Below are 56460 nucleotides of genomic sequence, written 5' to 3'. Positions count from 1 at the left end.
GTCCACCCGCTCCTCCCGGGCCACCACCCGCATCTCGGTGAGCCGTTCCGCCTCCGCGAGCGCGAAGCCCCGCTCGCGTACGCCGTCCAGCGCGGGCCCCGTCCACAGGGCCAGGGCCGCGTCCCAGTGCGTGACGGCGCCCCGGGCGTCGCCGGCGGCCAGCGCCTGCCGCGCCTGGCGGGCCAGGCGCAGGAACCACAGCGCGTCCACGTCCCGCTCGGCCAGGTGCAGCGCGTAGTTGGTGTTGCTGCGACCGCCCGAGCTGACCAGGACGCGGAAGCCGTCCCTGGCCCGGCGCTCGGGCTCCAGGATGCGCCGCAGGTGCAGGATGTGGGTGCGCAGGGTGGTCACCGCGCCGCCCGGCGCCGCGCCCTCCCACAGGGCGTCCACGATCCGCGCGGTGCTCACCGCCCGTCCGCCGGCCAGCGCGAGGAGGGCGAGCAGCGCGCACTGCTGCGGGCCGAGGCTGACCGCCCGGCCGTCCACCTCGATGCCCACCGGGCCCAGCAGCCGCAGACGTACCGCCGTGTTCCCCGTGGTGCTCGCGGCGTCCCCCGGAGGGTGGCTCACCCGGCTCCCCTCCTGTGACCGTCGCCGTGTGGGTCGATGGGCTGGGGGCGGCGGCGCTGGCACCGGGGGGCGGCCAGACCGGCACGCGACGTCGACCGCCCGCCCGGGGCGGGCCCTGGGCCCTGCGGCGCGGGCCCCTCGCGCGCCGCCGAACCGTCGGCGGGCCGCCCGGCCGGGGCCGGCCGGTCGCCCCTCAGGCCGGCCCGGCCGCGAAGTGGCTGATCTTCCCGTCGGTGAGCGTGAACGTCCACGCGGAGGACAGGTCGCCCCAGACGTCGTTGTGGTAGCGGGCGCGCAGCGACAGCCCGTCCGGCGACTCCCACTCGACGTCCATGCTGGGGTGGGAGGTGAAGACCTCCCGCTCGGCCCACTCGACGAGGTTGTGCTCCTTCTCGTCGTCGGTCATGGACGCGTCGGGCGTGAGCGTGGCCCACAGGGCGTCGCGGTCGCAGGCGTTGACGGCCGCGACGAAGGCGCGCACCGCCGGCTGGGACAACGTGTCGTTGAGGCTCATCGGCTGGGGCCTTTCTGGCTGGTGCTCCTCGCCGGCCGAGCCACCCCCACGGGGCGGCTCGGCGGGGCGACGTACGGGGTGCCCGGTGGGCGCGGGGCCCGCCCCGGCGTGGGGCGACGGGGCCGCGACACCGGCGGGGCGGGGGCCGGGCCGCGCTCGGGCTGTCGGGGCCGGGGTCGGTCGGCGGGGTGTGGTGCGGGCGCGGTCAGCCGGCGGGGGCGTCCGCCTCGCCCGCGCCGGGCGGGCCGGGCACCCCGTTGAGCGCCTTCGCCAGCGCGTGGGTGTCCTCGAAGAGGCGGTAGCCGACGATCTGGCCGTCCCGCACGGTGACATGGGCGGCGAACGGCGTGGCCAGCGTCGCGCCGGTGGCCCTCACGGTGTCCGTCAGATGCCCGATGATCACGCCCTGCTCGCCCTCGACCACGGTGTGCGTGACGGTGAAGTCCTGGGGCGCGAGATAGGTGTGCAACAGCCGGAAGAACTCCGCGACCTCGGCACGCGAGGAGCGCCGCCCCGACCAGGGAGCCGCGCCCGAGGCCGGCGCGTCCCAGTCGACGTCCTCGGAGAACAGCGCCACCGCGCCGTCCAGGTCGCGGGCCCGGGTCCTGCCCAGGTAGGCGTCGATGGTGGCGCGGGTGCTCTCTGTGGACATGTGTCAGCTCCTTACGCACGCGCTCGGCGGCGTGTTCCAGGCTCGCACTCTTCCCCCGACACCGCGACACCTTGCCACAACTTCGCCCACTACGGGCCCGGCACGCGCGGGCCAACTAGCGTTCGCCGTACACCCTGTTGGGGCACGCCCGGCTCGCGCCGGCGACCGCGCCCCGCGCCGCGCGAGCCCGGCCCGCGGCGGGAGCTCGGCCCGACCCGGGTCCCGCGTCGGCGCGCCCGCCGGCTCGCGGACCGGTGACGGGGCGGTGGGACGTGGGGCGCGGCGGGCGTGTGGGGCACGCGGCCCGGGGGAGGGCGGCGGCCGTGCGGTGCGGGTGGCGGGGGAGCGGCCCGGCGGCATGTCTGGCGGGGCGGTCGGGGTGGCGCCGGGGCGTCGTGAAATCCGGTGTCCCCGCCCGCACTTCGGCTTCTAGGCTGCCCGGATGCACACCTTCGATCACCCGACGACCGTCAGTGCCGATCTGGCCCCGCTCGCCGACCACCCCTGGGCGCGGGGCACGCACCGCGACGCGACGGCCCGTCTCGTCGCCCTGGGCTGGGTCCCGTGCGGCGTCGGCGACTGGGCGGTGGGGCTGCGCTCGCCCAGCGGCCACCTCGCCGCCCGGGTGTGCCCCTTCGACCCGGCGTACGCGGCCTTCCTCGACCTGTGCCAGCGCTGCGCGGGCAACCCCTATCTGCCGCGCGTCGAGCGGGCCGAGGCGCTGGCCGGCGGCGGCACGCTGACGGTCATGGAGTTCCTGACTCCGGTGGACAAGGCGGTGGCCCTCGCGGTCCAACACCACTGGAGCGAGCGCCCGACCTCCGTACCGCAGTCGGTCACCTCGGACGCGAGCGCCCCGCGCGGGGCGGCCGTGGACGCGGCGGCGCTGCTCCCCGAGATCGCCGGGGACCCCGACTTCGCCGCCGTACACGAGGCGGCCCAGCACGTGAACGCCGCCTACCGGCAGAACACGCCCTGGTGGGACGGCATCGACCTGAACGAGGGCAACGTACGCCGCGCCCTGGACGGCCGCCTCACCCTGATCGACGTCTTCTGCATGGACGGCGCGTCCCTCTACGCCCAGGTCCTCGCCGACGCCCACGTGGTGCGCGAACGGATGGGCGAGGAGCACACCCGCCATCTGCTCGACATCCCCTACATCGCCCGCGCGAGCACGCCGGAGGAGATCGCCGCGCTGCGCCGGGCGTGGGCGCGCTGACGGACGGTGGCGCACCGGCCCCGGCGGGCCGACCCCGCGCGTAAGCCGACGGACGGGGCGCGGCACGGGGCCGGCGGACCGGCCGCCGGTGGCCGGACGGCGCGGGCCCTCCTCGCGGCCGGTGCCCCGGCCGCCGGCTCACCCGTGGCGGCGGGTGGGGCCGGCCTCTTTCTCCCGCCGCTGGTCGGCTCGCATCCGGCGCGCCGGCCCCGCCGCCGCTGACCCGCCGACTCAGGCGGGCGAGCGCGGCCCGGGGACGCGGGGCGCCTCCGGGAGGTCGGCGGGAGGCGACGACGGCGGCAGCGGTAGCGGGAGGCCGGGCAGGCCGTCGATGCTCGTGCCGATGTACTCCTTGCGCTGGAAGTACGCGTCGAGCGAGGCGTCGTCCTCGCGCGCGAAGCGCCGGGCGTGCAGGTCACGGTCCTCCCGGTAGTCCATCAACGGGACGGCGTAACCGCAGGTGTCGCGGATCAGGTCGGCCGTCACGACGATGATGGCCCGCAGGCCGTGCGGCGTGGGGTCCACGGTGGGGAAGTGGCCCAGCAGTTGCGTCCAGCGCGGGTCGTCCCGGAAGACGGGCTCGCCGCGCCCGTGGACCCGCACGATGTTCGGCGGCCCGTCGAAGGCACACCACATCAGCGTGATGCGGCCGTTCTCCCGCAGGTGGGCGATGGTCTCGGCGTTGCTGCCGGCGAAGTCGAGATAGGCCACGGTCCGCTCGTCCAGGACCGCGAACGACCCGGAGACGCCCTTGGGCGAGAGGTTGACCGTGCCGTCGCCGGACAGCGGCGCGGTGCCGGTGAAGAAGATCTTCTGTGCCTCGATGAACGTCCGCAGTCGACCCTCTATGCCTGTGTATGTCTTTCCCATACCCCACATCATGAACAACGGGGCTGGACGATGACTGGAGGCGTTCATGACGCGAGACACGACGGTGCGCGTGCGCCGGGTGTACGAGGAGCCGGAGTCGGGCGACGGGGCCCGGGTGCTGGTCGACCGGATCTGGCCGCGCGGGCTGGCCAAGGCCGCCGCGCACCTGGACGACTGGTGCAAGGACGCGGCGCCCTCCACGGAGCTGCGCCGCTGGTACGGACACGACCCGGCGCGGCTCGACGAGTTCTCCCGCCGCTACCGGGCCGAACTGGCCGAGCCCGCCGCCCGTGCCGCGCTGGGCCAGCTACGCGAGCGGGCCACGGACGGCCCCCTGACCCTGCTGACCGCGACGCGGGACCTGTCGCTCAGCCACGCCAGCGTCCTGGCCGAGGAGCTGCGCGGGGCGGACTGAGCCGGACCGCCCGCCCTCCGGGCCGGCCCCCGGGTGGGCGCGCTCCCGCGCACCGGGCCGGCCCGCGCACCCCACGCGGGAGGGGGTCGGCGGGTGTGCCCCCGACACCCCCTCCGTGGCGCGTTGACGAAACATACGGAGCGATGCATAATTATGCCAGTCAGCGTATGCATCGTAAGGAGAAACCCGTGACCGAGCGCGTCGTACTCGCCTACTCGGGCGGCCTGGACACCTCCGTCTGCATCGGTTGGATCGCCGAGAAGACGGGTGCGGAGGTCATCGCCGTGGCCGTGGACGTCGGACAGGGCGGCGAGGACCTGGACGTCATCCGCAAGCGCGCGCTCGCCTGCGGTGCGGTGGAGGCGGAGGTGGCCGACGCCCGGGACGAGTTCGCCGACGAGTACTGCCTCCCGGCGATCAAGGCCAACGCGCTCTACATGGACCGCTACCCGCTGGTCTCCGCCCTCTCCCGGCCCACCATCGTCAAGCACCTGGTGGCCGCCGCGCACAAGCACGGCGCGAGCACCGTGGCCCACGGCTGCACCGGCAAGGGCAACGACCAGGTGCGGTTCGAGGCCGGCATCTCCTCGCTGGCCCCCGACCTGAAGTGCATCGCCCCGGTCCGTGACTACGCCATGACCCGGGACAAGGCCATCGCCTTCTGCGAGGAGAACAACCTCCCGATCGCGACCACCAAGAAGTCGCCGTACTCCATCGACCAGAACGTCTTCGGGCGGGCCGTGGAGACCGGCTTCCTGGAGGACATCTGGAACGCGCCGATCGAGGACGTCTACGACTACACGTCCAACCCCGCCACCCCGCGCGAGGCCGACGAGGTCGTCATCACCTTCAAGGAGGGCGCGCCGGTCGCCATCGACGGCAAGCCCGTCACCGTCCTGCAGGCCATCCAGCAGCTCAACGAGCGCGCCGGGGCGCAGGGCATCGGCCGGATCGACATGGTCGAGGACCGGCTGGTGGGCATCAAGTCCCGGGAGATCTACGAGGCGCCCGGCGCCATCGCGCTGATCACCGCCCACCAGGAGCTGGAGAACGTCACCGTCGAGCGCGAACTGGCCCGCTACAAGCGCCAGGTCGAGCAGCGCTGGAGCGAGCTGGTCTACGACGGCCTGTGGTTCTCGCCGCTCAAGCGGGCTCTGGACGGCTTCATCGCCGAGGCCAACCAGCAGGTGTCGGGCGAGATCCGGATGACCCTGCACGGCGGTCGCGCGGTCGTCACCGGTCGGCGCTCCGAGCAGTCGCTGTACGACTTCAACCTGGCCACCTACGACACCGGCGACACCTTCGACCAGTCGCTGTCCAAGGGCTTCATCGAGATCTTCGGCATGTCCTCGAAGATCGCCGCCAAGCGCGACCTGGCCTGAGACGTACCCTGCCGCCACCGCCGCCTCCTCGCCCTCCCGGTGGGGAGGCGGTCGCACACCCGCCACCTTCGAGCGCGATTGTTGAGGAGCAAAGTTGAGCAGCAACAGCGGTGACGTCCGGCTGTGGGGCGGACGGTTCGCCGACGGCCCCGCCGAGGCCCTGGCCGCCCTCTCGGCCTCCGTCCACTTCGACTGGCGGCTGGCCCCGTACGACATCGCCGGCTCGCGCGCGCACGCGCGTGTGCTGCACACCGCCGGGCTGCTCACCGTCGACGAGCTGACCCGCATGCTGGAGGGCCTCGACCGGCTGGAGGCCGACGTCGCCACCGGCGCGTTCGTGGGCACCGTCGCGGACGAGGACGTGCACACCGCCCTGGAACGCGGCCTGCTGGAGCGTCTCGGTCCCGACCTCGGCGGCAAGCTGCGCGCTGGCCGCTCCCGCAACGACCAGATCGCCACCCTCTTCCGGATGTACCTGCGCGACCACGCCCGTATCGTCGGCGGACTGATCGCCGACCTGCAGGACGCGCTGGTCTCCCTGGCCGAGGCGCACCCGGCCGCCGCCATGCCCGGCCGCACCCACCTCCAGCACGCCCAGCCGGTGCTCTTCGCCCACCACGTGCTGGCCCACGTGCAGGCGCTGGGCCGGGACGCGGAGCGGCTGCGGCAGTGGGACGAGCGCACCGCCGTCTCGCCGTACGGCTCCGGCGCGCTGGCCGGCTCCTCGCTCGGGCTCGACCCGGAGGCGGTCGCGGCCGACCTCGGCTTCGAGCGCGGCGCGTCCGGCAACTCCATCGACGGCACGGCCGCCCGTGACTTCGCCGCCGAGTTCGCCTTCATCACGGCCATGATCGGCGTCGACCTGTCCCGGATCGCGGAGGAGGTCATCCTGTGGAACACGAAGGAGTTCTCCTTCGTGACGCTGCACGACGCGTTCTCCACCGGCTCCTCGATCATGCCGCAGAAGAAGAACCCGGACATCGCCGAGCTGGCGCGGGGCAAGTCGGGCCGTCTGATCGGCAACCTGACGGGGCTGCTGGCCACGCTGAAGGCGCTGCCGCTGGCGTACAACCGCGACCTGCAGGAGGACAAGGAGCCGGTCTTCGACTCCTGTGACCAGCTGGAGGTCCTGCTGCCGGCGTTCACCGGGATGATGGCCACCCTCACCGTGCACGAGGAGCGGATGGCCGCACTGGCCCCCGCCGGCTTCTCGCTCGCCACCGACATCGCCGAGTGGCTGGTCCGGCAGGGCGTGCCGTTCCGGGTCGCGCACGAGGTGGCCGGGGAGTGCGTGAAGGTGTGCGAGGCGGCGGGCATCGAGCTCGACCAGCTCACCGACGAGCAGTTCGCCGCGATCTCACCACATCTGACGCCCGAGGTCCGTTCGGTGCTCAGCGTCTCCGGCGCGCTGGCCTCGCGTGACGGGCGGGGCGGCACCGCGCCCTCGGCCGTCGCCGTCCAGCTCGCCGAGATCAAGGCGGACCTGGTCGTCCAGCGCGAGTGGACCGAGGCCAAGCGCTAGCGCGTCCGGGCGCGCGGCGGCTGCGCTCGCGCCCTCGCGCCGCACGAGGCCGGGCAGGTCCCCACGGGCCCGCCCGGCCTCCGGCGTTCCCACCCCCCCGCGACGCTCGCACCAGCCCCCCGCCGCACGCCCGCCCCCGCGTCCCCGTGAACCCGTACGCGCCCGCGCGCGAAAGGCCCCGCACGTGAACGCCGCGCGCGGGCCCTTCGTGCCTCCCCGCGTGACTCCCGCCGCGTGGCCCCACCGGACCGTACGCGCACCGCACCGGCCCCGGGCGGCCCTCTCCCCGCCGTGAGACGTTGCTGTCTCAAATGACGTATGGTCGTCTCATGACGGTGGACCGAAGCCAGGTGCTGCGCGCGGCGGCGACCCTGCTGACCCGCAAGGCGACCGCCTCCATGGACGAGATCGCCAAGGCGGCCGGGATCAGCCGCGCCACGCTGCACCGGCACTTCGCTGGGCGGGACGCGCTGGTCAAGGCGTTGGAAGAGCTGGGGATAGCGCGCTTCGAGGCGGCGTTGGACGCCGCCGCCATCGAGGAGGGCGCCGCGACGGACGCCCTGCGCCGACTGATCGCCCACATCAAGCCCGAGGCCGCCCTGCTGGCCTTCCTGACCACCGAGAACCAGCTCTTCGAAGGCGAGGTCTACGAGGGCTGGGACCGGCTGGACGCCCGCATGACCGATCTGTTCCGGCGGGGCCAGGAGCGCGGCGAGTTCCGTGTGGACCTCACCGCCGCGTGGTGCACCGAGGCCCTGTACGGCCTGATCGGGGCCGCGGCCTGGGCCGCGCACGCGGGCCGGATAGCGCCCAAGGACACGGAAGAAATGATCGCCGAGCTGCTGCTGGGCGGCGTGCGACGGAGCATGGAGTAATGAGCGGTCGGATAGCGACAACGGGCTCCGGGGCCCACTCCAGTACACAGACGCCACGGCCCGGACGCTGGCTCGCGCTGGCCGTGCTGGTGCTGGCGGTGCTGCTGGTCGCCGTGGACGCCACGGTCCTCGGCCTGGCCACCCCCTTCCTCAGCGAGGACCTGCGCCCCTCGGGCACCCAGTTGCTGTGGATCGGCGACGTCTACTCGTTCGTGATCGCCGGCCTGCTCGTCTCCATGGGCAGCCTCGGTGACCGGATTGGCCGTAAGAAGCTGCTGCTGATCGGCTCGGTCGCCTTCGGCGCGATCTCCGTACTCAACGCGTACGCCACCAGCCCGGAAATGATGATCGTGGCGCGGGCGCTGCTCGGTGTCGCGGGCGCCACGCTGATGCCCGCCACCCTGGCGCTGATCCGCAACCTCTTCGACGACCCGCGCGAGCGCAGCCTGGCCGTCGGCATCTGGGGCGCGACGGCCTCGGCCGGCGCGGCGATCGGGCCGGTGGTGGGCGGCTTCCTCCTGGAGCACTTCTGGTGGGGGTCGGTCTTCCTGATCAACCTGCCGGTGATGGCCGTGCTCGTGCTGGTCGGCATCCGGCTGCTGCCCGAGTCGCGCGACCCCTCGCCCGGCCCCTGGGACCTGCCCAGCGTGGGGCTGTCCCTGGTCGGGGTCATCGGTGTCGTCTACACCATCAAGGAGGCGGCCTCGCACGGCATGGGCTGGGACGTCGCCGTCGCGGGCGTGGTCGGCGTACTGGCCCTGACCTGGTTCGTCCGTCGCCAGCTCACGCTGCCCTCGCCGCTGCTCGACATGCGCCTCTTCCACCACCGGGGCTTCTCCGGGGCGGTCCTGGCCGACCTGCTGACCATCCTCGGCCTGTCCGGGCTGGTCTTCTTCCTGTCCCAGTTCCTCCAGCTCGTCCAGGACCGGCAGCCGCTGGAGGCCGGCCTGGCCGAGCTGCCGGCCGCGGTCGGCGCGGTCTCCGCCGGCCTGGTCGCCGGGGTGGTCGCGCGCCGGTTCTCGGTCCGCATCGTGGTCTCCGGCGGCCTGGCGGCCGTCGGTCTGGCCCTGGCCGCGCTGTCCTGGCTGGACACCAACACCGGCTACCCGCTGCTGGGCACGGTGCTGCTGGTGGTGGGCGTGGGGGCCGGCTTCTCCTTCACGGTCACCGCCGACGTCATCCTCTCCAGCGTGCCCGGCGACCAGGCCGGCGCCGCGTCGGCGGTCTCCGAGACCGCCTACGAGCTGGGCGCCGCGCTCGGTATCGCGCTGCTCGGCTCCATCGTCACCGGCGTCTACCGCGACTTCGCGACCCCGGCCGGCACACCCCACGGGGCGGCGTCCGAGGCCCACGAGTCGCTCGGCGGCGCCGTCGAGGCCACCCGCGACCTCCCGTCCGGCCAGGGGGAGGCCCTGCTGAGCGCGGCGCAGGAGGCGTTCGTGGACGGGCTGCGGATCGCGGCGGCGGTGGGGGCCGCCGTGCTGCTGGCCACGGCCGTCGTCGCCTGGTTCCTGCTGCGTGGCCAACGCCTGGCGAACACCGCCGCCGAGGCCGAGACGCTGGCCGGGGCGACCACCCGCGCCCCGCGCGACAGTCAGCGGGAGCCCGGCGCGTAGGCCCGGTCGGCGCTCGTCGCCCGCCCGACCCGTGTTCGTCGCCCGCCCGGCGCGCGCCGGGCGGGCAACGGCGTCAGGCATGGCGGCGACGGTGTGTGGTGGCGTCCTTCGCCACCACGTCGGCCGCCCGCTGGATGGCGCGGACGGCCTCGGCGGGGCTGAGCGCGCCGCTCAGCAGCTCGCCGATGGCGTCGCCGACGCGCTCCTTGGCCAACTTCGCACACCAGTCCAGCAGACGGGGGTTGAGCACGTCGCGGCCCGCCCGCCGCACCAGGCGCTGGGCGGCGGTCCCCGTGGAACGGGCCGATGCGTCGCGGGTCCCCGGCCACCGGTTCCCTCCCCGCGCCACGCCTCCTCAGCAGGCGCGCGACCCACGCACGTCGCCCGCCAGTATCACTCGACTGGCGGGCGGCGGTGGGGGGATCAAGCGGAGGAAGAGCCGGTCAGGCGGCCCGGACCTTGGTCGCGTACACGTCCACGTACTCCTGGCCCGAGAGGCGCATGACCTCGCTCATGACCTCGTCGGTCAGGGCGCGCAGCACGTAGCGGTCGCGCTCCATGCCGTCGTAGCGGGAGAAGTCCAGCGGCTCGCCGAAGCGGACGGTCACCGGCGCGATGTGCGGGCGGCCCTTGCCGCCGGGCTGCACCTTGTCGGTACCGATCATCGCGAACGGGACGACGGCGGCCCCCGTCATCAGCGCCAGACGGGCGACACCGGTACGCCCCCGGTACAGGCGGCCGTCGGGCGAACGGGTGCCCTCGGGGTAGATCGCGAAGACCTTGCCCTCCTCCAGCACGCGGCGGCCGGTCATCAGCGCCGCGACGCCACCGTGACCGCCGTCGCGGTCCACCGGGATCATGCCGCTGGTACGGAAGAACCAGGCCATCAGCCGGCCCTTGAGCCCCTTGCCGGTCACGTACTCGTCCTTGCCGATGAAGTACACCGGGCGCTTGACGATCAGGCTGACGAACATCGAGTCGATGAAGGTGACGTGGTTGCCGGCCAGGATCACCGGACCGTCGCCGGGAACGCGCTCCGCCCCCTCCACCTTCGGGCGGAACAGGACGCGCATGAGCACTCCGAGAATCGCCTTCAGCACGATGCGGGACAACGGACCCTCCGGTCGGTGGTGGTCGGAACGTGGCGCGTGGTGCGCACCCCGCCGGGTGTCGGCCGGGCCCACCGGCCCGCCGGACACCCGCGCAGGTGAGGACGATACTCGCGGGTACCGCCTGTGCGCACACCGGGCTCGGGGCCCCGGTGCGCGAGGTTGACGGCTGTTCGCGCGCCGTTGGGCCCGATGTCTCCGCCACGCAAGACGCGCACGCCTACGATCAGCCCCCCGCACAGGCGAGACGAGGAGTAGGCATGGAGCAGGAGCAGCGGCCCGGACGACGCACCCTACTGGGGGCCGCGGCCATCGGCGCCGGAGCGATGGTGTGGTCGGGCACCGGCGCGGCCACCGCCGCCGGCCGGGGGCCCGGAGGGGGTCCGTCCGGCCAGCACGACCTGCCGGTTCCCACGGTCGTCGCCCACCGGGGGGCCAGCGGCTACCGCCCCGAGCACACCCTGGGCTCCTACCAGCTCGCCCTCGACATGGGCGCCCACGTCATCGAGCAGGACCTGGTGCCGACCAAGGACGGGCACCTGGTGTGCCGGCACGAGAACGACATCACCGGCACCACCGACGTCGCGCGCCACCCGGAGTTCGCGGACCGCAAGACGACCAAGACGGTGGACGGCACCAAGCTCACCGGCTGGTTCACCGAGGACTTCACGCTCGCCGAGCTCAAGACCCTGCGCGCCACCGAGCGCATCCCCGGCACCCGCCAGCAGAACACGCTCTACGACGGCCGCTGGGAGGTGCCCACCTTCGCCGAGGTGCTGGAGTGGGCCGAGCGCGAGGGCCGGCGTCGCGGGCGCCGCGTCTGGCTGCACATCGAGACCAAGCACCCCACCTACTTCCGCACCATCGGCCTGGCGCTGGAGCCGCGCCTGGCCAAGCTGCTGCGCGCGTACGGCCGCCACCGGCACAACTCGCCCAACTTCCTCCAGTCCTTCGAGCCCACCAGCATCGAGCGGCTGAGCAAGCTGGTGAACTGCCCCGGCGTGGTGCTGCTCTCCTCGCCGTCCTCGCGCCCCTACGACTTCGTCGAGTCGGGCGACCCGCGCACCGTGGCCGACCTGGTCACCCCGAAGGGCCTGGCCTGGATCGCCCGCTTCGCGCGCGGCATCGGCCCGGACCTGTCGCTGGTCATCCCGCGCGAGACGAGCGGCAAGCTCGGCACGCCCACCACCCTGGTGCGCGACGCGCACGCCAGGAAGCTGCTCGTGCACCCGTACACGCTGCGCAACGAGAACACCTTCCTGCCGCTGGACTTCCGCAAGGGCACCGACCCCGCCGCGTACGGCGACGCCTTCGGCGCCCTCAAGGCGTACTTCGCCACCGGCATCGACGGGATCTTCTCCGACAACCCCGACACGGCGCTGCTGGCCCGCGCCGACTTCGTCGGCAAGTAGCCGCCCGCGCACCGGGTCAGCCTCTATTCGGGGGGAGGCTGACCCGGCGCGGGGCGCGGGCCGCCGCGACGGGGGAGGAGGCGGCGGCTCCCGCGTGCTCCGGGCCGGTGGGCTGGACCAGCCACCGGGCCGGAGCACGCTGTTCGTGGTCCGTCAACATCGGGGACGGCGTCGAGCCCGGTCGGGTGACGTGGCGTGAGGGCGGCAACCGGGGGCGGGCGGGGCGCTGTCTAGCGCGACATGAACCCCCACGCTCCCACCCCCCACCGCGACGCCGGCCCACTCCCGTCCGCCACCCCGACGCGCACCGCCCCGCGACCTCCCGCCACCCCCGCTCCCGCCATCCCCGTCCGCGCCGCGTCGGCTGCCGGCGTGCCCACCGCCGGCGCCGGCGCGCGGGAGGGGTGGAGCGGCGAGCTGTTGCTGGCGGCGCTGGGGCCCCTGCTGGTGGCGGAGGCGGCGGCCGAGGCGCCCGGGGCCGGGCTCGACCCCGCCGACCTCGAACAGGGGGTGTGGGTACGGCTGCTGGAGCGGGCGGAGGCCGGCGGCCCACCGGTGCGCCGCGCCGGCTGGGCGGGCTGGCTGCGCGCGGCGGTGCGGGCCGAGGCCAGGGGCGCGCGGCGACGGGTCCGCCACGAGGTGCCCTACGCCGCCATCGACGACGTACCGGCCCACGCGGACGCGCCGGACACCGAGGAAACGGCGCTGGCCGCCACCGAGTCGCACCGGGTCCGCGCGGCGGTGCGCCGCTTACCGGGCAGGTGCCCGAGCGTGCTGCTCGCCATGATGTCGAGCGCGGACGCGACCTACCGTGAAATCGCCGGTGAGTTGGGAATCTCACAGGGGAGTCTGGGGCCGGTACGTTCCCGTTGCCTTGGAAGCCTGCGCAGAATGCTGCTGGCGGAGGTTGCCGCTCCTGAACCCCGGGGAATGGAGCGATAGACAATCGGCGCCACGGAGACGACGCCTTCCCCGCGGCGACTCCTGTCAGGGCACTCACGCTCCGCCGCGCCGTCACCCTCACCGCGGCCGGAGCACTCACAGAGGAGGCATGCGCACATGGGCATGAGCGTGACCATCTCTCCGGCGAGCGAGCAGGACGCCGAGCAGATCCTCAAGCTCCAGTACCTCTGCTACCAGAGCGAGGCCGAGCTGTACGGCGACTACTCCATCGAGCCGCTGACCCAGACCCTCGACGACCTCCGTGCCGAGCTGGGCGACGGCTGGGTGCTGGTGGCCCGGCTCGGCGAGGAGGTCGTCGGTTCGGTACGGGGCGCCGTGCACGAGGACGGCACCGCCGCGCTCGCCGGGCTGATCGTCCACCCGCGCATGCGGCGACACGGCCTCGGCGGCCGGCTGCTGGCCGCCATCGAGGGCCGCCTGGCGGCCGAGCGGGCTATGCGGTACCGGCTGAGCACCGGCCACCGCAGCGAGGGCAACCTGCGGCTGTACCGCAAGTGCGGCTACGCGCAGATCGGCACCGAGCGGGTCAGCCGCTCGCTGAGTCTGGTCACGCTGGAGAAGCGGGCCGCGGCGGCGGCCTTCGCCGCCAGCGCGTGAACCCCGACGCGTGAGACCGGGGCGCCCGGTACCGGCGTACGTGGGCGCCGGCGTCCTGGGCCCCGAACCCGACGCCGGGCGCCCCGGAACCCGCCCCGAGCGCCCGACGCCGGCCCGCCGACACCCCGTCGGCGGGCCGGCGTCGAGGGCGTGAATCCGCGTGCCGGCGCCGGTACCCTGAGCCTGCCGCGCAGCGGAGCCGGGCCGTGGGCCGGGCCCGAGGCCGCACCCGCGCACGTGCCACGTGACACCCAGGCAGGGGGAGTGGAATGCGATCCGACCAGCCCTTCGACACGGCCGGCCCGGCCAACGCCCCCGATACGCCACCGCCCCCCGAGGGCCCCGGCGCGCCCGAGGCCGTGGACGACGAGGCGGCCTTACGCGCCTACGCCAGTGCCCGGCGGGCGGCCCTCTCGGCCGCCGAACTGGCCCGCGAGGGAGCCGACCGCGCGACCCTGACCCGGGTGGCCGACGCGATGAGCGCGGCCGACCGGTCCCTGGCCCGTTGCGACGACGCCTGGCTCGACCTGCGCGTGGGCTATCTGGAACTGCTGGCGGCCAGCGCGTCCGCCTACCGGCTGCGCCGCGAGCCGTGGGCCGAGTCCATCGCCGTGGCCTGCCGCTACCGGGGCCCGACCAGCGAGGCGGTGGCCCGGCTGCGTACCGCCGCCCGGTCGGTCGCCGGGCACGTCAGCGCCGGGGAGGCGCGCCGCCTCGAACGCTCGCGGCAGACGCTCGACGACGCGCTGCAGCGCCCGGACGCCCCCGCCGGCGCGGTGCGCGCGACCTGGCGGCTGGCCAAGTGGTACCGCCACCTGTTCCTCGCGGAGCCGCTCGCCCACGCCGTGACCCGGACGGTCGACTGGCTGCCCCACGACGCGCTCAGGCACGCCGCGGCCTGCACCGGAGCCCAGCTGTGCGCGGACGTCGGCCAACTGGAGCGGGCCCGCGACCTGTACGAGATCGGGTACGCCGCGGCGGCCGGGCGGCTCGCCGGCCGCCCCGGCTTCGCCGCCCGGTGCGAGCTGGCCCGGACGCGTCAGCGCCTGGCGGAGTACCACCTGATGAACGGCGAGGTGGCGCGGGCCGAGGCCCTGACGCGGACCTCGCTGGAGGCGCTGCCGGGCCTGCGCGACGCGGCCCGCCGCCCGCGCGAGACGACGGCCTGTGCGGAGGTGGGGGACGGCGGTCGACAGCTGCTGGCCGACTGTCTGCTCGTGGCCGGCCGGCGAGCCGAGGCACACGCCGCGTACCGGGCGGCGCACAGCGCGCTGGCCGTCGTCGAGCGCCCCACCCCGCGCGAGGCGCGGGCCACTCGCGCGCTGTGGCACGCCGTGCTCTTCACGGCCCGCGCCCAGGACATCCCGAGGTGAGCGGGCCCTACCCCGCCTCGGGCGTGGCTGCCGCGCGGTGGGCCCGGCGGAGCCAGAGCAGGCCGGTCACCGGGAGGAAGATCGGGATGAAGAGGTAGCCCATCCCGTAGTCCGACCACACGGTCGCGTCGGGGAAGGCGGAGGGTTCCACCAGCGTCCAGGTGCCCACGACCAGCACTCCGACCAGCTCGGCCGCGCAGCACAGCAGGGCGGCCCGGCGGGCTCCCTCGCCACCGCGTACCAGCGAGACCGTGATGAACGCGTACACCAGCGCGGAGAGGGCCGAGAGCACGTAGGCCAGCGGGGCCTCCTCGTACTGGGCGATGAGCTGGTAGATCGAGCGGGAGGCGGCGGCGACGGTGAACACCCCGTACACCAGGACCAGCAGCCGCCCCGGGCCCTCGCCGATCGCCAGCCGTCGGCCCTGCCGGCCCGGGTCGGCGTCCGCGCCGCCGGCCGCGCCCCGCGCCGTCTCCGCCTTCCGTGGCCCGGCGGCCCGGGGCTCGGGCCCCGCCGCCTCGGGGGACTCGGACTCAGGCATGACCGCCTCCCCACACGTCCCACAGCCGCACCTCAAGCACCGCGAGCACCACCGCGCCCGCGGCTACGGTCACCGAGCCCCAACGGGTGCGCTCGGTCAGCGACATGAAGCCGACGGCGGGAACCGCGCACGCGGCACCGATCAGGTACGCCACGAAGACGGTCGTGCTGCCGCCGGGCTCGTCCCCCCGCGTCAGCCGCACGACGCCGATCACGAGCTGGGCCAGGGCGAGCACCGTCACCACGGCCATGCCGATGAAGTGCCAGTCCTTGGTCGGCTGGTCGCGGTAGGCGGCGTGGCCGCACCACGCGGCGAGAGCCAGGGCGGTCAGACTGACCGCCCATGTCAGCGCGTCGAACACCGGCACCTCCGCTCGCCGGCGCGCGCGCGACGGGGGCACACACAGGGATTGACAGCCATGCGAGGACTGTAATCGCCCGGCCCCCGGCCCGGGCCCGCACCCCCTGTCGCCGTCCGGCCGTCCTCCGAGCGCCCCCGACCCCGCCGTACGCCCCGGCCGCGGCGTCCCGGCGCCACCGTCAGGCGGCCGGGAGGAGCCGCGAGGCGGAGCCGCCGGCCGTGGCCTTGCCCACACCGTCCCGGTGGGCGATCTTGTGGCAGACGCCGTGATAAGGGATCTTCCGTACGTATCCATGCAGGTCGGGCTGGGCGGTGTAGAGTTGATCATCGGCGAGCGGCCATGATCGCGAGCTGTCCACGCCTTGATCGGAGCGGTCCGCCATTCGGACAGGCTTGATCGAGCCACGAGCGTGTCTGGTTTACTTGCTCGCATGACCACCACGAGCAGCCGCGCCACAGCGACCGAGGCGAACATGACGCCCGGTGCTCGTTGTATGTGTCGAATGTGTGACCGCTGAGGGCCCCTGCCGGAGCCTCGCGCCCCGAAGCGAGACCGTGTGCCGCAGCGTGTCCGTACGCACCGCGTACGTCGCACGACGCGCCCCGCGTCGCCGAAGCCGGAGCCGGACAGTGATGACCGCTCCCGCCGGAGAACTCCGTATGCCGTGTTCCGCAATGAATGCCCCGTGCCGGCACTCCATCCGCCGCGCACTCGACAGTGACGGAAACCCCCTGTGATCACCACCACGGGCCTGACGAAGGTCTACCGCTCACGAGGCCGCGAGGTCACCGCACTCGACGGCGTCGATCTGCACGTCCGAGAGGGCGAGGTGTTCGGTGTCGTCGGTCAGAGCGGCGCCGGGAAGTCCACCCTCATCCGCTGCGTGAACCTCCTGGAGCGTCCCAGCTCCGGCACGGTCACCGTGGCCGGCCAGGACCTGACCGCGCTCGCCGGCAACGGCCAGCGCGCCAACTCCGCGCTGCGCCAGGCCCGTAGCCGCATCGGCATGGTCTTCCAGCACTTCAACCTGCTCTCCTCGCGCACCGTGCAGGGCAACGTCGAACTCCCCCTGGAGATCCTCGGCGTGTCCGGCAAGGAGCGCTCCCGCAAGGCGGTCGAGCTGCTCGGCCTCGTCGGCCTCGCCGACAAGGCCAGGTCCTATCCGGCGCAGCTCTCCGGCGGACAGAAGCAGCGCGTCGGCATCGCCCGCGCGCTGGCCGGCGACCCCAAGGTGCTGCTCTCCGATGAGGCGACCTCCGCGCTCGACCCGGAGACCACCCGCTCGATCCTCCAGCTCCTGCGCGACCTCAACCAGCAGCTCGGCCTGACCGTCCTGCTCATCACGCACGAGATGGACGTCGTCAAGACCGTCTGCGACTCGGCGGCGCTGATGAAGGGCGGCCGGGTCGTGGAGACCGGCACCGTCTCCGAGGTGCTCGCCACCCCCGGCTCCGAGCTGGCGCGCGAGCTCTTCCCCGTCGGCGGCGGCGCCACCGGTGCCGGCCGCACCGTCGTGGACGTGACCTTCCTCGGCGAGGCCACCAGCCAACCGGTGATCTCGCAGCTCGCCCGCACGTACAACATCGACATCTCGATCCTGGGGGCGGCGATGGACACCATCGGTGGCCGACAGGTCGGCCGGATGCGTATCGAACTGCCCGGCTCGTACGAGGAGAATGTGGTGCCGATCGGCTTCCTGCGCGAGCAGGGCCTGCACGTCGAGGTCGCGCCCGAGGGCGCGGCGTCCCCCGCGACGGCGGTCCCCGCGCAGTCCGCCGCCCCGGCCGAGGAGGGTGCCAAGTGACCTGGTCCGAGATGTGGCCCGCGCTCAACGACGCCAGCATGGACACCCTGTTCATGGTGTGGTGGTCCACCGTCTACGCCGTGCTGGGCGGGCTGCCGCTGGGCGTGCTCCTCGTGCTCACCGACCGTGGCGGTCAGCTGCAGAACGTCGTCGTCAACAAGACCGTCGGCGCCGTGGTCAACATCGGCCGCTCGCTGCCGTTCATCATCCTCATCGTCGCGCTGATCCCCTTCAGCCGCTTCGTCGTCGGCACCTCCATCGGGCCCACCGCCGCGGTGGTCGCGCTGGCGATCGGCGCCATCCCCTTCTTCGCCCGGCTCGTGGAGACCGCGATCCGCGAGGTGGACAGCGGGCTGGTGGAGGCCGTCCAGGCGATGGGCGGCGGCACCTGGACCATCGTCTTCAAGGTGCTGCTGCCGCAGGCGCTGCCGTCCCTGATCGCGGGCCTGACCACCACCGTCATCACCCTCATCAGCTACTCGGCGATGGCGGGCGCGGTCGGCGGTGGCGGGCTCGGCAACCTGGCGATCGTCAACGGCTACCAGCGCTCGGACGACCGGCTGATGCTGGTCACCGTCATCCTGCTGGTCGTCGTCGTCACCATCGTGCAGTTCATCGGTGACGTGGCGGTCCGCGTCATCGGCCGTCGCACCGGCACGATCCCCGCCGGTGCGAGCTGGCTGCGACTGCCCCGCTCACGTCGGGCCGCCACCACGGCGCCCGTCGAGGACCGGGTCGCCCTCGGCAAGAGCGTCGAGAGCGACGCACCGGCCCCGCCCGCGACGCCGGCCGCCGCCCCGGCCGACCCGGTGCCCGCGCGGGCCGCCACGGCCGAGGCGGAGCCCGAGGCCGGAGCCGCGCGATGAGCGCGCCCCCGGCGCGGCCCGCCAGCGGGCCCGCCGCCCCGGCCCGTGCGCGGACCGGCTGACCGCCGCGCGCCCCACCCGCTTTCCCCGTCCCCGTCCCCACCAGCCCGGACCCTTTGCCGGGCGCACCACTCGCGCGAGCGAGCGGACCGGAAAACAGAAAGAGGCACTCTTCGTGCGCAACACCATCAAGCTCACCGCCGCCGCCGCGGTCGCCGCCGCCGCTGCCCTGGCCCTCAGCGCGTGCAGCGCGCCCTCCGACTCCAAGGACGACGGGGACAAGGACTCGCCGCTGATCGTCGCGGCCAGCCCCACCCCGCACGGCGACATCCTCAAGTTCGTCAAGGACAACCTGGCGAAGAAGGAGGGTCTGAAGCTGGAGGTGAAGGAGTTCAACGACTACAACCTCCCCAACACCGCCACCGAGAGCGGTGAGGTGGGCGCGAACTTCTTCCAGCACAAGCCCTTCCTGGACGAGTTCAACAAGAAGAACGGCACCCACGTCGTGCCGGTCATCAACGTCCAGATCGAGCCGCTGGGCCTGTACTCCAAGAAGGTCGAGAAGCTCACCGACCTGGGTTCGGGCGACTCGATCGCGCTGCCCAACGACGTCACCAACGAGGGCCGCGCGCTCAAGCTGCTCGCCGACAACGGGCTGATCGAGCTCAAGCCGGGCGTGGGCAGCGACGCCACCCTCAAGGACGTCAAGGACAAGAAGGGCCTCAAGCTCGTCGAGCTGGAGGCCCCGCAGATCCCGGCCCGTATCAAGGACGTGGACGCCGCGATCATCAACGGCAACTTCGCCATCGGCGCCAAGCTCAAGCCGGCCACGGACGCCCTGGCGCTGGAGAAGGCCGAGAACAACCCGTACGCGAACTTCCTCGCCGTCAAGAAGGGCAACGAGGACGACCCGCGAGTCAAGAAGCTGGCCAAGCTCCTGAACTCGCCCGAGGTCAAGAAGTTCATCGAGGACAAGTACGAGGGCGCCGTCATCCCGGCGTTCGGCACCCCGAGCGCCTGATTCGCGCCCGCGGCGACCTCGGCCCCGCGTCCCGCTCCGGCGGGCGCGGGGCCGTCGCGCTTGGCACATGAGTGGCCGCATGCTGCATGCTTGTGCATTCAGACGGTCCCGGGCACACACACATCTCCGCGTTGGAGCAGCGCATGACACGCACCTTTCCGGACGTATCCATCAGTACGGACCGGCTGGAGCTGCGCCCCTTGGAGCGTGCCGACGTCCTCCCGCTGACCGAGATGATGAACGACGAGCACATCGTGGCCTGGACCACCGTGGCCCACCCCTACACCCCGGAGCAGGCCCGCGACTGGATCACCCGACGCGCACCGGGCGAGCGCGCGCAGGGGCGGGGCATCGTCTTCGGCGTCTCCGAGTTCCTGACCCAGCGCCTGGTGGGCGTCGTCACCCTCTTCCACACCGACTGGCGCACCCTGTCCACCGAGATCGCCTACGTCACCGCCCCCTGGGCCAGGGGCGAGGGGTACGCCAGCGAGTCCGTGCTCGCCGTCGCCGACTGGCTCTTCCGGGCCCAGAAGTTCGAGCGCCTGGAACTGCGCACCGCCGCCGACAACACCGCCGCCCAACAGGTCGCCCAGAAGATCGGCTGTATCAGCGAGGGCGTGCTGCGTAACGCGTGGATAGCGCGCTCGCGTACCGAGGACGGCGGCCTGGCGGACATCCGTACCGACCTGATCGTGTGGAGCCTGCTCCCCGAGGACCTGGACGGCGGCCCCGGCCAGCTCACCGACGGCTCCGGGTACGCCACGTCGGCCAGTTGGCGCTGAGCGGCGGTCGGCGCCGAGCGGCCCGCCCCACCGTGGCGGGCTCGCCGGGGGTACGCTCACGGTGTTCCCGCACACCGGGTCGCCATCGGCCCCGTAGTGCCGGCCGCCCGGGTTCGACCACCCGTCCCGCACCACCCCAGTCCACGCCCACCCCGCGCGACTGCCCACCCCACGTCCCGCGGGGCCCGTGATCACAGCCCAGGAGACTTTCACGATGGCCGACCGCGTCACGGTGATCGGATGGGACGGCTCCCCCCTGACGGACGCGGCCCGCTCGGCCGTCGGCGCCGCCACGCTGGTCGCGGGCGCCGCCCACCACCTGGCCCTGCCGGAGGTGCCGCCCGGCGCCGAGCGCGTCCGGCTCGGCAGCATCGACCTGGCCGCCCGGCGCATCGCCGGCCACCGGGGCTCGCCGGTCGTCCTGGCCGACGGCGACCCGGGCTTCTTCGGCGTCGTCCGGGCGCTGCGCGCCCCCGAACACGGCCTGGAGGTCGAGGTGATGCCCGCCGTCTCGGCCGTCGCCACCGCCTTCGCCCGCGCGGGCATGCCCTGGGACGACGCCCAGGTCGTCAGCGCCCACAGCCGCGACCTGCGCCGGGCGGTCAACGTCTGCCGGGCCCACCCCAAGGTCGCCGTCCTCACCTCACCCGGTGCCGGGCCCGCCGAACTGGCCCTGCTGCTGGGGCCCGTACACCGCACGTTCGTCATCTGCGAGGCACTGGGCACCGAGCGGGAGCGGATGACCGTCCTCACCTCGGACAAGGTCGCCGACCACACCTGGCGCGATCCGAACGTCGTCATCGTCATCGGCGGGGCTGGCCAGGTCACCACCCCGACCGGCCCCCAGAGCGGGAGCTGGATCGCCGGCCGCGACCCCGGCTACCCGCCGGCCATCCGGGGCTGGGCCCTGCCGAGCTCCGCCTACGGTGCCCCGGCCGACCGGGGCGAGGGCGAGGCGCGCTGGCTACGGGCCGGCCAACTCGCCCGGCTGGGGCCGCGCGTGGGTGACCTGGTCTGGGACATCGGCGCGGGCAGCGGGGCCGCCTCGGTCGAGGCGGCGCGGTTCGGCGCCGCGGTTATCGCGGTGGACCAGGACGCCGACGCCTGTGGCCGGATCACAGCGGTCGGGCGACGGTTTCAGGTGCAACTCCAGGTGGTACACGGCACGGCGCCGCAGGTGCTCGAAGACCTTCCGGAGCCGGACGTGGTCCGTATCGGCGGCGGGGGAGCGGCCGTCGCCGCCGCGTGCGCGGCCCGCCGCCCCGAGCGCATCGTCACCCACGCCGCCACCCGTGACCAGGCGGAAGCCATCAGCAGAGCCCTCTCGGACGCGGGGTACGGCGTGGAGTGCGTGCTCATCCAGTCGATGGAGATGGACACCCGGGCCTGGTCGGAACGCGACCGGGCGGTCGCGTTCCTGATCTGCGGGCACCGGCCCCACCCGTGAGCCCCGCCAGCGGGCCCGAGGTAGGCTGGCGGACCGTTCGTACTGCCGTCCGGTACGGGTCGCCTCCGCGCCCGTGACCTGGGCGCATCCCACCGGGTGGGGTTCGCGGTACGACCGGACGGGGGGACGTGCCACGTGCCGCACAGCGCGGACGCTCGTTCTTGCTTGAAAGCGGTTGGAAGGAGCACGGAGCGATGGGCGAGGGGTACGCATGACCGACACCGGCCAGATCCCGGGCGAGGGACTGCCGGGGACCGCAGGCGGACCGTCCGGGCAGCCGCGCTCAGCGGACGCTCGCGCCACCGCCGACGTCGCGCCAGGCAACCCACCCGGCCAGCCGGGCCGACCGACGGCCGTGGCCTACTCCTTCGACGCCGACGAACACGAGGACCACCCCGACGCCATGGACCAGGGCGAACACGGTGAAGACGATGATCTGCTGCTGATGCCCGGGGCGCAAGGGGCGTGGGCGGAACAACAACCGCGCTACCGCCAGGCCCAGCCACCCACGGCACCCGTGGCGCCACCGGCCCACGCGGGCCAGCCCGCGCCGGCGGCGGAGCAGCCGATCGCGGCGGGCGCGCACGAGAACGGCGGCCGGGACACCGGTTCGCTGGCCTACGACGAGGTCCGCGACGCTCAGCCCGGCGCCCCCGGTGGGCCGCTGCCGCAGGCCCAACCCGCCCCGCAGGGGCGGCCGTCCCCCCGCCCCCCGCACGCCGGATCGCCGCTGCCCGAGCCGACCGGCGGCGTCGTCCGCTCGCTCGCCGACCGGGGGCCCGCCGGCGGCCCGCACACCCAGGCGCACGCCCCGGCCGGCCCGCCCACCGGCGGGCCCGAGTACCTCGACGCGACGGCCGGCCCCGGTGTCGCGCTCCCGGCCGAGGCGCCCCCGGCCGGCCCGCGCCGCGCCGAGCCCTGGCCCGCCCAGCCCCAGCCCGCCGCCGACACCACCGCGACCCCGCACGCCGCGAGCGCCCCAGCAGAAACGGTCGGCCGCCCGTCAACTCCCGCCGCGCGACAGGACACCCCGCCCCCACCGGCGCCGACCGGCGTCGAGGGTCAGGCCGGGCCCGCCGCCGTGCCCGCCCCGCGACAGGCCGCGCCCCCGCAGCGCCCCCGACAGCCGCGCTACGAGGCGCCGCGCGTCGTGGGCCGCCCCCCGGTCGCCCCGCCGACGGCCGGCCCGTTGCCCGCCGCCGCGCCGACACCGCCGGCCGGCACCGCCGCCGACGCCACGCGAACTCCCGCACCGGGTCAGCCCGTACCGCCGGCGGCCCAGGGCGCGAGCGCGCCGACCGCCGGGCGATCGGGCGCTCCGACGCCCGGGCGGGCGGCCCCCGCCCAGTCGCCCGGTCCCGGGACTCCGGCGCCGCCCCAGGACGGGCGGCCCGCGGCTCCCGACCAGGGCGCGGCCTGGCAGCGACCGGAGAGCCAGCCGCGACCTGACGCGGCGACGCCCTCGACGGGTGGCAACCCGGCGGCGGCTCCCGGCGCGGCGATAGTCGCCGAGGCGGCGACACCCCCACAGCACCAGCCGACCGCCGCGCACCCGCCGGCGACGAACGCCGCCGTGCCACCGGCCGCGCCGCCCGGCATCGCACCGGGGCCCGCCAGCACGACGGGGGAACGGTCGACCCACCCCGCGACCGCCCACGACCAGCGGATGACGGGCGGTCAGCCCCGGGACGCGGTCGACGCTCAGGACGCCCGCGCCGCCCGGAACGTACGCGACGGCCAGGACGCGGGTCCCCCGCGGGCCGCCGCCGCGACCGCCCCCGCCGCGCGGCCGACGGACCCGAGCGGGGTTGCCCAGGCCGTTCCCGGTGATCCCGCGACGCCGACCGGTGACCAGGCCGGTGCGACGCCGCCGGGCGGTTCCCAGCAGCCCGTGGCGGCCGAGACCGCCCCGGCGGGGGGCGCGCGGGAGGAAGCTGGTGCGCAGCCGGCGAGCGGGGCGCGTGGCACGCGCCGCCGCCCCCGGCGCGCGGCTCCGGCCGAGGACGTACCGACCCCCACCGACGCGAGCGCCGTTCCCTCGGGCACGGGCCGCCGGCGCAAGGTCACCCCCACCCCCGAAGAGCAGGCCCCCACGGCACGGCAGTCCGCCGCGAAGGCCGGCGGCCGGTCGACGACCGCCGACGCGCGGCCGACGGAGGCGCCCACGACGGCCAAGGCCGCCGCCGGGCCGGGCGTGCCGGTGCCCGTCGACGCCGACGGTCACGCCGACGCGGGTACGGGCGGGATCACGCGCGCCGGCGCGCAGCCCGCGCCCGCCGGGGCGGATGGTCCGGCGACGTCGGAGCCCGCACCCGAGCCGACGGCGACCACACAGCAGTCCCCGACCGGGCGGCCGAACCAGCCGGCCGGGCCCGAGTCCGCCTCCGCGACCGCTGCGAACTCGGCCCCCGCGGCACCGCTTCCCGCCACCACCGCCCCGAACGGCTCGGACCCGACGGGCGCCCCCACCGCCGCGACCGCCGACGCGCCCGTGGCCAACCCGACGGGTGCCGCGACTCCCGCGCCCCCGAGCGACGGCCCGAGCGCCGTGGACGAGACGACCGCCTCGAACGCCGCCGCCCCGGCCGAGGGGGCGAGCACCCCGCACCAGTCCGGCGAGGCGAACGCGACGACCCCGGCCGACGCCGTGGACCCGAACGCGGCGAAGGCCGCGCACGCGCCCGAGGGTTCGCACGCGGCGGGTACGTCCCACCAGGCCGCCCCCAAGGGCGCCCCGAGCGGGGCGGGCACGTCGAACACGGCGCCCCCGGCCGACGTTCCGCACCCGGCCGGTGCCTCGGCCCCGGCGCAAGCCCCGGCTCTGCCGGAAGCCTCGGCCCCGGCCGGGGGGCCAGCGCCAGCCTCCGCGCCGGCCGCGCCTGCCGACGGACCGGCGCCGGCGACTCCGGCGGCTGCCCCGGACGCGGCGAACGCCCCAGCGCCGACGGACGCGGCGAACGCCCAGGCCCCGACCGAGGCTTCGCCTCCGGCGAGTGCCGCGAACGCCACCGACGCCCCGGCCACGGATTCCGCCGCGACCCCGCCCACGGTGGCGGGTGCGCCGACGACGGCGCGGGAGGCTTCCGCGACCGGTTCGGGGCGCCGGCGTGGCACCGCGACCAGCGCGGGCCAGCCGGCCAAGACGCCGGCCGCCGCGACGCCGCGGCCAGAGCACTCCGCACAGCCCGTACCGCCCGAACAGGACGCACCACTGCCTGCCGACCACGCACCCCAGCCCGAGTCTGGCGCGCCCGCCGGGGCGCAGCCGGTAGCCGACGGCGCGGCCCCGGCCGCCGCCCTCCCGCAGCCCGCCGGCGACCCCCAGGCCACCGCCGCGTCGCAGGACGTCGCCAAGGCCGCGCCGGCCGACGCCGCCGCGCAGGCCGCGACACGGACCACCGCCGCGCCGGCCTCCGCTGACGCCGCCGCGCAGGCCGCGCCCGCCGCGAAGGAGGCCGTGGCGGCGGCGAGCACCACGCCGGCGCCGCAGACCGCGCCCGCTCCGACGAGCGCCGCCCCGGCCAAGCCCGCGCCGCAGGCCAAGCAGGCGGGCAAGGGCCGGGCCACGGCCAAGCCACGACGCGCGGTGGCCGGCGGCGCGCCCGCCGCCAGTCAGTCACGGCCGGGTGCCGACGCGACGGCCACGCCCGGCACCGACGGAGCGGCAGCCCCCGCCACCGACGCGACAGCCGTGCCCGCCACCGGCCCGGCAGCCGCACCCGCCGACGTACCACCCGCGCAGCCGGCCACCGCCGCCCCGGACACCGCTACCCCGGCCACCACCACTGGTGAGGCCGCGCCGGCGGCCGAGGCCGGGCCCGTGGAACAGGGCGACCCGGCCGTGACGCGGCAGCAGGTGCCCGTACCGGTCCAGACCACCGCCGAGACCGGGACCCCCGGTCCCGACGGCACCACGGGCCAGCCCGCCACGCCCGACACCGCACAGGGCACGCCGACCGAGGGCGCGCCCGCCCAGGCCGTACCGGACGCGGAGCCGGCCGAGCCCGTGGCGACCGTGACCGAACCCGAAGCGACGGAACCCGAAGGGGCGCGGCCCGCACCGGGTTCGGCGGCGGCCGGTACGGCCCAGGCGGCCGGGCCCACCGCCGCGCCGACGGCGGCGCCCGCGCCGACCGTGACGCCACCCGCACGGACGGCCGGCCGGTCGCCGGAGCAGCCCGAGCCGTCGGGCCAGCCGGAGCGGGCCGCCGCGTCGGTCGTACGGGAAGCCCCGGGCACCCCGGACCCGCGCCCCGACGAGCCGAAGCAGGTCACCGAGCCCACCCAGGACGGCGCACCGTCGGGGCAGGCGGCGCAGGACGGCAGCGCTCAGAGCCCGGCCGGAGACGGCACGGGCCAGCCGGCCGACGGGGCCACCCCCCAGAGCGGGGCGCCGGTAGCCGCGACCGCTACCGCGGAGGCCGCGCCAGCCAAGGCCGCGCCCGGCCACGAGGCGCCGGCGACGGGAGTACCGGGCGAACCGCCGGTGGCGAGCGAGCCCCAGGCCCAGCGACCAGCGCGACAGCGGGCCCAGGGCGAGGTTCCGGCGAACGACGCGTCGGCCACCGGGCAGAGCCCCGCCGACCCCGCCGAGACCACCCCCGCGCCGGCCACTCCAGCCACCCCCGGGACACCGGCCCCCGGAACGCCGTCCGCCGTCGCACCGGCGTCCGCCGCCGCGTCAGCGGCCTCCGGGCCCGCGATCGCCGGATCGGAGGGCGCCGAGCCCGCCGCCCCGGTGGACCAGCCCGCCCCCGACCAGCCGCGAGCGGCGGTGACGCCGCCTCAGCCCACCGCCCAGCAGCGCCCGACGGGTCAGTCGACTTCCGGTCAGCCCGCCGACCAGGCGACCGTCGGTCAGCCGACCACGGATCAGCAGGCCAGCGGCCAGCCGACCGCGCCGGGCGGGGACACCGCCACCGACGGGGCCGTGGCGACCGCGAACCAGGCGGCAGCCGCCGCCCCGCGCCCCGTTCCGGCCGTGGCGACGACGACAGAGACCACCCAGGCTGTGGCCGACGGCCCCGGCACGGAGCCGACCGAGGCGACGCCGACCGACGCGCCGACCACGAGCGCCGGAGCATCGCCGGCGCGGGGCCAGACGCCGAATAGCGCCACGCCCGCGGACTCCGCGACACCGGGTGCCACGGACGGAGCACAACCCATGCACGCGACCCAGCCCGCGACCCCCACCGACCAGCGAGGCGCCTCGGAGAACGCCGGCCACTCCGGCACCGAGGCGAGCGCCGACACTCCCGAGAACGCCCGTACCACCGTGAACCCCAACACCCCTGAGACCGCTGCCACCCCCGCCGCCGGCGACGCGGCGACCGCCGCCACCACCGGCGACACGGCCAACGCCGACAGCGCCACGGGCGAGGCCAACAACACGCCCACCACCGACGCCCCGGCCAACGCCGGTGACGCGGCGAACGCGGCCAACGCCCCTGGCGCGGCCCCCGACCCGGCGGGGGCCCCGGCCGACGGGCAGCCCGTCGCCGCTCCCGTCCCCGCGACGGCTACCGCGAGCGCCCCGACGGTCGAGTCGACCCCGGCCGCCCAGGGGACACGCGAGGTCCCCGCCGCCGCGCAGCCGCAGGCCGCCCCGACCGAGGCCGGGGCGCCAGCCGACGGCGCGACGTCCGACACGCTCGCCAGCGCTCCCACCGCGCCCGCCCCCGCCGGGGCGGCGCCGGCCACCGCGACCGGTGGCATCCCCGCCGCCCGCGCCGCCACGTCCGGCGACGCCTCCGCGCCCACTCCCGACACCGACGCCTCACCCGGCGCCGCGCAGCCGGCCCCGGCGCCCGAGTCGTCCACCAGCACCACCCCACCCGAGCCGGCCACCGCCATCCAGACCGAGCCGGCCACCATCACGCCGACCGAGCCGGTCCCGGCCACGCCCGTCCCGAACGGCCCCGTGGCATCCCCCGCTCCGACGAACGGCACGGCCAACGACGCGCGGGCCGCCACCCCGCCGCCGGCGCACCTGGCCGCGTCCCTCGCGCACCCCGACCCGACCGCCGTGAGCGCGGGCGCGACGGCCGCCGGCCAGGAGAACGCCGAGGCAGCCGAGGCCGACGTCGCGCGGCGGCCCGCCGCCGAGGGGTACGACGAGGCCGAGCGCGCCGCCGTCCACCGGGTGATGCGCGAGCGCCGGGACATCCGCAACGGCTTCCGCCCGGACCCGATCCCGCACGAGGTGCTGCTGCGCGTCCTGGAGGCCGCGCACACCGCGCCCAGCGTCGGCCACTCCCAGCCGTGGGACTTCGTCGTCATCAGGTCGGCCGAAACCCGGCGCACGATGCACGAGTTGGCCCAGCGCCAGCGCGAGGCGTACGCCAAGTCGCTGCCGAAGGCGCGGGCCAAGCAGTTCAAGGAACTGAAGATCGAGGCGATCCTCGACACTCCGGTCAACATCGTCGTCACCGCCGACCCCACCCGTGGCGGCCGGCACACCCTGGGCCGGCACACCCAGCCGCAGATGGCGCCGTACTCCTCCGCGCTCGCGGTGGAGAACCTGTGGCTCGCGGCACGCGCCGAGGGACTCGGCGTGGGGTGGGTGAGCTTCTTCGACGAGCGTGAGATGGTGCGCGCCCTGGACCTGCCCGAGCACCTGGAGGTCGTCGCGTACCTGTGCGTCGGCTACGTCGACGAGTTCCCGGCCGAGCCCGAGCTGTCGCAGGCCGGTTGGTCCAAGCGCCGCCCGCTGTCGTGGGTGGTCCACGAGGAGTCCTACGGCCGCCGCGCGCTGCCCGGTGAGCAGCCGCACGACCTGCTCCAGGAGACGCTGCGCGGCATCCGCCCGCTGGACGCCAAGGCGCTCGGCGAGGCGTGGGAGCGGCAGAAGCGGATGACCAAACCGTCGGGCGCGCTCGGCATGCTGGAGATCATCTCCGCGCAGCTGTGCGGCCTGTCGCGCAAGTGCCCGCCGCCGATCCCCGAGCCCGCCGCCGTGGCGATCTTCGCGGGGGACCACGGCGTGCACGCCCAGGGCGTCACGGCCTGGCCGCAGGAGGTCACGGGCCAGATGGTGGCCAACTTCCTGGCCGGGGGCGCGGTGTGCAACGCCTTCGCCAACCAGGTCGGCGCCGAGGTCTGCGTCGTGGACGTGGGCGTCGCCTCCGAACTGCCCAGCACCCCGGGGCTGTTGCCGCGCAACGTGCTGCCGGGCACGGCCGACTTCACCGTCGGGCCCGCCATGTCCCGCGAGGACGCGCTGCGCGCCATCGAGGTGGGCATCGAGACGGCCCGGGACCTGGTCGCCGCGGGCAACAAGGCGCTGCTCACCGGTGAGATGGGCATCGCCAACACCACCGCGTCCGCCGCGCTGATCGCCGTCTACACCGGCGCGGACCCGGCCGAGATCACCGGTCGCGGCACGGGCATCAACGACGAGACGCTGTCCCGCAAGGTCGACGTCGTACGCCGCGCCCTGGAGCTGCACCAGCCGGACCCCGCCGACCCGATCGGGGTGCTCTCGGCGGTCGGCGGCCTGGAGCACGCCGCGCTCGTCGGCTTCCTGCTCGGCGGCGCCTCGCTGCGTACGCCCGTCATCCTGGACGGCGTCAGCGCCGGCGCCGCGGCCCTGGTCGCGCGGGCGATCGCCCCGGAGGCGCTGGCGGCGTGCATCGCCGGGCACCGCAGCGCGGAGCCCGGCCACGTGGCGGCCCTGACCAAGCTGGGCCTGCGTCCCCTGGTCGACCTCGACCTGCGACTCGGCGAGGGCACCGGCGCGCTGCTGGCCCTGCCGGTGGTGCAGAGCGCCGCGCGGGCCATGCACGAGGTGGCGACGTTCGACGCGGCGGGCGTGACGGAGAAGAACTGACCCGTGGCGGGCGGGCGGGCCGCCCGGCCCGCCCGCCACAGGCCCGCCCCGTCGCCCCCCACGCGGTCACCCGCCGCCCCCCGTAAGGTGTCCGCAGGGCCCGCGCCCATCCCCACCAGCCGCTCCGGTGCAGTAGCGGCGCCGTCCGCCGTACGAGGAGCCGTAGCGTCATGTCCGAGAACCCCGCCTACCCCGTAGGGCTGCGCCTGAGCGGACGGCGCGTCGTCGTCATCGGCGGCGGCCAGGTCGCGCAGCGCCGCCTGCCGGCGCTCATCGCGGCGGGCGCGGACATCGTCCTCATCTCGTCGTCGGCCACGCCCTCCGTCGAGGCCATGGCCGACGGCGGCGAGATCCGCTGGGAGCGCCGCCGCTACCGGGACGGCGACCTGGCCGACGCCTGGTACGTGCTGGTGGCCACCAACGACGCGCGGGCCAACGCCGCCGTGTCCGCCGAGGCCGAGTCCCGCCGCGTGTGGTGCGTACGCAGCGACGACGCCGAGGCGGCCACCGCCTGGACCCCGGCCACCGGGCGTGGCGACGGCGTCACCGTGGCCGTCCTCACCGGTCGCGACCCGCGGCGCTCGGCCGCCCTGCGGGACGCGATCGTCGAGGGCCTGCGCGACGGCACGCTGAGCGCCCCGCCCCACCGCCCCACCGGCGCCGACCAGGCGACCGGGACGGGCCCGGCGGGCTCCGCCGCGTCGCCGCTGCCCGGGGTGGCGCTGGTCGGCGGCGGCCCCGGCGACCCCGACCTGATCACCGTGCGCGGTCGGCGCCTGCTGGCCTCGGCCGACGTGGTCATCGCCGACCGGCTCGGCCCCCGCGACCTGCTGGACGAGCTGCCCCCGCACGTCGAGGTGATCGACGCCGCGAAGATCCCCTACGGCAGGTTCATGGCCCAGGAGGCCATCAACCAGGCGCTGATCGACCACGCCAGGGCGGGCAAGGCCGTCGTCCGGCTCAAGGGCGGCGACCCGTTCGTCTTCGGGCGGGGCATGGAGGAGGCCGAGGCGCTCGCGGAGGCGGGGATTCCGTGCACGGTGGTGCCCGGCATCTCCAGCTCCATCAGCGTTCCCGGCGCGGCCGGCATACCCGTCACCCACCGGGGCGTGGCGCACGAGTTCACCGTCGTCAGCGGCCACGTCGCCCCCGACGACCCGCGCTCGCTGGTGGACTGGGCGGCGCTGGCCCAGCTCCGCGGCACCCTGGTCCTGCTGATGGCCGTCGAGAAGATCGGCGCCATCGCCGCCGCCCTGGTCGGTCACGGCCGCGCCGCCGACACCCCGGTCGCCATCGTCCAGGAGGGCACCACCGCCGCCCAGCGCCGCGTGGACGCCACCCTGGGCACCGTCGGCGAACGGGCCAGGGCCGAGGGCGTCCGCCCGCCGGCCGTCATCGTCATCGGGGACGTGGTCACCGTCGGCCCCAAGCGCCAGCCGTAGCCGACCGGACGCCCGCGCCGGCCCGCTCCCTCGTGGCGGCCCCGGCCCGCCGCCCGGCCGGACGCGCCCCGCCCGCCCCGTCCCGTACCAGACAAGGCAGTATCAGCACGTGGCCGATCTCCTCACCATCGACGACCCCGCCGACCCGCGCCTGGCCGACTACACCGGCCTGACCGACGTCGAACTGCGCCGCCGGCGCGAGCCCGCCGAAGGGCTGTTCATCGCCGAGGGCGAGAAGGTGATCCGGCGGGCCCTGGACGCGGGGTACGCCATGCGCTCCATGCTGCTGTCGGCCAAGTGGATCGACGCCATGCGCGATGTCATCGACGAGGCCCCGGCCCCCGTGTACGCCGTCGAACCGGCCCTGGCCGAGCGGGTGACGGGCTACCACGTCCACCGGGGAGCCCTCGCCTCGATGGCCCGCAAGCCGCTGCCGGAGGCCACCGAGTTGCTGGCGACCGCGCGCCGGGTGGCCATCCTCGAAGCGGTCAACGACCACACCAACATCGGGGCCGTCTTCCGCAGCGCCGCCGCGCTCGGCATGGACGCCGTGCTGCTCTCGCCCGACTGCGCCGACCCGCTCTACCGGCGCTCCGTCAAGGTCTCCATGGGCGCCGTGTTCGCCGTGCCCTACGCCCGGCTGACGTCCTGGCCCCGCGACCTGACCCAGGTGCGCGAGGCGGGCTTCGACCTGCTGGCCCTGACGCCGAACGCGACGGCCACCTCCATCGACGAGGCCGCCCCGCACCGTCTGGAGCGCGCGGCCCTGCTGCTCGGCGCCGAGGGCGACGGCCTCACCCGGCACGCCCTGGCCGCCGCCGACGCCTGGGTCCGCATCCCGATGGCCCACGGCGTGGACTCCCTCAACGTCGGCGCGGCGGCGGCCGTGGCCTTCTACGCCGTCACGGCCGGCCGCCCCGCCTCGTAACCGTCACCGCCACCCGCGTCGGTGGCCACGAGGCGGCGCGGGCCCGTCGCTCACGCGGAGACGGGGGCCGCCGGCAACCCGTAGCGCACCCCGGTGAGCCGCTCCGAGAGCACCCACAGTCGCTCGGCCGTGCGCGCGTCCCGGATAGCGCGCTCCCGGTCACGGGTGACAGGTTGGCCGCGGAGCTGGAACGGCCCGTCCGGTACGACGTAGCTCCCCCCGGGCAGGTCCGGGACGGTCGCGGCGTACAGGGAGGTCCTCGCACCCTCCGGGGTGGGGCGGAACGCGGTACGCAGGAGTAGGCGCACGAGCGTCTGGTAGGCCCGGCCCCGGGTGCTGTGGGCGCCGCCGGTGAGGACGTTGGTGCGGGTGAGCCCGGGGGCGACGGCCATGCTGCGCAGCCGCAGCCCGGCGGCGTCGATCCTTCGCTGCAACTCCACGGCGAAGGAGAGGTTGGCCCGCTTGGACCGCACGTAGGCGAAGGGCGCCCGATAGCCCCGCTCGGCGTTGAGGTGGGTCAGGTCGAGCCGGGCGAACCGCTGCCCCTCGCTGCTGACGGTGATCACTCGTGGGTCGGGGGCGGCCAGCAGACGGGGGAGGAGCAGGCCGGTCAGCGCGAACGTGCCCAGGTGGTTGACGCCGAACTGCGACTCGAAGCCGTCGACGGTCCGCGCGAACGGGACCATGGCCACGCCGGCGTTGTTGACCAGCAGGTCGACGCGGTCGTGGTCCCACTCCTCGGCGAACCGGCGCAGGGAGGCGAGGTCGGCGAGGTCGAGCACTCGCGCTTCGACGCGGGCGCCGGGCACCTCGGTGCGCAGCCGCCGCACGGCCTTCCCGCCGCGTTCGCGGCTGCGGCAGGCCAGGACGACATGTGCTCCGCGCGCGGCGAGCGCGCGGGTGGTGGCGTACCCGATGCCGCTGTTGGCGCCGGTGACCACGACCAGCCGCCCCGTCTGGTCGGGGATGGCCTCCGGTGACCAGCGATCGAGGGCTCGCGGCCGTGACACCGCCCCCTCCGGGCGCCGGCCGGTCCGGCGGCGTGTGAGGCCCGGGCGGCCTGTGGCGGCGGGATCGGCCGACGGAGCACGGGCGGCGCTTCGGTGAGCGTGGGGCACGGGTGACCTCGATTCACGACAGGCGGACATGGCCGCGAGCCGACGGAACGCGGCATCGCAACAGGAAGTCGCGATAGCGTGATGGTGTCGTATGCCCCACCGTCAACGCAACTGGGAGTTGCAATGAATGCTGTCGAGCCCCCCGCGCGACGTGCCCCCGTGGGGCGCGGCAGCAGGATGCGGACCGCCGTACGGGCGGCGACCGTCGTCGAGCTCACCGCGTCCGGGTACGCCGCCCTGACGGTCGAGCGCGTCGCCCAGCGGGCGGGTGTGCACAAGACAACGATCTACCGGAACTGGCAGGACCTGGACGACCTCGTCGCCGACGCGCTGGTCACCCACTTCGACGGGGACATCCCCGTCCCCGACACCGGGTCGGTGGAGAGCGACCTGCGGACGCTGGCCCGCTCGCTGGTCGCCACCATGAGCACCGAGGCCGGGCGAGCCCTGCTGGGCACCGTCCTGTCGGACGCCGCGCGCGCTCCCCGGCTCGCCGAGATCAAGCACGCGCTCTTCAGTGACCGGTTCCGCCGCGCGGAACCCGTCGTCACCCGCGCCGTCGAACGCGGCGAACTGCCCGCCGACACCGACCCGGCCGAACTCCTCAAGACCCTCGCCGCGCCGATCTACTTCCGACTGGTGTTCACCGGCGAGCCGGTCGACGAGGCGACCGCCGAGCACGCGGTACGCGTGTCACTCGCCGCCGCGCACGCCCGCGCCCTGCCCCCGCGCGAGGGAGGCCGCGAGGCGACGGCACGGCGACCGGCCAGCCCCGCGCCGTAGCTCCCGTCGCGGCCCGCGCGCCGCGACGGACCCCGCACCGCGCGTCGACGACCTCCCGCCAGCCGCGCCACCCGAGGCCGCCCACGCCTCGCGGAGGTGCCCCGGCCAAGGCCGCCGTCCGACACCGCCCACGCCTCGCGGAGGTGCCTGGCCGGGCGCAACCGGTCGAGGCGCCGGCCCGTCGAATCGTCGACCTCGCGGCTGGTGCATCGGATCCGGCGATCCGGCGGGCCGACGTGCCGCATCCCCGCACGCGGCCCGTCCGGCCGCGTACGGACCAGCCCGACGCCACCCCGCACGCACCGGCGCGGTGCCACCCCGCACGCACCGGCTCGACGCCACCCCGCGCGGCGGGCGCGCGCCGGCGCCCCGGCGGTGGCGGAACGGTTCGCTCCGGCTGGCCGGGGAGGTTGGTCAGAGGCCGCCGAGCGGCGTGGTGGCGGGGGCTGGACGCCCGTCGACCGGGCCGGTCGTGGCGCCGGGGGTCGTGCCGAGGGGGCCCAGGCTGTGGGTGGGGCCGTCGCAGCCCTGGGCCACGGCGATGCCCAGCGCCACCAGGAGCGTCACCACGACAAAAACGATAAGTCGCTGGCGCAGCAATCGGCGACTGGTCCGCACCGGCCGCCGCCCCGTGGCCGGGCCACGGCCCGGCTGCCGCGCGTCGCCCCGACGGGACGTCTGGCCACCCGTCGCCCGGCTGCTCGGGCGCGGCCCGCTGCCGCCGCCCGTCCGGGCTCCCGGACCGCTCGCCGGACGCCCCGTGGAGTGCCGTGAGGCATCGGTCGGGCGCGGCAGCGAACTCCCCCCGGTACGCGGCGCCGCCCCGCCCCCGGTACGTGGCGCGCCGCCCCCTCCGGTCCGGGCGCCGGTGCGCGCGGGCGATCCCGTACGCGGCGAACCCCCCGCGCGCGCGGGCGCGCCGGTCGAGCCGGGGCCGGTCCGCGCGCCGGGCCCTCGTACGACCGGTCCACGCGGCCCCTCGCCCCGCGTCACGGGCCGGCGGGGCGGGGGAGAGCCACCGGTACGCCGCTCCGTGCGCTGGCGCGCGTACTCCTCGGCCTGGCGACCACTGGGTCGCTCGCCGCGCTGTCGCGCCTCCTCCTGCGGATCGAGCCGGCGCGCTGAGGGCAGGCCCTGTGCCTCGCGCGCGGCGATCTCCTTGAGCCGCAGCGAGAGTTGGAGCGTGCTCGGCCGGTCCTCGGGGTCTTTGGACAGGCAGGCGTGCAGCAGCGGCGCGAGCGCGTCGGGGACGCCGGCGAGCTGCGGCTCCTCGTGGACGACGCGGTAGAGCATGACCTCCGAACTCCCCTGTCCGAAGGGGGAGTCCGAGGTCGCGGAGTAGGCGAGGGTGGCGCCCAGCGCGAACACGTCGGTGGCCGGCGTCACGGCCGCGCCCCGTACCTGCTCGGGGGCGAGGAACCCGGGGGAGCCGACCGCCGTGCCCACGTGGGTGAGCGTGCTGGCCCCGGTGGCCCAGGCGATGCCGAAGTCGATGATGCGCGGGCCCTTGGGCGAGAGCAGGATGTTCGACGGCTTCAGGTCCCGGTGCACCACGCCCGCGTCGTGCACGGCCAACAGCCCCTCGGCGAGCGCCGCCCCGATCGAGGCCACCTGCGAGGCGGGCAACGGCCCCTCGTCACCCACCTTGTCGTGCAGCGAGGGCCCGGGCACGTACTGGGTCGCGAACCACGGCCGGTCCGCCTCCAGATCGGCGGCCACCAACCGCGCCGTACAGCCACCCCGAATCCGACGGGCGGCCGAGACCTCGCGCGCGAAGCGCGAACGGAACTCCTGATCCTCAGCCAGGTCCGGCCGGATCACCTTCAGCGCGACCCGCTGACCACGCCGGTCGGAGCCCAGGTAGACCACGCCCATCCCACCCGCGCCCAGCCGCCGGTGGAGCCGGAACGAGCCGACGACACGCGGGTCCTCGCGCCGGAGCCGCATCATCGCCATGTCCGTCCCCTACCTCCGGTGGGGAGGCCCCACACTGCTGCCCGTCTGACGTGCCACAGCTTACGGATTGACGGGGCGGTGTGCGCAGAGGCCGCGCATGCGTCGGCGGACGGATTGCCGAGGGCGCCGCGCGCCCGCGTGCGAGGGGCCCGTGCCGCGCGGTGGGAGGGACCCGGCCGTACCCGCCCGCCCAAGGCGCGGCGACCGTAGGGGGATTGGGCCCAACGGCGGAGGTCGCGTACGGAGCGTGGCGGACGCGGGGGCGGGCACGCGCGGGCGGGCGCGCGTGCCCGGTCGGCGGCGGCCCGGGGCCGGCCGCGCGCCTCACGTGATCGCCCGCGACGTGAGGGATGTCACCCGAGCGTGCGGCGCCGTGCCCCGGGCCGACAGCCCCCACGCCGACGGTTCCGGCACGCCGCCACCACCGCGCGGCGGGCCGTTCACCCGGCGGCAGCCCGCCCCGGCCAGGGCGGCGTGAGGCGGCGTCGCCCGCCCGCCGACAGGACTCTCGTCCTGCGAGATGAGGGCCGTACTCAGGGAAGACCCGGGTGCTTCGGCCCAGGTCTCCAACCAGGGGAGTACTGGCCGCACCCCCGGGTCATCCTCCGGGAGGCCCGGGAATCGATACGAGGGCATGACGCCCCGGGCCTGGCCGCGGACCTAATGTTGAAGTCAAGCGGCGGGCGCAGCACTCGTCCCCCGAGGTCAGACGCTCGCCGCCCCAAACGGATAGAGGAGGGAACGATGGCGCTCACCGCAGGACGCACGGACTTCCAGGCACAGCGGCGAGGCTTGCCCACCGCGCTTGGCACCCGGCGGCCGGGGACGCGTCACCCGTTGGTGGCGGCGGCCATGGTGCTGCCGATCGCCGCTCTCCTCGCGGTCGTGTTCGGCGGCTGGGAAGCCGTCGTCACACAGGCGTCGTCCGTGGTCGGAATACTGGAGCGCTAGTCGCTCCGGGCCCGGGAGAGCGGCCCGGGCCGGGGACTTCCGGTCATTAACCCCGTGGGGACGGGGGTGCGGCGGACGGCACGCAGCTCGGACGGCTGGCGGCCGTGGCGAAACCACACTCGCCACGACCTCAACCACCGAGCAGAGAAGGGCCCTGGCGTCTCGATGGGGATCGAGACGCCAGGGCCCTCGTGCTGTCCCACCGCACGGACACCACCCGAGCCCGCCCGCCACGTCGGCACTCCGGCACCGTCGCCCGCCACGCCCACACACCCCGCCCCGGGAGGCACGGCCGCCTCCTCGCGTGCTCGGCCCCCGCCGTCCACCACTCACCGACGCACGCCGTCGCCACCGTCGTTCGCCACCCCACGCGCGGGCCGGTACCCCCGTACGGAGGCCGCCCCACTCGCAGGACCCGCCGCCCCACCCACGGACGTACGCCATGCCGTCGCCCCCCTCCACGCGCGGCGCGGCCACCGCTCCCCGCCCCCGCACGGGTCGTCGAGGCCGTCGGCCCCGGTGGCGTCCAGGCCGCGCGTACGATCCCCTTCACCGCATCGGGGCCGCGTACCGGGCCCCTGCCGACCACCGGGGGCCTCGTGAGCGCCGAACCCGCCTGCCCGCAGGCCGCCGCCGCACGACCGCGCGACGCGGCGCTCATGGCGCGGGTGGCGGCCCTCGTGGAGCGCGCACCCCTGGCGGCGTACGGTGCCGCGAGCCCGGCGCGGGTGCTGGCGGACCGGCCCGACGGGACGGTGGTGCGCTACGGGCCGCTCGTCTGCAAGGTGCACGCCGCCGACGGTGACCCGGTCGAACTGGCGGCCCGACTGCGCGTCGCCGCCCACCCGAGTCTGCGTACCGTCCTCCTCGCCCCCCTCCCCGTCCCGCCGGCGCCACACCCGCCCCCCGGCCCCCGCGCGGCGCCGCCGGCGACCCCGCCCCACAGGCCCCACCCCGGCGCCTCGCCACTCGGCGCGCCCCGGACCCCCGTGCCGCCCGCCGCGACCGAACCTCCCGAGGTCCGAGCCGCCCTCGCCCCGCTCGCCGGGCCCCGGTTCCTGGCCCCGATGGGCGGGGGACGGGAGGCGAGCCTGTGGCCGTATGGCGCGCCCGTCTCGTCCACGGAGCGGCAGGCGGCGCCGTGGGAGGCGCTGGGTGGGCTGCTCGCCCGGCTGCACCGGGTGCCCGTACGCGCGCTGCCGGGGCCGGTGCCGGCGATGCGGGGCCCCGTGAAGGTCGCCGCCGCGCTGGAGCGGCTGCGCGCGGCGCCCGACGCTGTGGCCACGTCGCCCGCCGCGCGCGCCGTGCGGGAGGCCGCTGGGACGTTGCCCGACTGGGCGCGCGGCGCGGCCCCGGCCCCCGTGGCCGACCACCTCTGTCACGGCGACCTCCACCTGGGACAGCTCGTCCGCCGTGAACCGACCGGCCCCCTCGCCGTCGGGGCGCCAGCCGAGGGGTGGCTGCTCATCGACGTCGACGACCTCGGCCTGGGTGATCCCGCGTGGGACCTGGCCCGCCCCGCCGCCTGGTTCGCCACCGGGCTGCTCGACCCGTCGGAGTGGACGCGCCTGTTGACCGCCTACCGGGCGGCGGGCGGACCGGCCACGGGGGAGGGCGACGATCCGTGGCCCTGGCTGGACGCGCCCGCGCGCGCGTTGACCGTGCAGAGCGCGGCGTTGGGGCTCGCCAAGGCGGCCACCGCGAGCCGACCGCTGGACTTCACCGAGGAGGCCATGGTCGCCGCCTGCGCGCGCATGCTGGGCGAGGACACCGCACCCGTCACGGGCCTGCCGGCGACCACGCCGACCTGATCCCGCGCCAGGCGCACCGGACCCCGTACGCCCCGTACGGCACGCCACCTCCCACGCGGCGCCGGCCTGAGCCCGTGTCACGCGGGCCCGGGCTCGGGCCCACCGGGGCCGGGCTCCACGCCGTACGGCCCGCGCGCCGGTCCGCTCGTACGCCGCCGGCCGGCGGCCGGCGGTCGGCGGTCGGAAGGCGGGGCGAACCCGGGGCGGAGGGCGGGGGCCCACGCCGTAGGGTGAACTCATCGCCGCCGGGAGTGTGTTCCGGTGGCGCGGATGCCCAACGGCTGAGGAGTTGAGCGGACCATGCAGTGTCCCAAGTGTCATGCGCCGATGCACACGTACAACCGCAACGGCGTGCAGATCGAGCAGTGCAGTGGCTGCCGGGGGATCTTTCTGGACTACGGGGAGCTGGAGTCCCTGACGCAGCTCGAGTCGCAGTGGGTGCAGCAGGCGCCGCCGCCCCCGCCGGCCCCGGCCCCCGCCCCGCAGGCGTACCCCGCGGCCCCCGCCTGGGGCGCCCCGCACCAGGGTCACCACGGCCACCACGGCCGCCGGCGCGGCTTCGGGCACATGCTCTTCTCGTCCTGAGCGTGCGCCCCGGCCCGGGGCGCAGCGGGCCCGCGGTCCGGCCGAACACCCGGTCGCGGGCCCCGCGCGAGCGCCGAGCCGCCCGCCCCGCTCGCCAGGTGGGGCGACGAGGAACCCGCACCGCGCGAGCGCTGGAACATCGAAAACGGCCGGTGGCCGGAGCGGGAAGGCTCCGGCCACCGGCCGTGACGTGTGGACGATACTGGGATTGAACCAGTGACCTCTTCCGTGTCAGGGAAGCGCTCTCCCGCTGAGCTAATCGTCCGGGATGGTGCGGTACTGCGTGCGCGATACTGGGATTGAACCAGTGACCTCTTCCGTGTCAGGGAAGCGCTCTCCCGCTGAGCTAATCGCGCGGGACCGTCGACCTCGAAGGGCCGGCGGATGATCCTGAAGGACCAGGGTCGTACGGAGTCCGGGGACTCGGTGGACGATACTGGGATTGAACCAGTGACCTCTTCCGTGTCAGGGAAGCGCTCTCCCGCTGAGCTAATCGTCCGAGGTGGAGACGGGATTTGAACCCGTGTAGACGGCTTTGCAGGCCGTTGCCTCGCCTCTCGGCCACTCCACCAGGAGCGAAGGAGGAAAATCCTTCACTTCGAGCGGACGACGAGATTCGAACTCGCGACCCTCACCTTGGCAAGGTGATGCTCTACCAACTGAGCCACGTCCGCAGTTGTCGTTGTCCAGAACGCTTCCGTGTCCCGGCGACGTGTTGAACTCTAGCGGATTCCTGGGCCAGCTCAAATTCCGTTTCCGCAGCGTGCTGCGGTGCTCACCGCCCCGCAGCGGTCGTGCGGGCCCCGCCATAGACTCGCAACCGTGTACGACCTGCAGCCCATGGCCCGCTTCGGCGGACGCCTCGCCACCGACCTGCGCGACGTGACCAGCGACCCCGCCGCGCTGGAGTCGACGGGCTTTTGGGCCGTGGTCGCCGACTTCGAGGGCCGACTGACCTGTGCCCGCTTCGGCGACGTACGCCCCGCGCCGGTACCGGCCCCGACGCCGGGTGCCTGGCGCGGCCCCGCCCCGCACGCCTGGACCTCCTCCCTGGACCGGGCCGGCTACACGGCGGGCGTGCGCCGCGTACGCGAACACATCGCGGCGGGCGAGGTGTACCAGGCCAACCTCTGCCGGGTGCTCTGCGCGCCGCTGCCGCCGCTGCCCGGCGGCGCCCCCGCCGACGTCGACGCGCTGACCGCGGTGCTGGCCCGGGGCAACCCCGCCCCGTACGCGGGCACGGTGCGCCTGCCCGCCCACGGCGTGGAGGTCGCCACGGCCTCGCCCGAGCTGTTCGTGCGCCGCGCCGGCCGCGTGGTGGAGTCCGGGCCGATCAAGGGGACCGGGCGGACCGAGGCCGACCTGCGGGAGAAGGACTACGCCGAGAACGTGATGATCGTGGACCTGGTCCGCAACGACCTGGGCCGCGTCTGCGCCACCGGCTCGGTGACCGTGCCCGAGCTGTGCGCCGTGGAGCCGCACCCCGGCCTGGTGCACCTGGTCTCCACGGTGCGTGGCGAGCTGGCCGACGGCGCGGGCTGGCCCGCACTCCTGGCGGCCACCTTCCCGCCGGGCTCGGTGACCGGCGCGCCCAAGTCCAGCGCGCTGCGGATCATCGAGGCGCTGGAGACCGCGCCGCGCGGTCCGTACTGCGGAGGCGTCGGCTGGGTGGACGCCGACCGGGAGACCGGCGAGGTGGCCGTGGGCATCCGCACCTTCTGGATCGACCGCACCTGCCGCGAGCCCGCCACCGCCGGCCGGGCGCTGCTCCGCTTCGGCACCGGGGCCGGGATCACCTGGGGTTCCGACCCGGAGCACGAGTGGCGCGAGACCGAGCTCAAGGCGTCCCGACTGCTCGCGGTAGCGTCGGGGACACAGTAAGCGACCGGAGGGACGACACGGTGACGATCTGGCTCGATGGGGCGTTGCGCGACGAGGCCGAGGCACGCGTCTCGGTGTTCGACCACGGGATGACGGTCGGTGACGGCGTCTTCGAGACGGTCAAGGCCGTCGACGGAGTCCCCTTCGCGCTCACCCGCCACCTGGAGCGGCTCGCCACCTCGGCCCGCGGCCTGGGGCTGGCCGAACCCGACGTCGACGAGGTGCGCCGGGCCGTCACCGCCGTACTCGCCGACAACCCCACGGCGCTGGGCCGGCTGCGGATCACCTACACCGGCGGCCTGGCGCCGCTCGGCTCCGACCGGGGCGAGGCCGCCCCCACGCTCGTCGTGGCGCTCAGCCCGGCCGACCTCCGCCCCGACACCACCGCCGTAGTCACCGTCCCCTGGACCCGCAACGAGCGCGGCGCCCTCGCCGGCCTGAAGACCACCTCGTACGCGGAGAACGTCGTGGCCCTGAGCACGGCCCGGCGACAGGGCGCCTCGGAGGCGCTGTTCGCCAACACCGTGGGGCAGCTGTGCGAGGGGACCGGCTCCAACGTCTTCGTCGTGCTCGACGGCGAACTCCACACCCCGCCCCTGACCTCCGGCTGTCTGGCGGGCATCACCCGAGCCCTGGTCCTGGAGTGGGTGGGGGCCAAGGAGACCGAGCTGCCGCTGGACGTCCTCGACGAGGCCGAGGAGATCTTCCTGACCTCGACCCTGCGCGACGTCCAGGGCGTGCACCGGGTCGGCCCCCACGAGGCGGGTCGCCCCCTGACACCGGTGCCGGGCGCGGTGACCCGCGCGGCCATGCGCACGTTCGCCGAGCGCGCGGCGGCCGACCCCGACCCACGCTGAGACCGCCCGAAGCCACGGGGGAGCGCGTCCCCACGGGCGCGTAAAACACCGTGACGCGCGCCCGGGTGACAGGTACAACATCCACGTGACCACCACCTTGCGACCGACCGCCCCCTTGCACGAGTCCGCCGACGGCGGGCGCTCCCGCGCGTACGAGGTGTGCGTCAACGGCCGGCCCGTCGGCGTCGCCGAGTTGGGCACCCACGCCCGCTTCGGCGGCGGCGTCGGGCAGATCCGACGCCTGGACATCGCCGAGAGCGACCGACGGCGGGGGCGCGGCACGGTGGCCGCGCTCGCCGCCGAGGAGGTGCTACGCGGCTGGGGGTGCGCCCAGGTGACGGTCTCCGTGCCGGCCGAGGCGTCCGCCGCGCTCGCGCTGGCCACCGCCCTCGGGTACACCGCGCGGGGCCACAACATGGCCAAGACGCTGACCGAGCCGCCCACCCTGCCGCCCGCCAGCCACGCCCGGCCGCTGACGGACGCCGAGTACCCACGGTGGTTCGCCCGCGAGCGGGCCGGCTACATCCGCAGCTGGGTGGAGCGCGGTGTCAGCGAGACGGAGGCCGCCACCAAGGCCGACGCGGACTACGCCAACCTCCTGCCCGACGGCCCCGCCACCCGCGACGTGCGCCTGCGGGTGCTCGCCCACGAGGACGTCGTACGCGGCGACATCTGGCTCTCCCTCGGCGAGACCCTGGGCAACGGCGAGGGCGCGTACGTCTTCTCCGTCGAGGTCGCGCCCGAACACCGGGGCCAGGGGCACGGCCGCACCCTGCTGCTGATCGCCGAGCACGAGAGCCTGGCCGCCGGCGTCACCCGACTCGGCCTGCACGTCTTCGCGAACAACACCCCCGCGGTGCGGCTGTACGAGTCGCTGGGCTACCGCTACACCACGACCCACCTGGTCAAGCCGTTGCTGTAGCCGCCTCACCCCGCCCCCGTCGCCCCCGGGCCCACCAGCGCGAGCAGCCGGGCCACCACCGGATCGGGCTCGCCGGCGCGCCAGGCGATCGCGACGCGGGTGCGGGCCACCTCGGGTGCCAGCGCCCGGTAGGCCACTCCCCGCAGGCGCAGCCGGCGCACGCTCGCCGGGGCCAGCGAGACGCCCAGACCCGTCTCCACCAGGGCGCACACCGTCTGCCACTCCACCGCGTGCTGCGCCACGCGCGGTGTGAACCCCGCGCCCTGACACACCGCGACGATCCGGTCGTGAAAGCGCGGGCCGGCGGCGCGCGGCAGCAGCACGAACGGTTCGTCGGCCAGCCGCGCGAGCGGCACGACGCGCCCCGCGGCCAGCGGGTGCGCGGCCGGCAGGACGGCCACGAACCGCTCGTCGACCACCGTACGAAACCGCAGCCCGGCCCCCTCCGGCGCGTCCTCGGGCGGCTCGCGCAGCAGCCCGACGTCGATGCTCCCCTCGCGTAGCGCGGTGAGCTGCGGTGCCGAGGTCATCTCCCGGATGTCGAGCCGCACGGCGGGAAACCGCTCCCGGAAGGTACGCAGCAGGCCCGGCAGCACGGTCAGGGCGAGCGAGGCGGCGAAGCCGATGCGCAGCCGGCCGGCCTGCCCACCGCCCGCCGCGCGGGCCGCGGCCAGGCCCGCGCCCAACTCGGCGAGCGCGTGCCGGGCGGCGGGCAGCAGTTCGCCCCCCGCCGGAGTCAGCGCCACGCGACCCGGCTCCCGGCGGAACAGCGGATAGCCCACCCTCTCCTCCAGGCGGCGGATCTGCTGGCTCAGCGGCGGCTGCGCGATGCCCAGCCGGGCCGCGGCCCGGCCGAAGTGCAGCTCCTCGGCGAGCACCGTGAAGGCGTACAGCTGCGGCAGGGGCAGTTCGGGGCGCTCCATACGCCTAGGGATATCCGTTCGTGTGAAGTGGCGTATTGGACGTATCGCCGCAGGTCACCTAGCGTTCAGCGGATGACAGAGCGACGCGCGATCCTCACCGGATCGCCCTTCGAGGAGCAGATCGGTTACGCCCGCGCCGTGGTCGACGGCGACTGGGTCCATGTGTCCGGGACCACCGGCTTCGACTACGCCACCATGACCATCTCGGACGACGTGGTGGAGCAGGCCGAACAGTGCCTGCGCACCATCGAGGCCGCGCTGGCCGAGGCCGCGTGCACCCTCGCCGACGTGGTGCGGGTGCGCTACCTGCTCCCCGACCGCGCGGACTTCGAACCCTGCTGGCCGGTGCTGCGCCGCCACTTCGGCGCCGTACGGCCGGCCGCCACCATGCTCGTCTGCGGCCTGGCCGACCCCCGCATGAAGATCGAGATCGAGGCGTACGCCCGCCGCCCCACCACCTGAGACCGCGAGCCACCACCCGTCGGCCGGCTCACGCGGCCGGTCGGCGCCCCGCGTCGAAGGGGCCCCGCGCCGGCTCAGCCCCGCTCGCCCGCGCCCAGCAGCCGGTCCGCGATCTCCACGATCCGCTCCCGCAGCCCCTCCTGGCTCTTCCCGCCGTCCAGCCGCTCGCCGCCGATCTCGTACGTCGGCGTGCCGGTGACCCCGATCGCCTGCCCCTCGGCCTGGTCCGCGTCCACGGCCAGCAGGTGCCGGCCGTCGATCAGCGCGGTGTCCAACTCCTCGGCGTCCAGGCCCAGTTCCCGCGCCGCCTCCACGAGCACCACCACCCCCCGCGCGTCCAGGTCCGCGACCCGGGCCAGGACCGCTTCGACGTACGGCCAGCCCTGGCCCTGCGCCGCGGCCTCCTCCGCCGCCTGGGCCCCCGCGTACGCGTGCTGGTGCTTGGCCAGCGGGAAGTGCCGCAGTCGGATCTCCAGCGCGTCCCCATAGCGGGCCCGCAGCGCCCGCAGGTCGTCGAGGGCCGAGCGGCAGTCGGGGCACTGGAGCTCGCACCACACGTCCAGGACGACGGGCGCGGCGACCGGGTGCGGGCCGGAGGCGGAGGAAGGGGAGGCGGTGGAGTCAGTTGAGCTCATGGGAGCAGTCTTCCAGCTTCCCCGGTGGTAGCCACACTGGGACCTACGGAGGACACCTCCCCCGAGATGTCCCGGATATCGGCCCTCGGGCCGGCCCCATCGTGGCTGATCGCCCACCCGACGGTGCACGATGGAAGGGACAGCACCCCACGAGCAGGAGGACCGGATGCTGACCTCGACGCTGTGCGCCGCGCTGTCGGCGGCGGGCCTGGGCATCGCCGGCATGACCGCGTACCGCAAGCGATTCCTGGCCGCGACCCGGATCGCGGCGTACGCGCTCCTGCCGCTGGGACTGGCCATGACCGGGATCGCCGACTGGATCAGCGACCTGGTGTTCAAGCCCTCGGTGTGGATCGGCTTCGGTGTGCTCGCCGTCTCGGCGCTGCTGTTCATGGTGTGCCGGGCCGTCGAGGGCCGGTCCGCGGAGGGTGGCGGCACTCGCAAGGAGCGCAGGGCAGCGGCGGCGGCCCAGCGCGCGGCGCTGGCCCCCGAGGCCACCGCGCCCTCCCTCCCCGGCGCGCAGGCTCCCCAGCGAGAGCCCCGCCGCAAGGGCGGCAAGGCCAGCGGCGCTGGTGAGGAGTTCGCCGATATCGAGGCGATCCTGAAGAAGCACGGAATCTAGCGAACTATCCCTCGTGCGGGGGGCGTTGGCCGACCCGGAGTGTCCGGCTCCGGGATCATCGGGCAGCGATGCCGCACTCACCCGGGGAAAGCACCCCCGCCCCACGCACCCCCGCAGGACCCACCCCAGGCCACGAAGAGCCACGCGGATGCCTCTTCGCGCTCTCCCAGCCACCACTGATGCTCTTCCTCAGCGTGATCGCCACCCTGCTCCTGCTCGCGGCGGTCCACGACCTCTACCGCTGGTGAGGCCGCCCGGGCAGACGCGCGCCCACCGGGGAGCCCGAGTGGCCCCGCCGGCCCGCGTCAGGACGCCTCGGCCCGGATGGGGGCGGATCGGCCGGCGCGCGGCCGCGGGGTCCGGCCTCGGCTCAGACTCCGGCCTCGCGGCGCCGGGCCCGGTAGGCGGCCACGTGCAGACGGTTGCCACAGGTACGGCTGTCGCAGTAGCGGCGCGACCGGTTGCGCGACAGGTCGACGAACGCGCGCCGGCAGTCGGGGGCCTCGCACCGCCGAAGCCGCTCCCGCTCGCCGGCCACCAGCAGGAACGCCAGCGCCATGCCGCCGTCGGCGGTCAGATGGTCGGCGATCGAGGCGCCCGGCGCGAAGTAGTGCACGTGCCAGTCGTAACCGTCGTGGTCGGTGAGCTGTGGGGTGGTGCCGGCGGCGGCCACCATGGTGTTGAGCAGCGCCGCCGCGTGCCGCGTGTCGGTGGTGGCGAAGACCTCGACGAACCGCTCGCGCGTCGCCCGCACCGCCACCAGGTCGCGCTCGCCGAGCGCCCCGACGTCGCTGATCGTGTGCCGGGTGACGAAGTCGCCGAGCGCCGCCACATCGGGCAACCGGTCGGGCTCCGCGCCGTCCGGTGCCGTGTTCACCAGATCGACGACCGCGTCGAGCGCGCACCGGGTGTCGTGGTTGATCAGCACCATCAGCTCCCTGGTGGCCGGGTCGGCGGCTGCCCTTCGACTTCCGTGACTCTAGCGGCTGCACGTGACGACGGTGCCGTCGCCGGGAAACCGGCGACGGCACCGTCGTCTCTCGTGTGTGGTTGTCGAGTGCCCGCCGTGTCTGCGGACCGTCTCCCCGAGTCGGACGGCCCCACGTGGGCGGGAGCCGACGAGTCACGATGCGTGATCGCGCCCTGTCAGCCCATGCGCGAAGTCAGCTTTCGGCCAGGATGTGGGACAGCTCCGTATCCAGGTCGAAGTGCCGGTGCTCGGTGCCTGGCGGCACGGCGGCGTCTGTTCGCTTCAGGAAGGACTCCAGGGCCCGCGCCGGGGCTTCGAGCAGTGCCTCACCTTCCGGAGAGCTCAGGGCGATGCAGACGACGCCCTGACCGTGGCTGCGGGACGGCCAGACACGGACGTCGCCGGTACCCGTGGGCCGGTGCAGGCCCTCGGCGAGAAGATCGCGGGCGAACACCCACTCGACCGTCTCTTCGGCTCCGGTGTGGAAGGTGGCGTGCACGGCATAGGGATCGGCCGTGTCATACCGCAGGCCCGCGGGTACAGGCAGTGAGGACTCGCTCGACACAACGAGGCGCAGGTGCAGCTCGCAGCTGACCGTGGTGTTCATAAGCGCCAGGGCCTTTCGCTCAGTGTGCGCTCGGGGATTCGCACGTCGGCGAAATCGACATGCCACCTACGGTGCCGTTGTAAACCCCTCTGACCGTTTTGTGGCTCTTCGGGTCGCTCGGCTGGCCGACCCGGCTTTCGTTCAAAACCGCCATTCCAGTGAAGGTGTGCGATCCGGTAGGTTGGCGCATATGAACGCGGAGAGTGACGGCCGGCAGGTGGGTACCGTGACGCCCATGCCGTCCGATACGGGGGACAACAAGAAGGCCGAGCCAGCGCTCGGCTCACGGGCGCCGCACTTCATCAAGAAGTCCCGCGCCCTGCACCTGAGCTGGCAGGTCGGCGTCTTCGTGGTCGGCCTCGCGGTCGTCATCGTCGGCATCATCATGCTGCCGCTGCCCGGCCCCGGCTGGCTCGTCATCTTCGGCGGCATCGGAATCTGGGCAACCGAGTTCGTCTGGGCCCAGCTCGTCCTGCGCTGGACCAAGCGCAAGGTCAGCGAAGCCACCCAACGCGCCCTCGACCCCAAGGTCCGCCGCCGCAACATCATCCTCACCGTCATCGGTCTGGTGATCATCGCCGCGGCCCTGGCGGTGTACGTCTGGAAGTTCGGCATCGTCATGCCGTGGAAGATCGACCAGTAGCCCTACGACGGTCATAGCCACGGCCTGACATGCGGTAATGTTGGCCGGGCTGAGGGCGATTAGCTCAGTGGGAGAGCGCTTCGTTCACACCGAAGAGGTCACTGGTTCGAACCCAGTATCGCCCACGAAGGCGATAGGCGACTCGTGTCCGCGGAAAGCGCGGACCGGGTCGCCTTCGTCGTATTGCTCGGCTTCGCCTCGCGTGGCGGGGGCTTCGCCACCCGCACCCCCTGGGGGGCGGGGTGGGGCCGCGGCGTGAGGTGGGGGGAGCTCGGCTTCGCCATCGCGGGGCTCGGCTTCGCCATCGGGAGGGTGGGCTCGGCTTCGCCTTCGCCATCGAGGGTGGCTCGGCTTCGCCATCGGGGTGGGCTCGGCCTCGCCTTCGTCGGGGGTGGCTCGCCTTCGCCATCGGGGTGGCTCGGCTTCGCCATCGCCTTCGCTTCTGAGTGGCTTGGCTTCGCCTTCGGGGGTGGGGGTTGGGGTTCGCCTTCGTTAGTGCGGGGCTTGGGTTCGCCTTCGGGGGCGGTGGGGGCTTGGGGGTGGGGCTGCGGTGTGTTCTGGTGGGGGTTCGGCAGACTGGTCGGTATGGCTGGGTGGTATCACTACCGATTCCGCAGTTCCTGGGTGCTCGGTGCGTCGGCCGACGCTGTGTACGCCGTGCTGGAGCGGGTCGAGGAGTATCCGGACTGGTGGCCGCAGGTGCGGGCGGCCGAGGCGCGCGGAGATCACGGCGGGGTCATGCGGTTCCGCTCGTTACTGCCGTACGACCTGCGCGTCGTCGCCCACGAGCGGCGGCGTGACCCCGTCGGTCGCGTGCTGGAGATCGCCATGGACGGAGATCTGGACGGCTGGGCGCGCTGGACCGTGCGGCCCCAGGCCGGGGGCCGGGAGTGCCGGGCGGTCTTCGAGCAGGAGGTCGAGCTGCGCAAGCCGCTGCTGCGCCGGCTCGGGCCGCCCTGCCGGCCGTTTCTCGTACTCAACCACGCGCTGATGATGCGTGGCGGACAGCGCGGACTGCGGGCCCTGCTGGCCGGCGGGATGCCCTAGCGAATGCGGTTTGAACAACAGTCGCCGCGACCTGTATTGTTCAGGTCGTTCGCCGGAAACCCCGCAGGGAAAACGGCCGAATACCCGGGCGATTAGCTCAGTGGGAGAGCGCTTCGTTCACACCGAAGAGGTCACTGGTTCGAACCCAGTATCGCCCACCCGGGAATCACCAAAGCGCCGTACTCCATCGGGAGTGCGGCGCTTCGCGTTGTCCTCCCCACCCGCGGGGGTGTAGCTGGATACACCCCCGACCTGGGGGAGTGCTCCATGGTGGTCGCGATCTCGTCTCCCTAACGTGAACCGCGCTGATGCGGCGTGACGAGGAAAGGCGACGAAGATGAGCGGTGGGACCAAGGCCACGCTGTGGCTGCTGTTCGGGCTGTGCGTGGGGATCAACGTGATCCTGAGCGTGACGCTCGACGGCAGCACCGAGATGATGCTGAGCGCGGTGGCCGGAGTCTGCGCGCTCGCCGCCGTCGTGGGGCTGACCGTCGCGCGGCGCGGGCGTTGACCACACCCGCGCTTACGCGGTCCCGGGCCGACGCCACCGGAGGGGCCACGCCGGATCGCCCGTCGCGCGCGAACCGCCGGCCGAGAACCAGGCCCCGCAGCCGCGCGCCCGCGCCGCGTGCCACAGAGCCTGCCGGGCGTGCAGTTGGGGCAGGGTGAGCGAGCCCAGGCGCGCGGTGAAACGGCGGCCCACCGCACGGACCACCTCAAGGGCCGCCAGGGCGTCGGCCGCCGCGTCGTGCGCCCGCCGCAGCTCCACGGCGTAGTGCGCGCACAGGTCGGTCAGGGCGCGTCGGCCCTCGCGGGAGTGGTCGACGTGCCGGTCCAGGACCCGGGGGTCCAGGACGCACAGCGGCCGGGTGGAGAGGTAGTCCGCCAGCGGGGCACGCTGGTGGCGGCGTAGCTCACGGTCCAGCAGGGTCAGGTCGAACGGCGCGTTCATCACGACCAGCGGGACGCCGTGCCCCACCTGCTCGGCGAGCGCGTGCGCCATCCGCGCCACCATCAGGGCCGGCGGCCGGCCGTGATCGCGCAGGTGGGCGCCGGTGAACCCGTGGATCGCCGTCGCCTCCCGAGGCACCGGCACCCCGGGATCGACCAGCCAGGTCCGGGTGCGCGGCGCGACGCCCGGCGCGGCCTGGACCACCAGCGCCGCCGACACGATGCGGTCGCGCTCCACGTCGAGCCCGGTGGTCTCGGTGTCGAACGCGGCCAGCGGACCCTCGAACCATCTCGACATGACCCCACTCCCCGCACCGCGTCGGTGTGACGACACCCGCCCGAGCCTGTGATACCCGGCCGGCCACGGGCTCGAACCGGAGCCCCACGTACCGGAGTTGGGGAACGGTATGCCGGTACGGGCGGGCGTGCGCGGCGGGTGCGGGAGACGCGGAACCGCCGGGCGGAGCGGATGACCGTGGGCGGGAGCCGGCGGTCGCGGCGACCGCCGATCCGGTGCGCCGCCGGGCCGGGGGCCGGTGAACCGTTTCGCGAGGTGGGTACCCGGCTCGGTACGATTCATGCTGCGCAGCGTTCGCTGTCGCGTGACCCATACGTCAGGAGAGACCGGTGTCAGACGTCCGTGTGATCATCCAACGCGATTCCGAGCGGGAAGAACGCGTGGTCACGACGGGCACGACGGCCGCCGCGCTCTTCGAAGGCGAGCGCTCCGTCGTCGCCGCCCGGGTCGCCGGCGAGCTGCGGGACCTGGCGTACGAGGTGGCCGACGGTGACGAGGTCGAGCCCGTCGAGATCACCTCCGAGGACGGCCTGAACATCCTGCGCCACTCCACCGCGCACGTGATGGCCCAGGCCGTGCAGGAGCTGTTCCCCGAGGCCAAGCTGGGCATCGGACCGCCCATCCGGGACGGCTTCTACTACGACTTCGACGTCGAGAGCCCCTTCCACCCGGACGATCTCAAGCGCATCGAGAAGAAGATGCAGGAGATCCAGAAGCGCGGCCAGCGGTTCTCGCGCCGACCCGTCACCGACGAGGCGGCTCGAGTCGAGCTCGCCGACGAGCCGTACAAGCTGGAGCTGATCGGGCTCAAGGGCTCGGCGGCCGCCGCCGCCGAAGGGGCCTCCGCCGAGGTCGGCGCGGGCGAGCTGACGATCTACGACAACCTCGACGCCAAGACCGGCGAGCTGTGCTGGAAGGACCTGTGTCGTGGCCCGCACCTGCCCTCCACGCGCGCCATCCCCGCCTTCAAGCTGATGCGCTCGGCCGCCGCGTACTGGCGTGGCAGTGAGAAGAACCCGCAGCTCCAGCGCATCTACGGCACCGCGTGGCCGACCCGGGACGAGCTCAAGGCGCACCTGGAGTTCCTCGCCGAGGCCGAGAAGCGCGACCACCGGAAGCTGGGCTCCGAGCTGGACCTGTTCTCCATGCCGGACGAGCTGGGCTCGGGCCTCGCGGTCTTCCACCCCAAGGGCGGCGTGATCCGCAAGGTCATGGAGGACTACTCGCGCCGGCGGCACGAGGAGGCGGAGTACGAGTTCGTCAACACCCCGCACATCTCGAAGGAGAAGCTCTTCGAGACCTCGGGGCACCTGCCGAACTACGGCGACGCCATGTTCCCGCCGCTGGAGTTCGACGGGCAGAACTACCGCCTCAAGGCGATGAACTGCCCCATGCACAACCTCGTCTTCAAGGCCCGTGGCCGCTCCTACCGCGAGCTGCCGATGCGCCTGTTCGAGTTCGGCACGGTCTACCGGTACGAGAAGTCGGGCGTGGTGCACGGCCTCACCCGCACCCGTGGCTTCACCCAGGACGACTCGCACATCTACTGCACCAAGGAGCAGATGCCGCAGGAGCTGGACAGCCTGCTGACCTTCGTGCTGAACCTGCTGCGCGACTACGGCCTGAACGAGTTCGAGCTGGAGCTGTCCACCCGCGACCCCGAGTCCGACAAGTTCATCGGCGAGGACGCGGAGTGGGAGGAGGCCACCGAGGCGTTGCGGCTGGCGGCCGAGAAGCAGGGGCTGCCGCTGGTGCCCGACCCGGGCGGCGCCGCGTACTACGGGCCGAAGATCTCCGTGCAGGCCAAGGACGCCATCGGTCGGTCCTGGCAGATGGGCACCATCCAGGTCGACTTCCAGCAGCCCAAGCGGTTCAACCTGGAGTACACGGCCGCCGACGGTTCGCGACAGCAGCCGGTCATGATCCACCGGGCGCTCTTCGGCTCCATCGAGCGGTTCTTCGCGGTGCTCCTGGAGCACTACGCCGGCGCCTTCCCGGCCTGGCTGGCCCCGGTGCAGGCCGTCGGCATCCCGATCGGCGACGGGCACGTGCCCTACCTGGCGGAGTTCGCCGCCGAGGCCAAGGCCAAGGGGCTGCGGATCGAGGTCGACTCCTCGTCGGACCGGATGCAGAAGAAGATCCGCAACGCCCAGAAGGCCAAGATCCCGTTCATGGTCATCGCGGGCGACGAGGACGTGGCGGCCGGCGCCGTCAGCTTCCGCTACCGCGACGGCTCGCAGAAGAACGGCATCCCGCGCGCCGAGGCCATCGCGGAGATCCTGGACGCCGTGGAGCGACGCGTCCAGGTCTGAGGCGTCCAGGTCCGAGGACACCCCCCGGCGAGGCGGTCCGCCGTCCCGCCGGCCGGGCGGGCGACCGGTGGCGTCGACGTGGTCCACGTCGGCGCCCCGGACCCGCCCGCGCACGGCGTCGCGGGTCCCGGGCGGTCGCCCGGGGCGCCCCGCGCCACCACCCCACCGGGGAATATGCTGGCGCGCATGACGAGTGAGCCGGAACAGCAGATCGGAGTCGGCACCCAGGACGCCTTCCAGCGCCTGTGGACGCCGCATCGGATGGCGTACATCCAGGGCGAGAACAAGCCGACCGGTCCAGGCGCTGAGGACGGCTGTCCGTTCTGCACGATCCCCGAGAAGAGCGACGAGGACGGGCTGATCATCGCCCGGGGCGAGCACGTGTACGCCGTGCTCAACCTCTACCCGTACACCTCCGGGCACCTCATGTCGGTCCCGTTCCGGCACGTCGCCGACTACACCGAGCTGGGCGCCGCCGAGACGGCCGAGCTCGCCGAGTTCACCAAGGCGGCCATGACCGCGCTGCGCGCCGCCTCCGGGGCACACGGCTTCAACATCGGCATGAACCAGGGCAGCGTCGCGGGCGCCGGGATCGCCGCGCACCTGCACCAGCACGTGGTGCCCCGCTGGGGCGGCGACACCAACTTCATGCCCGTGGTCGCGACCACCCGCGTGCTGCCCCAACTCCTGGCCGACACCCGGCAGTTGCTCGCCGACGTCTGGCCGCTCTCCTGACCCCGACGGTCCGGCGCCCGGGTCCGCCGGCGCGACGCCGGGCCCGCGGCGGCCCCCGCCGGATCCTCGGGATGCGGGGCGCCCTTCCTCCGGTACGCGAACCGGCGACGGCCCGCCCCCGGTAGGTGACCGGGAGCGGGCCGCTGGTGTGCGCGGGGCCGGCCGGCGTCGGGCCGGCGTGACCGTCAGGCGTCGTACAGGTCCGCCTTGCGCGGCGACGCGTCCTGCACCGAACCGCTCAGCGCCAGCGAACGGTTGCCGAAGCGCTCGGTGTCCACACCGTTGTCGTTCAGCACGCGCAGCGCCGCGTCGTGCACCACGCGCAGCACCGGGGTCGCGGCGCGCAGCGCGTCGTCCGCCATGAACCGGTGGCGCCAGGGCTTGTCCGCCCACGCGTGCCGCAGGCCGAAGGGCTCGGGCAGGGTGAGCTTGCCGCCGAGGTAGTCGAGCAGCGGCGGGTACCACGTGAAGGGGGCCCGGGCCGCGAGCCGCACCACCTCGCTGGCCTCGACCAGCGGCTGTGGGACGCTCCGGGTCTCCCAGAACTTGACGGTCTTGTTGACCGTCTTGGTCTTCGGGGACGGCTTGGTCGTGAACAGCGGGTGCACCGGGCCCAGCGCGTGCCCGGTCACCTCGATCCGCAGCGTCTTGTGCAGCACGGTCACCGTGATGAGCATGGTGATCACGAGCTGGCCGTCCCAGAGCACGAACTGGACGCCCAGGTAGTGCCGGTCGCCGCTGTCGAACTGCTGGTCGTTGCAGATGCGCTGCAGCTCCACGCCCTTGACCTGGAAGCCCTCCTCCTCCGTACTGCCGCCACGGGCCACCGACTTGGCGCCCTCGCCGACGGCGGAGACCACCCAGTGGCGAACCGAGGGGGTGGGGAAGCCGCCGGTGTGCAGCGGGCCGCGCTCCAGGAGCTTGAGCTGGTCGTGGATGGCCTTTATGACGTCCCAGCTACGGAAGGGGTTGATCTCCTTGTCCGCCTCGCGGGGTACCAGGTCCTCGGCGAGCTGCCAGCTTCCCCAGCGGGTGCCCATGCCCAGTATTCCCTTGGGCCCGGCGTAGAAGACGATGTTGCTGTGCTGCTCGGCGGTGAGCTTCTCCAGGTTCTTGCGGAGCTGCTCGGCCGCCGTCTCGCCGGGGTTGCGGGGCACGGCCTCGGGCACCTTGGCGCCCAGGCCGCCGCCGGTCAACAGCGCGGTCCAGCGCTCGCGCAGGTCCTTGGCCGTCCGCTCGCTGATCTGCTTGGCGATGAACCAGCCCACGACCGGCGCGACGAGCATCACGCGCGCGTAGATCCACCAGACGTTGTGCACCGGCGCCTTGATCATCCCGATGACGACGAGCCCGCCGACGATCAGGGCCAGGAAGATGCCGAACGCGCCGGCGCGCTTGTCCTGCGAGCCGGCCAGCGTGCGTCGGATCTGGAAGGCGGTCAGCCACAGCAGCACGCCGGGCAGGAACAGCAACCCGAAGACGACCATGACCACGGTCAGCCGCGCGTCCCGGGTCTTGCGGATGCGGTTGGCCGCCAGGCAGTGCTCGACGACGGTCTGGGGCTCTATGCCGAAGGACTGGATGATCTGCGCGCGGGCCCCGCCGAGCATGCGGACCTGCACGGCGCGGGAGAACGCCTCCCCGAGGTTGGGCTCGAAGAGGGAGAACCGCGGCGGCTTGACCTCGGAGACCGTCCACTCGGAGTTGGCGTCGAGCAGCTTGCTGACCTCGCTGTCGCGGTAGGCGGCCGAGGCGAGCGCCTGGGTGGCCGCCGTCTGCCCTGCCGCACCGGAAAGTGGAACCTGCGCTCCGGGACTGAAGTCGAATCCATCCGCCGTCACTACCGCCCCCAATGCCACACGCCTGCGTTGCTGCGGCTCGTTCCCGACTGTCGTTCCCGACATGCGTCCTGCGCCACGGCGGGTCGCCGCCGGGCCGCCCTCCAGCGTATCCGTGGCGGGTGCCGCCTGTCCCCGCAGCCAGCAAAGCCGTCCGTGGCAGGGCCGTTGGGGGCGGCGACGTGCGCACTATGCCTGGTTATCCACGGGTTCGCGGACGCGTTCGGCGAGTTGGTGGGGCATCGGCTCGTGGCGCGCGTAGGAGCGGCCGAAGCGTCCCGTGCCGTGGGAGAGCGAGCGCAGGTCCACCGCGTAGCGGCCGATCTCCCACTCCGGCACCTCGGCCCGCACCAGCGTCGTGCCGGTGTCGGTCTGTTCGGTGCCCACCACGCGGCCCCGGCGCCCGGACAGGTCGCTCAGCACCGCGCCGACGTACTCGTCCCGGATGCTCACCCGCAGTTCGCACACCGGCTCCAGCAGGTCGATCCGGCAGTCCGCGGCGGCCTCTCGCAGCGCGAGCGCGCCGGCGGTCTGGAACGCGGCGTCGGAGGAGTCCACCGAGTGCGCCCGGCCGTCCACCAGCGTGACCCGCACGTCCACCAGCGGGTAGCCGGCCGCCACCCCGCGCGCCGCCTGGAGGCGTACGCCCTTCTCGACGGAGGGGATGAACTGACGCGGCACGGCGCCGCCGACGACCCGGTCCACGAACTCGATCCCGGAGCCGGGGGGCAGCGGCTCCACCTCGATCTCGCAGATGGCGTACTGCCCGTGTCCGCCGGACTGCTTGACGTGCCGGCCCCGGCCGCCGGCCGCCGTACCGAAGGTCTCGCGCAGCGGGACCCGGTGCGCCTCGACGTCCACGCGTACCCCGTACCGGGCGCGCAGTCGCTCCAGGGCCACGTCCACGTGCGCCTCGCCCAGGCACCACAGCACCACCTGGTGGGTGTCCCGGTTGTGTTCCAGACGCATCGTCGGGTCCTCGGCCACCAGGCGCGCCAGCCCCTGCGAGAGCTTGTCCTCGTCGGCCTTGCTGTGTGCCCGGATGGCGATCGGCAGCAGGGGGTCAGGCATCACCCACGGCTCCATCAGGAGCGGGTCGTCCCTGGCCGAGAGGGTGTCGCCGGTCTCGGCGCGGCTCAGCTTGCCCACGCACGCCAGGTCGCCCGCGACGGCCTGGGGGACGGTGTGCTGGTGCTTGCCGAAGGGCGCGGAGAGCGCGCCGACGCGCTCGTCCACGTCGTGGTCCTCGTGGCCCCGGTCCCGTAGGCCGTGCCCGGAGACGTGCACGGTCTCGTCGGGGCGCAGCGTGCCGGAGAAGACGCGTACCAGCGAGACGCGGCCGACGTAGGGGTCGGAGGAGGTCTTGACCACCTCGGCGACCAGCGGCCCCGCCGGGTCGCAGGCCAGCGCCGGGCGCGGCTGACCCCGCGGCGTGGTCACGGCC

51 protein-coding genes and 7 tRNA genes (2 of these 58 running past the window's edge) are annotated in these 56460 nt (G+C 74.6%); 35 read left to right on the top strand and 23 right to left on the bottom strand.

Annotated elements, in window-relative coordinates; all coding sequences use genetic code 11:
• The 3 genes from ACFVFR_RS02420 to ACFVFR_RS02410 all read right to left on the bottom strand — a co-directional run.
• Positions 1-570: the start of a BTAD domain-containing putative transcriptional regulator gene (locus ACFVFR_RS02420; protein WP_383697271.1), read on the bottom strand. The gene continues 2853 nt to the left of window position 1, outside the view; only the first 570 of its 3423 coding nucleotides appear in the window; it begins with the start codon at positions 568-570; the stop codon falls past the left edge of the window.
• Positions 571-763: 193 nt separating this feature from the next.
• Positions 764-1084 carry a nuclear transport factor 2 family protein gene (locus tag ACFVFR_RS02415; RefSeq protein WP_383697269.1) on the bottom strand — a complete coding sequence of 107 codons (321 nt, stop codon included), beginning with the start codon at positions 1082-1084 and terminating at the stop codon, positions 764-766.
• A 205-nt stretch (positions 1085-1289) separates the two neighbouring features.
• Complete coding sequence (locus ACFVFR_RS02410; protein WP_383697266.1) at positions 1290-1736, bottom strand: nuclear transport factor 2 family protein; 447 nt, start codon at positions 1734-1736, stop codon at positions 1290-1292.
• Between the two features lie 442 nt (positions 1737-2178).
• Here ACFVFR_RS02410 and ACFVFR_RS02405 point away from each other — a divergent pair, with 442 nt between their 5' ends.
• Entirely contained in the window at positions 2179-2955 is a 777-nt protein-coding gene (locus ACFVFR_RS02405) for a hypothetical protein (RefSeq protein ID WP_383697263.1), read from the top strand.
• Between the two features lie 231 nt (positions 2956-3186).
• On the opposite strand, the gene ACFVFR_RS02400 is transcribed toward ACFVFR_RS02405, so the two are convergent.
• Positions 3187-3825 (bottom strand): pyridoxamine 5'-phosphate oxidase family protein, encoded by a 639-nt coding sequence (locus ACFVFR_RS02400; RefSeq protein WP_383697261.1) that lies wholly within the window; start codon positions 3823-3825, stop codon positions 3187-3189.
• A 46-nt stretch (positions 3826-3871) separates the two neighbouring features.
• Here ACFVFR_RS02400 and ACFVFR_RS02395 point away from each other — a divergent pair, with 46 nt between their 5' ends.
• The 5 genes from ACFVFR_RS02395 (at position 3872) to ACFVFR_RS02375 (ending at position 9635) form a co-directional block, all read left to right on the top strand.
• The gene (locus ACFVFR_RS02395; RefSeq protein ID WP_383697259.1) at positions 3872-4240 is read left to right on the top strand and encodes a DUF488 domain-containing protein; all 369 of its coding nucleotides are present in this window, start codon (positions 3872-3874) and stop codon (positions 4238-4240) included.
• 188 nt (positions 4241-4428) lie between these two features.
• Entirely contained in the window at positions 4429-5622 is a 1194-nt protein-coding gene (locus ACFVFR_RS02390) for an argininosuccinate synthase (RefSeq protein ID WP_383697257.1), read from the top strand.
• A 94-nt stretch (positions 5623-5716) separates the two neighbouring features.
• A complete protein-coding gene (argH, locus tag ACFVFR_RS02385; protein ID WP_383697254.1) occupies positions 5717-7144 on the top strand; it encodes an argininosuccinate lyase in 1428 nt (475 codons plus the stop codon).
• Between the two features lie 329 nt (positions 7145-7473).
• Positions 7474-8019, top strand: coding sequence for a TetR/AcrR family transcriptional regulator (locus ACFVFR_RS02380; RefSeq protein ID WP_383697251.1), 546 nt, complete (start codon positions 7474-7476; stop codon positions 8017-8019).
• On the top strand, positions 8019-9635 hold the full coding sequence (locus tag ACFVFR_RS02375) for an MFS transporter (RefSeq protein ID WP_383697248.1): 1617 nt from the start codon (positions 8019-8021) through the stop codon (positions 9633-9635). Before ACFVFR_RS02380 ends, ACFVFR_RS02375 begins: the two co-directional genes overlap by 1 nt.
• Positions 9636-9708: 73 nt before the next feature.
• On the opposite strand, the gene ACFVFR_RS02370 is transcribed toward ACFVFR_RS02375, so the two are convergent.
• Both ACFVFR_RS02370 and ACFVFR_RS02365 read right to left on the bottom strand, forming a co-directional pair.
• Positions 9709-9885: a hypothetical protein gene (locus ACFVFR_RS02370; RefSeq protein ID WP_383697245.1), complete on the bottom strand. Its 177-nt coding sequence runs from the start codon at positions 9883-9885 to the stop codon at positions 9709-9711.
• A gap of 193 nt (positions 9886-10078) precedes the next feature.
• Complete coding sequence (locus ACFVFR_RS02365; protein ID WP_383697242.1) at positions 10079-10747, bottom strand: lysophospholipid acyltransferase family protein; 669 nt, start codon at positions 10745-10747, stop codon at positions 10079-10081.
• Between the two features lie 257 nt (positions 10748-11004).
• Between ACFVFR_RS02365 and ACFVFR_RS02360 the strand changes: the two genes are divergently transcribed.
• The 4 genes from ACFVFR_RS02360 to ACFVFR_RS02345 all read left to right on the top strand — a co-directional run bounded on the left by ACFVFR_RS02360 (position 11005) and on the right by ACFVFR_RS02345 (position 15089).
• Positions 11005-12156: a glycerophosphodiester phosphodiesterase gene (locus ACFVFR_RS02360; RefSeq protein WP_383697239.1), complete on the top strand. Its 1152-nt coding sequence runs from the start codon at positions 11005-11007 to the stop codon at positions 12154-12156.
• A gap of 372 nt (positions 12157-12528) precedes the next feature.
• Complete coding sequence (locus tag ACFVFR_RS02355; RefSeq protein ID WP_383697237.1) at positions 12529-13098, top strand: sigma-70 family RNA polymerase sigma factor; 570 nt, start codon at positions 12529-12531, stop codon at positions 13096-13098.
• A 42-nt stretch (positions 13099-13140) separates the two neighbouring features.
• Positions 13141-13716: a GNAT family N-acetyltransferase gene (locus ACFVFR_RS02350; protein WP_383697408.1), complete on the top strand. Its 576-nt coding sequence runs from the start codon at positions 13141-13143 to the stop codon at positions 13714-13716.
• A gap of 269 nt (positions 13717-13985) precedes the next feature.
• Entirely contained in the window at positions 13986-15089 is a 1104-nt protein-coding gene (locus ACFVFR_RS02345; RefSeq protein ID WP_383697234.1) for a hypothetical protein, read from the top strand.
• Positions 15090-15096: 7 nt separating this feature from the next.
• Here ACFVFR_RS02345 and ACFVFR_RS02340 read toward each other — a convergent pair whose 3' ends face one another.
• The 3 genes from ACFVFR_RS02340 to ACFVFR_RS02330 all read right to left on the bottom strand — a co-directional run bounded on the left by ACFVFR_RS02340 (position 15097) and on the right by ACFVFR_RS02330 (position 16349).
• Positions 15097-15630: a hypothetical protein gene (locus ACFVFR_RS02340; protein WP_383697232.1), complete on the bottom strand. Its 534-nt coding sequence runs from the start codon at positions 15628-15630 to the stop codon at positions 15097-15099.
• A complete protein-coding gene (locus ACFVFR_RS02335) occupies positions 15623-15991 on the bottom strand; it encodes a hypothetical protein (RefSeq protein WP_383697230.1) in 369 nt (122 codons plus the stop codon). The genes ACFVFR_RS02340 and ACFVFR_RS02335 overlap by 8 nt, the downstream gene beginning before the upstream one ends.
• A gap of 178 nt (positions 15992-16169) precedes the next feature.
• Positions 16170-16349 carry a hypothetical protein gene (locus ACFVFR_RS02330; RefSeq protein ID WP_383697226.1) on the bottom strand — a complete coding sequence of 60 codons (180 nt, stop codon included), beginning with the start codon at positions 16347-16349 and terminating at the stop codon, positions 16170-16172.
• Between the two features lie 375 nt (positions 16350-16724).
• On the opposite strand from ACFVFR_RS02330, the gene ACFVFR_RS02325 reads away from it, so the two are divergent.
• From ACFVFR_RS02325 to ACFVFR_RS02290, 8 genes are all read left to right on the top strand, one after another.
• Positions 16725-17795 (top strand): methionine ABC transporter ATP-binding protein, encoded by a 1071-nt coding sequence (locus ACFVFR_RS02325; protein WP_383697224.1) that lies wholly within the window; start codon positions 16725-16727, stop codon positions 17793-17795.
• The gene (locus ACFVFR_RS02320) at positions 17792-18661 is read left to right on the top strand and encodes a methionine ABC transporter permease (RefSeq protein WP_383697221.1); all 870 of its coding nucleotides are present in this window, start codon (positions 17792-17794) and stop codon (positions 18659-18661) included. Before ACFVFR_RS02325 ends, ACFVFR_RS02320 begins: the two co-directional genes overlap by 4 nt.
• 175 nt (positions 18662-18836) lie before the next feature.
• Positions 18837-19682 (top strand): MetQ/NlpA family ABC transporter substrate-binding protein, encoded by an 846-nt coding sequence (locus tag ACFVFR_RS02315; protein WP_383697219.1) that lies wholly within the window; start codon positions 18837-18839, stop codon positions 19680-19682.
• Between the two features lie 143 nt (positions 19683-19825).
• Positions 19826-20464: a GNAT family N-acetyltransferase gene (locus tag ACFVFR_RS02310; protein ID WP_383697216.1), complete on the top strand. Its 639-nt coding sequence runs from the start codon at positions 19826-19828 to the stop codon at positions 20462-20464.
• A 214-nt stretch (positions 20465-20678) separates the two neighbouring features.
• Entirely contained in the window at positions 20679-21911 is a 1233-nt protein-coding gene (gene cbiE, locus ACFVFR_RS02305; RefSeq protein WP_383697213.1) for a precorrin-6y C5,15-methyltransferase (decarboxylating) subunit CbiE, read from the top strand.
• A 3691-nt stretch (positions 21912-25602) separates the two neighbouring features.
• Positions 25603-29739 (top strand): nicotinate-nucleotide--dimethylbenzimidazole phosphoribosyltransferase, encoded by a 4137-nt coding sequence (cobT, locus tag ACFVFR_RS02300; RefSeq protein WP_383697406.1) that lies wholly within the window; start codon positions 25603-25605, stop codon positions 29737-29739.
• Positions 29740-29909: 170 nt separating this feature from the next.
• A complete protein-coding gene (gene cobA, locus ACFVFR_RS02295; RefSeq protein WP_383697210.1) occupies positions 29910-31181 on the top strand; it encodes a uroporphyrinogen-III C-methyltransferase in 1272 nt (423 codons plus the stop codon).
• Positions 31182-31290: 109 nt separating this feature from the next.
• Positions 31291-32109: a TrmH family RNA methyltransferase gene (locus tag ACFVFR_RS02290; protein WP_383697207.1), complete on the top strand. Its 819-nt coding sequence runs from the start codon at positions 31291-31293 to the stop codon at positions 32107-32109.
• Positions 32110-32159: 50 nt separating this feature from the next.
• On the opposite strand, the gene ACFVFR_RS02285 is transcribed toward ACFVFR_RS02290, so the two are convergent.
• On the bottom strand, positions 32160-33119 hold the full coding sequence (locus ACFVFR_RS02285; protein ID WP_383697205.1) for an oxidoreductase: 960 nt from the start codon (positions 33117-33119) through the stop codon (positions 32160-32162).
• A gap of 231 nt (positions 33120-33350) precedes the next feature.
• On the opposite strand from ACFVFR_RS02285, the gene ACFVFR_RS02280 reads away from it, so the two are divergent.
• Entirely contained in the window at positions 33351-34010 is a 660-nt protein-coding gene (locus ACFVFR_RS02280; protein WP_383697202.1) for a TetR/AcrR family transcriptional regulator C-terminal ligand-binding domain-containing protein, read from the top strand.
• Between the two features lie 414 nt (positions 34011-34424).
• On the opposite strand, the gene ACFVFR_RS02275 is transcribed toward ACFVFR_RS02280, so the two are convergent.
• Positions 34425-35966, bottom strand: a complete 1542-nt coding sequence (locus ACFVFR_RS02275; RefSeq protein WP_383697199.1) for a protein kinase — start codon at positions 35964-35966, stop codon at positions 34425-34427.
• A gap of 744 nt (positions 35967-36710) precedes the next feature.
• Here ACFVFR_RS02275 and ACFVFR_RS02270 point away from each other — a divergent pair.
• From ACFVFR_RS02270 to ACFVFR_RS02260, 3 genes are all read left to right on the top strand, one after another.
• Entirely contained in the window at positions 36711-36917 is a 207-nt protein-coding gene (locus tag ACFVFR_RS02270; RefSeq protein WP_383697197.1) for a hypothetical protein, read from the top strand.
• A gap of 599 nt (positions 36918-37516) precedes the next feature.
• A complete protein-coding gene (locus ACFVFR_RS02265) occupies positions 37517-38728 on the top strand; it encodes a phosphotransferase family protein (RefSeq protein WP_383697194.1) in 1212 nt (403 codons plus the stop codon).
• Between the two features lie 300 nt (positions 38729-39028).
• Positions 39029-39313, top strand: coding sequence for a zf-TFIIB domain-containing protein (locus ACFVFR_RS02260; protein ID WP_383697191.1), 285 nt, complete (start codon positions 39029-39031; stop codon positions 39311-39313).
• A 193-nt stretch (positions 39314-39506) separates the two neighbouring features.
• On the opposite strand, the gene ACFVFR_RS02255 is transcribed toward ACFVFR_RS02260, so the two are convergent.
• From ACFVFR_RS02255 to ACFVFR_RS02235, 5 genes are all read right to left on the bottom strand, one after another.
• Positions 39507-39578 (bottom strand) — tRNA-Val (locus ACFVFR_RS02255).
• Between the two features lie 19 nt (positions 39579-39597).
• Positions 39598-39669 (bottom strand) — tRNA-Val (locus ACFVFR_RS02250).
• A 71-nt stretch (positions 39670-39740) separates the two neighbouring features.
• Positions 39741-39812: transfer RNA gene (locus ACFVFR_RS02245), tRNA-Val, on the bottom strand.
• Position 39813: 1 nt separating this feature from the next.
• Positions 39814-39884, bottom strand: a tRNA-Cys gene (locus tag ACFVFR_RS02240).
• A gap of 30 nt (positions 39885-39914) precedes the next feature.
• A tRNA-Gly gene (locus ACFVFR_RS02235) sits at positions 39915-39987 on the bottom strand.
• Between the two features lie 148 nt (positions 39988-40135).
• Here ACFVFR_RS02235 and ACFVFR_RS02230 point away from each other — a divergent pair.
• From ACFVFR_RS02230 to ACFVFR_RS02220, 3 genes are all read left to right on the top strand, one after another.
• Positions 40136-41194: a chorismate-binding protein gene (locus ACFVFR_RS02230; protein ID WP_383697189.1), complete on the top strand. Its 1059-nt coding sequence runs from the start codon at positions 40136-40138 to the stop codon at positions 41192-41194.
• A 20-nt stretch (positions 41195-41214) separates the two neighbouring features.
• Positions 41215-42051 (top strand): aminotransferase class IV, encoded by an 837-nt coding sequence (locus tag ACFVFR_RS02225; protein WP_383697186.1) that lies wholly within the window; start codon positions 41215-41217, stop codon positions 42049-42051.
• Positions 42052-42136: 85 nt separating this feature from the next.
• Positions 42137-42973, top strand: coding sequence for a GNAT family N-acetyltransferase (locus ACFVFR_RS02220; protein WP_383697183.1), 837 nt, complete (start codon positions 42137-42139; stop codon positions 42971-42973).
• A gap of 5 nt (positions 42974-42978) precedes the next feature.
• On the opposite strand, the gene ACFVFR_RS02215 is transcribed toward ACFVFR_RS02220, so the two are convergent.
• The gene (locus ACFVFR_RS02215; protein WP_383697180.1) at positions 42979-43896 is read right to left on the bottom strand and encodes a LysR family transcriptional regulator; all 918 of its coding nucleotides are present in this window, start codon (positions 43894-43896) and stop codon (positions 42979-42981) included.
• A 72-nt stretch (positions 43897-43968) separates the two neighbouring features.
• Here ACFVFR_RS02215 and ACFVFR_RS02210 point away from each other — a divergent pair, with 72 nt between their 5' ends.
• A complete protein-coding gene (locus tag ACFVFR_RS02210; protein ID WP_383697178.1) occupies positions 43969-44358 on the top strand; it encodes a RidA family protein in 390 nt (129 codons plus the stop codon).
• Positions 44359-44432: 74 nt separating this feature from the next.
• Here the strand turns inward: ACFVFR_RS02210 and ACFVFR_RS02205 are convergent, their stop codons facing one another.
• Complete coding sequence (locus tag ACFVFR_RS02205) at positions 44433-44993, bottom strand: DsbA family protein (RefSeq protein WP_383697175.1); 561 nt, start codon at positions 44991-44993, stop codon at positions 44433-44435.
• Between the two features lie 166 nt (positions 44994-45159).
• Between ACFVFR_RS02205 and ACFVFR_RS02200 the strand changes: the two genes are divergently transcribed.
• Together ACFVFR_RS02200 and ACFVFR_RS02195 are read left to right on the top strand one after the other, a co-directional pair.
• Positions 45160-45615, top strand: a complete 456-nt coding sequence (locus ACFVFR_RS02200) for a hypothetical protein (protein ID WP_383697404.1) — start codon at positions 45160-45162, stop codon at positions 45613-45615.
• A gap of 68 nt (positions 45616-45683) precedes the next feature.
• Positions 45684-45863 (top strand): hypothetical protein, encoded by a 180-nt coding sequence (locus ACFVFR_RS02195; protein WP_383697172.1) that lies wholly within the window; start codon positions 45684-45686, stop codon positions 45861-45863.
• Positions 45864-45985: 122 nt separating this feature from the next.
• Here the strand turns inward: ACFVFR_RS02195 and ACFVFR_RS02190 are convergent, their stop codons facing one another.
• Both ACFVFR_RS02190 and ACFVFR_RS02185 read right to left on the bottom strand, forming a co-directional pair.
• On the bottom strand, positions 45986-46543 hold the full coding sequence (locus ACFVFR_RS02190; protein ID WP_383697402.1) for a CGNR zinc finger domain-containing protein: 558 nt from the start codon (positions 46541-46543) through the stop codon (positions 45986-45988).
• Between the two features lie 235 nt (positions 46544-46778).
• Positions 46779-47192, bottom strand: a complete 414-nt coding sequence (locus tag ACFVFR_RS02185) for an SsgA family sporulation/cell division regulator (RefSeq protein ID WP_003959770.1) — start codon at positions 47190-47192, stop codon at positions 46779-46781.
• A gap of 190 nt (positions 47193-47382) precedes the next feature.
• Here ACFVFR_RS02185 and ACFVFR_RS02180 point away from each other — a divergent pair, with 190 nt between their 5' ends.
• The 5 genes from ACFVFR_RS02180 to ACFVFR_RS02160 all read left to right on the top strand — a co-directional run bounded on the left by ACFVFR_RS02180 (position 47383) and on the right by ACFVFR_RS02160 (position 49393).
• On the top strand, positions 47383-47835 hold the full coding sequence (locus tag ACFVFR_RS02180) for a TIGR02611 family protein (RefSeq protein ID WP_383697170.1): 453 nt from the start codon (positions 47383-47385) through the stop codon (positions 47833-47835).
• Positions 47836-47888: 53 nt separating this feature from the next.
• A tRNA-Val gene (locus ACFVFR_RS02175) sits at positions 47889-47960 on the top strand.
• 460 nt (positions 47961-48420) lie between these two features.
• On the top strand, positions 48421-48882 hold the full coding sequence (locus ACFVFR_RS02170) for an SRPBCC family protein (protein WP_383697167.1): 462 nt from the start codon (positions 48421-48423) through the stop codon (positions 48880-48882).
• An 86-nt stretch (positions 48883-48968) separates the two neighbouring features.
• Positions 48969-49040, top strand: a tRNA-Val gene (locus ACFVFR_RS02165).
• A 179-nt stretch (positions 49041-49219) separates the two neighbouring features.
• On the top strand, positions 49220-49393 hold the full coding sequence (locus tag ACFVFR_RS02160) for a hypothetical protein (RefSeq protein WP_383697165.1): 174 nt from the start codon (positions 49220-49222) through the stop codon (positions 49391-49393).
• 12 nt (positions 49394-49405) lie between these two features.
• Here ACFVFR_RS02160 and ACFVFR_RS02155 read toward each other — a convergent pair whose 3' ends face one another.
• The gene (locus ACFVFR_RS02155; RefSeq protein ID WP_383697162.1) at positions 49406-50131 is read right to left on the bottom strand and encodes an exonuclease domain-containing protein; all 726 of its coding nucleotides are present in this window, start codon (positions 50129-50131) and stop codon (positions 49406-49408) included.
• 329 nt (positions 50132-50460) lie between these two features.
• Between ACFVFR_RS02155 and thrS the strand changes: the two genes are divergently transcribed.
• Complete coding sequence (gene thrS, locus ACFVFR_RS02150; RefSeq protein WP_383697159.1) at positions 50461-52443, top strand: threonine--tRNA ligase; 1983 nt, start codon at positions 50461-50463, stop codon at positions 52441-52443.
• A gap of 174 nt (positions 52444-52617) precedes the next feature.
• Positions 52618-53178 (top strand): HIT family protein, encoded by a 561-nt coding sequence (locus tag ACFVFR_RS02145; protein WP_383697156.1) that lies wholly within the window; start codon positions 52618-52620, stop codon positions 53176-53178.
• A 185-nt stretch (positions 53179-53363) separates the two neighbouring features.
• Here ACFVFR_RS02145 and ACFVFR_RS02140 read toward each other — a convergent pair whose 3' ends face one another.
• Both ACFVFR_RS02140 and ACFVFR_RS02135 read right to left on the bottom strand, forming a co-directional pair.
• Complete coding sequence (locus tag ACFVFR_RS02140) at positions 53364-55019, bottom strand: hypothetical protein (protein WP_383697153.1); 1656 nt, start codon at positions 55017-55019, stop codon at positions 53364-53366.
• Between the two features lie 186 nt (positions 55020-55205).
• On the bottom strand, positions 55206-56460 hold the 3' portion of the coding sequence (locus ACFVFR_RS02135; RefSeq protein WP_383697150.1) for an elongation factor G-like protein EF-G2. 944 nt of this gene lie beyond the right edge of the window; 1255 of the gene's 2199 nt are visible here — the last part of the coding sequence; the start codon falls outside the window, past its right edge — the gene reads right to left on this strand; the stop codon is at positions 55206-55208.

Origin of the sequence: Streptomyces sp. NPDC057702 (assembly GCF_042799315.1) — a bacterium.
Classification (GTDB): domain Bacteria; phylum Actinomycetota; class Actinomycetes; order Streptomycetales; family Streptomycetaceae; genus Streptomyces.
The sequence above is the reverse complement of the archived record's forward strand: the minus strand, read 5'-3'. Positions and strand labels throughout refer to the sequence as shown.

Bases quoted from the DNA above. Each gene is read 5' to 3' on its own strand.
- ACFVFR_RS02415 (WP_383697269.1), bottom strand. From the start codon at position 1,084: ATGAGCCTCAACGACACGTTGTCCCAGCCGGCGGTGCGCGCCTTCGTC.
- ACFVFR_RS02410 (WP_383697266.1), bottom strand. From the start codon at position 1,736: ATGTCCACAGAGAGCACCCGCGCCACCATCGACGCCTACCTGGGCAGG.
- ACFVFR_RS02405 (WP_383697263.1), top strand. From the start codon at position 2,179: ATGCACACCTTCGATCACCCGACGACCGTCAGTGCCGATCTGGCCCCG.
- ACFVFR_RS02400 (WP_383697261.1), bottom strand. From the start codon at position 3,825: ATGGGAAAGACATACACAGGCATAGAGGGTCGACTGCGGACGTTCATC.
- ACFVFR_RS02395 (WP_383697259.1), top strand. From the start codon at position 3,872: ATGACGCGAGACACGACGGTGCGCGTGCGCCGGGTGTACGAGGAGCCG.
- ACFVFR_RS02380 (WP_383697251.1), top strand. From the start codon at position 7,474: ATGACGGTGGACCGAAGCCAGGTGCTGCGCGCGGCGGCGACCCTGCTG.
- ACFVFR_RS02375 (WP_383697248.1), top strand. From the start codon at position 8,019: ATGAGCGGTCGGATAGCGACAACGGGCTCCGGGGCCCACTCCAGTACA.
- ACFVFR_RS02360 (WP_383697239.1), top strand. From the start codon at position 11,005: ATGGAGCAGGAGCAGCGGCCCGGACGACGCACCCTACTGGGGGCCGCG.
- ACFVFR_RS02345 (WP_383697234.1), top strand. From the start codon at position 13,986: ATGCGATCCGACCAGCCCTTCGACACGGCCGGCCCGGCCAACGCCCCC.
- ACFVFR_RS02340 (WP_383697232.1), bottom strand. From the start codon at position 15,630: ATGCCTGAGTCCGAGTCCCCCGAGGCGGCGGGGCCCGAGCCCCGGGCC.
- ACFVFR_RS02310 (WP_383697216.1), top strand. From the start codon at position 19,826: ATGACACGCACCTTTCCGGACGTATCCATCAGTACGGACCGGCTGGAG.
- cbiE (WP_383697213.1), top strand. From the start codon at position 20,679: ATGGCCGACCGCGTCACGGTGATCGGATGGGACGGCTCCCCCCTGACG.
- cobA (WP_383697210.1), top strand. From the start codon at position 29,910: ATGTCCGAGAACCCCGCCTACCCCGTAGGGCTGCGCCTGAGCGGACGG.
- ACFVFR_RS02280 (WP_383697202.1), top strand. From the start codon at position 33,351: ATGAATGCTGTCGAGCCCCCCGCGCGACGTGCCCCCGTGGGGCGCGGC.
- ACFVFR_RS02275 (WP_383697199.1), bottom strand. From the start codon at position 35,966: ATGGCGATGATGCGGCTCCGGCGCGAGGACCCGCGTGTCGTCGGCTCG.
- ACFVFR_RS02270 (WP_383697197.1), top strand. From the start codon at position 36,711: ATGGCGCTCACCGCAGGACGCACGGACTTCCAGGCACAGCGGCGAGGC.
- ACFVFR_RS02260 (WP_383697191.1), top strand. From the start codon at position 39,029: ATGCAGTGTCCCAAGTGTCATGCGCCGATGCACACGTACAACCGCAAC.
- ACFVFR_RS02215 (WP_383697180.1), bottom strand. From the start codon at position 43,896: ATGGAGCGCCCCGAACTGCCCCTGCCGCAGCTGTACGCCTTCACGGTG.
- ACFVFR_RS02210 (WP_383697178.1), top strand. From the start codon at position 43,969: ATGACAGAGCGACGCGCGATCCTCACCGGATCGCCCTTCGAGGAGCAG.
- ACFVFR_RS02205 (WP_383697175.1), bottom strand. From the start codon at position 44,993: ATGAGCTCAACTGACTCCACCGCCTCCCCTTCCTCCGCCTCCGGCCCG.
- ACFVFR_RS02200 (WP_383697404.1), top strand. From the start codon at position 45,160: ATGCTGACCTCGACGCTGTGCGCCGCGCTGTCGGCGGCGGGCCTGGGC.
- ACFVFR_RS02195 (WP_383697172.1), top strand. From the start codon at position 45,684: ATGCCGCACTCACCCGGGGAAAGCACCCCCGCCCCACGCACCCCCGCA.
- ACFVFR_RS02185 (WP_003959770.1), bottom strand. From the start codon at position 47,192: ATGAACACCACGGTCAGCTGCGAGCTGCACCTGCGCCTCGTTGTGTCG.
- ACFVFR_RS02180 (WP_383697170.1), top strand. From the start codon at position 47,383: ATGAACGCGGAGAGTGACGGCCGGCAGGTGGGTACCGTGACGCCCATG.
- ACFVFR_RS02170 (WP_383697167.1), top strand. From the start codon at position 48,421: ATGGCTGGGTGGTATCACTACCGATTCCGCAGTTCCTGGGTGCTCGGT.
- ACFVFR_RS02160 (WP_383697165.1), top strand. From the start codon at position 49,220: ATGAGCGGTGGGACCAAGGCCACGCTGTGGCTGCTGTTCGGGCTGTGC.
- ACFVFR_RS02155 (WP_383697162.1), bottom strand. From the start codon at position 50,131: ATGTCGAGATGGTTCGAGGGTCCGCTGGCCGCGTTCGACACCGAGACC.
- ACFVFR_RS02145 (WP_383697156.1), top strand. From the start codon at position 52,618: ATGCTGGCGCGCATGACGAGTGAGCCGGAACAGCAGATCGGAGTCGGC.